Source organism: Amycolatopsis sp. NPDC045836 (assembly GCF_056431745.1).
Map to the genome: position 1 here is coordinate 116452 of NZ_JBWKKF010000014.1, position 55661 is coordinate 172112.

Annotated in this window: 55 protein-coding genes (1 of these 55 running past the window's edge); 26 read left to right on the forward strand and 29 right to left on the reverse strand. The window is 72.2% G+C overall.

Features of this window, described 5'->3' with window-relative positions; all coding sequences use genetic code 11:
• Positions 1-122: 122 nt before the first annotated feature.
• Together AC07EG_RS26160 and AC07EG_RS26165 are read right to left on the reverse strand one after the other, a co-directional pair.
• On the reverse strand, positions 123-806 hold the full coding sequence (locus AC07EG_RS26160; protein WP_478255817.1) for an anti-sigma factor family protein: 684 nt from the start codon (positions 804-806) through the stop codon (positions 123-125).
• Complete coding sequence (locus AC07EG_RS26165) at positions 803-1354, reverse strand: sigma-70 family RNA polymerase sigma factor (RefSeq protein WP_478255818.1); 552 nt, start codon at positions 1352-1354, stop codon at positions 803-805. The genes AC07EG_RS26160 and AC07EG_RS26165 overlap by 4 nt, the downstream gene beginning before the upstream one ends.
• 204 nt (positions 1355-1558) lie before the next feature.
• Here AC07EG_RS26165 and AC07EG_RS26170 point away from each other — a divergent pair, with 204 nt between their 5' ends.
• Entirely contained in the window at positions 1559-3640 is a 2082-nt protein-coding gene (locus AC07EG_RS26170) for a bifunctional diguanylate cyclase/phosphohydrolase (protein WP_478255819.1), read from the forward strand.
• On the opposite strand, the gene AC07EG_RS26175 is transcribed toward AC07EG_RS26170, so the two are convergent.
• Positions 3628-4281 (reverse strand): thiaminase II/PqqC family protein, encoded by a 654-nt coding sequence (locus AC07EG_RS26175; RefSeq protein WP_478255820.1) that lies wholly within the window; start codon positions 4279-4281, stop codon positions 3628-3630. The two genes, AC07EG_RS26170 and AC07EG_RS26175, sit on opposite strands and share 13 nt — an antisense overlap.
• Before the next feature lie 195 nt (positions 4282-4476).
• Between AC07EG_RS26175 and AC07EG_RS26180 the strand changes: the two genes are divergently transcribed.
• Positions 4477-4878: an SsgA family sporulation/cell division regulator gene (locus AC07EG_RS26180; RefSeq protein ID WP_478255821.1), complete on the forward strand. Its 402-nt coding sequence runs from the start codon at positions 4477-4479 to the stop codon at positions 4876-4878.
• A gap of 7 nt (positions 4879-4885) precedes the next feature.
• On the opposite strand, the gene AC07EG_RS26185 is transcribed toward AC07EG_RS26180, so the two are convergent.
• Positions 4886-5098 (reverse strand): hypothetical protein, encoded by a 213-nt coding sequence (locus tag AC07EG_RS26185; RefSeq protein ID WP_478255822.1) that lies wholly within the window; start codon positions 5096-5098, stop codon positions 4886-4888.
• A gap of 86 nt (positions 5099-5184) precedes the next feature.
• On the opposite strand from AC07EG_RS26185, the gene AC07EG_RS26190 reads away from it, so the two are divergent.
• Positions 5185-5361: a hypothetical protein gene (locus tag AC07EG_RS26190; RefSeq protein WP_478255823.1), complete on the forward strand. Its 177-nt coding sequence runs from the start codon at positions 5185-5187 to the stop codon at positions 5359-5361.
• 546 nt (positions 5362-5907) lie between these two features.
• Here the strand turns inward: AC07EG_RS26190 and AC07EG_RS26195 are convergent.
• Positions 5908-6672, reverse strand: coding sequence for a bestrophin-like domain (locus AC07EG_RS26195; protein WP_478255824.1), 765 nt, complete (start codon positions 6670-6672; stop codon positions 5908-5910).
• Positions 6673-7458: 786 nt separating this feature from the next.
• Between AC07EG_RS26195 and AC07EG_RS26200 the strand changes: the two genes are divergently transcribed.
• The 4 genes from AC07EG_RS26200 to AC07EG_RS26215 are packed head-to-tail and all read left to right on the forward strand — an operon-like array spanning position 7459 to position 12158.
• On the forward strand, positions 7459-8874 hold the full coding sequence (locus AC07EG_RS26200; protein WP_478255825.1) for a family 2B encapsulin nanocompartment shell protein: 1416 nt from the start codon (positions 7459-7461) through the stop codon (positions 8872-8874).
• 54 nt (positions 8875-8928) lie between these two features.
• Positions 8929-10353 carry a family 2B encapsulin nanocompartment shell protein gene (locus AC07EG_RS26205; protein ID WP_478255826.1) on the forward strand — a complete coding sequence of 475 codons (1425 nt, stop codon included), beginning with the start codon at positions 8929-8931 and terminating at the stop codon, positions 10351-10353.
• Positions 10354-10366: 13 nt separating this feature from the next.
• Positions 10367-11389 carry a family 2 encapsulin nanocompartment cargo protein polyprenyl transferase gene (locus tag AC07EG_RS26210; protein ID WP_478255827.1) on the forward strand — a complete coding sequence of 341 codons (1023 nt, stop codon included), beginning with the start codon at positions 10367-10369 and terminating at the stop codon, positions 11387-11389.
• 52 nt (positions 11390-11441) lie between these two features.
• Complete coding sequence (locus AC07EG_RS26215) at positions 11442-12158, forward strand: aminotransferase class IV (protein ID WP_478255828.1); 717 nt, start codon at positions 11442-11444, stop codon at positions 12156-12158.
• Positions 12159-12521: 363 nt separating this feature from the next.
• Here the strand turns inward: AC07EG_RS26215 and AC07EG_RS26220 are convergent, their stop codons facing one another.
• On the reverse strand, positions 12522-13637 hold the full coding sequence (locus AC07EG_RS26220; protein WP_478255829.1) for a DnaJ domain-containing protein: 1116 nt from the start codon (positions 13635-13637) through the stop codon (positions 12522-12524).
• Between the two features lie 145 nt (positions 13638-13782).
• Here AC07EG_RS26220 and AC07EG_RS26225 point away from each other — a divergent pair, with 145 nt between their 5' ends.
• Positions 13783-15027 (forward strand): SGNH/GDSL hydrolase family protein, encoded by a 1245-nt coding sequence (locus tag AC07EG_RS26225; RefSeq protein ID WP_478255830.1) that lies wholly within the window; start codon positions 13783-13785, stop codon positions 15025-15027.
• A 473-nt stretch (positions 15028-15500) separates the two neighbouring features.
• On the opposite strand, the gene AC07EG_RS26230 is transcribed toward AC07EG_RS26225, so the two are convergent.
• Complete coding sequence (locus AC07EG_RS26230) at positions 15501-16763, reverse strand: ricin-type beta-trefoil lectin domain protein (RefSeq protein ID WP_478255831.1); 1263 nt, start codon at positions 16761-16763, stop codon at positions 15501-15503.
• A 191-nt stretch (positions 16764-16954) separates the two neighbouring features.
• Here AC07EG_RS26230 and AC07EG_RS26235 point away from each other — a divergent pair, with 191 nt between their 5' ends.
• Positions 16955-17434 (forward strand): universal stress protein, encoded by a 480-nt coding sequence (locus AC07EG_RS26235; RefSeq protein ID WP_478255832.1) that lies wholly within the window; start codon positions 16955-16957, stop codon positions 17432-17434.
• A 6-nt stretch (positions 17435-17440) separates the two neighbouring features.
• Here the strand turns inward: AC07EG_RS26235 and AC07EG_RS26240 are convergent, their stop codons facing one another.
• Together AC07EG_RS26240 and ku are read right to left on the reverse strand one after the other, a co-directional pair.
• Positions 17441-17632: a hypothetical protein gene (locus AC07EG_RS26240; RefSeq protein ID WP_478255833.1), complete on the reverse strand. Its 192-nt coding sequence runs from the start codon at positions 17630-17632 to the stop codon at positions 17441-17443.
• A gap of 60 nt (positions 17633-17692) precedes the next feature.
• Complete coding sequence (gene ku, locus AC07EG_RS26245; RefSeq protein ID WP_478255834.1) at positions 17693-18538, reverse strand: non-homologous end joining protein Ku; 846 nt, start codon at positions 18536-18538, stop codon at positions 17693-17695.
• A gap of 240 nt (positions 18539-18778) precedes the next feature.
• Between ku and AC07EG_RS26250 the strand changes: the two genes are divergently transcribed.
• The 5 genes from AC07EG_RS26250 to AC07EG_RS26270 all read left to right on the forward strand — a co-directional run bounded on the left by AC07EG_RS26250 (position 18779) and on the right by AC07EG_RS26270 (position 27907).
• Complete coding sequence (locus tag AC07EG_RS26250; protein ID WP_478255835.1) at positions 18779-19678, forward strand: ABC transporter ATP-binding protein; 900 nt, start codon at positions 18779-18781, stop codon at positions 19676-19678.
• 2 nt (positions 19679-19680) lie between these two features.
• Positions 19681-20394: a hypothetical protein gene (locus tag AC07EG_RS26255; protein WP_478255836.1), complete on the forward strand. Its 714-nt coding sequence runs from the start codon at positions 19681-19683 to the stop codon at positions 20392-20394.
• 13 nt (positions 20395-20407) lie between these two features.
• Positions 20408-21586 carry a sensor histidine kinase gene (locus tag AC07EG_RS26260; RefSeq protein WP_478255837.1) on the forward strand — a complete coding sequence of 393 codons (1179 nt, stop codon included), beginning with the start codon at positions 20408-20410 and terminating at the stop codon, positions 21584-21586.
• A complete protein-coding gene (locus AC07EG_RS26265) occupies positions 21583-22281 on the forward strand; it encodes a response regulator (protein WP_478255838.1) in 699 nt (232 codons plus the stop codon). Before AC07EG_RS26260 ends, AC07EG_RS26265 begins: the two co-directional genes overlap by 4 nt.
• Positions 22282-22423: 142 nt before the next feature.
• On the forward strand, positions 22424-27907 hold the full coding sequence (locus AC07EG_RS26270; RefSeq protein WP_478255839.1) for an ATP-binding protein: 5484 nt from the start codon (positions 22424-22426) through the stop codon (positions 27905-27907).
• Here the strand turns inward: AC07EG_RS26270 and AC07EG_RS26275 are convergent.
• From AC07EG_RS26275 to dinB, 4 genes are all read right to left on the reverse strand, one after another.
• Entirely contained in the window at positions 27882-28919 is a 1038-nt protein-coding gene (locus AC07EG_RS26275; RefSeq protein WP_478255954.1) for a glycosyltransferase 87 family protein, read from the reverse strand. The two genes, AC07EG_RS26270 and AC07EG_RS26275, sit on opposite strands and share 26 nt — an antisense overlap.
• 102 nt (positions 28920-29021) lie before the next feature.
• Complete coding sequence (locus AC07EG_RS26280; RefSeq protein WP_478255840.1) at positions 29022-29669, reverse strand: response regulator; 648 nt, start codon at positions 29667-29669, stop codon at positions 29022-29024.
• Positions 29666-30853 carry a sensor histidine kinase gene (locus tag AC07EG_RS26285; RefSeq protein WP_478255841.1) on the reverse strand — a complete coding sequence of 396 codons (1188 nt, stop codon included), beginning with the start codon at positions 30851-30853 and terminating at the stop codon, positions 29666-29668. The genes AC07EG_RS26280 and AC07EG_RS26285 overlap by 4 nt, the downstream gene beginning before the upstream one ends.
• A 362-nt stretch (positions 30854-31215) precedes the next feature.
• On the reverse strand, positions 31216-32412 hold the full coding sequence (gene dinB, locus AC07EG_RS26290) for a DNA polymerase IV (protein WP_478255842.1): 1197 nt from the start codon (positions 32410-32412) through the stop codon (positions 31216-31218).
• Between the two features lie 258 nt (positions 32413-32670).
• On the opposite strand from dinB, the gene AC07EG_RS26295 reads away from it, so the two are divergent.
• Positions 32671-33327, forward strand: a complete 657-nt coding sequence (locus tag AC07EG_RS26295) for a VldE C-terminal domain-containing protein (protein WP_478255843.1) — start codon at positions 32671-32673, stop codon at positions 33325-33327.
• Here AC07EG_RS26295 and AC07EG_RS26300 read toward each other — a convergent pair.
• From AC07EG_RS26300 to AC07EG_RS26310, 3 genes are all read right to left on the reverse strand, one after another.
• Positions 33293-33796, reverse strand: a complete 504-nt coding sequence (locus AC07EG_RS26300) for a DnaJ family domain-containing protein (RefSeq protein WP_478255844.1) — start codon at positions 33794-33796, stop codon at positions 33293-33295. The genes AC07EG_RS26295 and AC07EG_RS26300 overlap by 35 nt on opposite strands.
• 10 nt (positions 33797-33806) lie before the next feature.
• Positions 33807-34685 carry an NAD(P)-dependent oxidoreductase gene (locus AC07EG_RS26305; RefSeq protein WP_478255845.1) on the reverse strand — a complete coding sequence of 293 codons (879 nt, stop codon included), beginning with the start codon at positions 34683-34685 and terminating at the stop codon, positions 33807-33809.
• A 103-nt stretch (positions 34686-34788) separates the two neighbouring features.
• A complete protein-coding gene (locus AC07EG_RS26310; protein WP_478255846.1) occupies positions 34789-35406 on the reverse strand; it encodes a haloacid dehalogenase type II in 618 nt (205 codons plus the stop codon).
• 71 nt (positions 35407-35477) lie between these two features.
• Between AC07EG_RS26310 and AC07EG_RS26315 the strand changes: the two genes are divergently transcribed.
• Positions 35478-35786: an ArsR/SmtB family transcription factor gene (locus tag AC07EG_RS26315; protein ID WP_478255847.1), complete on the forward strand. Its 309-nt coding sequence runs from the start codon at positions 35478-35480 to the stop codon at positions 35784-35786.
• Here AC07EG_RS26315 and AC07EG_RS26320 read toward each other — a convergent pair.
• Entirely contained in the window at positions 35783-36277 is a 495-nt protein-coding gene (locus tag AC07EG_RS26320; RefSeq protein ID WP_478255848.1) for a DedA family protein, read from the reverse strand. The two genes, AC07EG_RS26315 and AC07EG_RS26320, sit on opposite strands and share 4 nt — an antisense overlap.
• Before the next feature lie 67 nt (positions 36278-36344).
• On the reverse strand, positions 36345-36863 hold the full coding sequence (locus tag AC07EG_RS26325; protein ID WP_478255849.1) for a class I SAM-dependent methyltransferase: 519 nt from the start codon (positions 36861-36863) through the stop codon (positions 36345-36347).
• 131 nt (positions 36864-36994) lie between these two features.
• Here AC07EG_RS26325 and AC07EG_RS26330 point away from each other — a divergent pair, with 131 nt between their 5' ends.
• The 3 genes from AC07EG_RS26330 (at position 36995) to AC07EG_RS26340 (ending at position 39607) form a co-directional block, all read left to right on the forward strand.
• Complete coding sequence (locus AC07EG_RS26330) at positions 36995-38161, forward strand: sensor histidine kinase (protein WP_478255850.1); 1167 nt, start codon at positions 36995-36997, stop codon at positions 38159-38161.
• On the forward strand, positions 38158-38814 hold the full coding sequence (locus AC07EG_RS26335) for a response regulator (RefSeq protein ID WP_478255851.1): 657 nt from the start codon (positions 38158-38160) through the stop codon (positions 38812-38814). The genes AC07EG_RS26330 and AC07EG_RS26335 overlap by 4 nt, the downstream gene beginning before the upstream one ends.
• A gap of 160 nt (positions 38815-38974) precedes the next feature.
• Positions 38975-39607: a DUF742 domain-containing protein gene (locus tag AC07EG_RS26340; RefSeq protein WP_478255852.1), complete on the forward strand. Its 633-nt coding sequence runs from the start codon at positions 38975-38977 to the stop codon at positions 39605-39607.
• Here AC07EG_RS26340 and AC07EG_RS26345 read toward each other — a convergent pair whose 3' ends face one another.
• A complete protein-coding gene (locus tag AC07EG_RS26345) occupies positions 39608-40498 on the reverse strand; it encodes a hypothetical protein (RefSeq protein WP_478255853.1) in 891 nt (296 codons plus the stop codon). It lies immediately after the preceding gene.
• 101 nt (positions 40499-40599) lie between these two features.
• Entirely contained in the window at positions 40600-41694 is a 1095-nt protein-coding gene (locus AC07EG_RS26350) for a S1 family peptidase (protein ID WP_478255854.1), read from the reverse strand.
• Positions 41695-41936: 242 nt separating this feature from the next.
• On the opposite strand from AC07EG_RS26350, the gene sigJ reads away from it, so the two are divergent.
• Positions 41937-42806 carry an RNA polymerase sigma factor SigJ gene (sigJ, locus tag AC07EG_RS26355; RefSeq protein ID WP_478255855.1) on the forward strand — a complete coding sequence of 290 codons (870 nt, stop codon included), beginning with the start codon at positions 41937-41939 and terminating at the stop codon, positions 42804-42806.
• A gap of 157 nt (positions 42807-42963) precedes the next feature.
• Here sigJ and AC07EG_RS26360 read toward each other — a convergent pair whose 3' ends face one another.
• On the reverse strand, positions 42964-43560 hold the full coding sequence (locus AC07EG_RS26360; RefSeq protein ID WP_478255856.1) for a TIGR03086 family metal-binding protein: 597 nt from the start codon (positions 43558-43560) through the stop codon (positions 42964-42966).
• Between the two features lie 364 nt (positions 43561-43924).
• Between AC07EG_RS26360 and AC07EG_RS26365 the strand changes: the two genes are divergently transcribed.
• The 4 genes from AC07EG_RS26365 (at position 43925) to AC07EG_RS26380 (ending at position 49610) form a co-directional block, all read left to right on the forward strand.
• Complete coding sequence (locus AC07EG_RS26365; RefSeq protein ID WP_478255857.1) at positions 43925-45283, forward strand: MFS transporter; 1359 nt, start codon at positions 43925-43927, stop codon at positions 45281-45283.
• Positions 45284-45409: 126 nt separating this feature from the next.
• A complete protein-coding gene (locus tag AC07EG_RS26370) occupies positions 45410-46393 on the forward strand; it encodes a LysR family transcriptional regulator (protein ID WP_478255858.1) in 984 nt (327 codons plus the stop codon).
• Positions 46394-46469: 76 nt separating this feature from the next.
• Positions 46470-47909, forward strand: a complete 1440-nt coding sequence (locus tag AC07EG_RS26375) for a S1 family peptidase (RefSeq protein ID WP_478255859.1) — start codon at positions 46470-46472, stop codon at positions 47907-47909.
• 147 nt (positions 47910-48056) lie between these two features.
• On the forward strand, positions 48057-49610 hold the full coding sequence (locus tag AC07EG_RS26380) for an amidase (RefSeq protein WP_478255860.1): 1554 nt from the start codon (positions 48057-48059) through the stop codon (positions 49608-49610).
• A gap of 4 nt (positions 49611-49614) precedes the next feature.
• Here the strand turns inward: AC07EG_RS26380 and AC07EG_RS26385 are convergent, their stop codons facing one another.
• From AC07EG_RS26385 to AC07EG_RS26400, 4 genes are all read right to left on the reverse strand, one after another.
• Complete coding sequence (locus AC07EG_RS26385) at positions 49615-50727, reverse strand: NAD(P)/FAD-dependent oxidoreductase (protein ID WP_478255861.1); 1113 nt, start codon at positions 50725-50727, stop codon at positions 49615-49617.
• An 83-nt stretch (positions 50728-50810) separates the two neighbouring features.
• Positions 50811-51008, reverse strand: a complete 198-nt coding sequence (locus AC07EG_RS26390) for a PspC domain-containing protein (protein ID WP_478255862.1) — start codon at positions 51006-51008, stop codon at positions 50811-50813.
• Positions 51009-51109: 101 nt separating this feature from the next.
• The gene (locus tag AC07EG_RS26395) at positions 51110-51577 is read right to left on the reverse strand and encodes a nuclear transport factor 2 family protein (RefSeq protein WP_478255863.1); all 468 of its coding nucleotides are present in this window, start codon (positions 51575-51577) and stop codon (positions 51110-51112) included.
• 56 nt (positions 51578-51633) lie between these two features.
• Positions 51634-52176: a TetR/AcrR family transcriptional regulator gene (locus AC07EG_RS26400; protein WP_478255864.1), complete on the reverse strand. Its 543-nt coding sequence runs from the start codon at positions 52174-52176 to the stop codon at positions 51634-51636.
• A 105-nt stretch (positions 52177-52281) separates the two neighbouring features.
• Here AC07EG_RS26400 and AC07EG_RS26405 point away from each other — a divergent pair, with 105 nt between their 5' ends.
• Positions 52282-52578, forward strand: coding sequence for a hypothetical protein (locus AC07EG_RS26405; RefSeq protein WP_478255865.1), 297 nt, complete (start codon positions 52282-52284; stop codon positions 52576-52578).
• Positions 52579-52612: 34 nt separating this feature from the next.
• The gene (locus tag AC07EG_RS26410) at positions 52613-53428 is read left to right on the forward strand and encodes a pentapeptide repeat-containing protein (RefSeq protein WP_478255866.1); all 816 of its coding nucleotides are present in this window, start codon (positions 52613-52615) and stop codon (positions 53426-53428) included.
• Positions 53429-53481: 53 nt separating this feature from the next.
• Here AC07EG_RS26410 and AC07EG_RS26415 read toward each other — a convergent pair whose 3' ends face one another.
• The 4 genes in view from AC07EG_RS26415 to AC07EG_RS26430 are tightly spaced (at most 57 nt apart) and all read right to left on the reverse strand, a layout consistent with a single transcriptional unit that may run on beyond the window.
• Positions 53482-53742, reverse strand: a complete 261-nt coding sequence (locus AC07EG_RS26415; RefSeq protein ID WP_478255867.1) for a hypothetical protein — start codon at positions 53740-53742, stop codon at positions 53482-53484.
• A 19-nt stretch (positions 53743-53761) separates the two neighbouring features.
• On the reverse strand, positions 53762-54100 hold the full coding sequence (locus AC07EG_RS26420) for a hypothetical protein (RefSeq protein ID WP_478255868.1): 339 nt from the start codon (positions 54098-54100) through the stop codon (positions 53762-53764).
• Positions 54097-55344, reverse strand: a complete 1248-nt coding sequence (locus AC07EG_RS26425; RefSeq protein ID WP_478255869.1) for a phosphotransferase — start codon at positions 55342-55344, stop codon at positions 54097-54099. Before AC07EG_RS26425 ends, AC07EG_RS26420 begins: the two co-directional genes overlap by 4 nt.
• Before the next feature lie 57 nt (positions 55345-55401).
• A protein-coding gene (locus tag AC07EG_RS26430) for a phosphotransferase family protein (RefSeq protein WP_478255870.1) crosses the window boundary here: on the reverse strand, positions 55402-55661 show its end. It continues 565 nt past the right edge of the window; only the last 260 of its 825 coding nucleotides appear in the window; its start codon lies beyond the right edge, outside the window; its stop codon occupies positions 55402-55404.

Consider the following 55661-nt stretch of genomic DNA (forward strand, 5'->3'; position numbering starts at 1 on the left):
AGAGAGGAAGAAAAACCTTAACGAGGAAGAGGGGGGATAGCAAACAGAAAAGATGGCGGGTGTGATGTGGGGGGGTTGTTTTTTGTTCTTCTCCCCCCCCCCCCCCCCCCCCCCCCCACCACCTACACCGGTACCGAGACGAACGTCCTGCCGTCGAAGTTCTCGACTGCCACGGCGGCCACCTGGTCCGGGGGCACCAGTGCCGCGCCGTCCAGTTCGGTGCCGTCCCGTTCGCCTGCCGGGGAGACCAGCCAGCTGCCCGCTTCGGCCCGGGTGCCGTCCTTGCCCACCACCACGATCCGGCACTTCTGCCCGGCCGGGATGCCCTTGATGTCGGTGCTGATCCGGACCCAGCCCGCGGCCGGTTTCACCGTGGCGGTCATGCTCGCGCCCGTTCCCGCGTCGGTGGCCGTGCTGGTCCGGCTGCCCGGCGGCAGCGCCACCACCTCCGGTGCGTCCGGCGCCGTCTGCCGACCGACGAGCACCCCGCCGCCGAGGAAGGCCGCGGCCACCACGGCCGCCGCCACGCCGGCGGCGAACCGCCGCTTGCGCTCCTGCCCGCCCCGTTCGGCGCGCACCTGCCGCAGCGTGCGCTGCAGCAGCAGGTCCCCGCCCTCGGGCGGGCCGTCCAGCACCGCCTCCGGCGGCACCTCGCCGAGCGCGTCGTGCAGCTGCCGCAGCTCGGCCAGCTCACCGGCACACCGCGTGCAGGTCGCGACGTGTTCCTCCACCGCGCGCCCCTCCCGCTCGTCGAGCGCACCCAGCGCGTAGGCGCCGAGCAGGTGCGCGTCGTGTCCCGTGTTCATCCGGCCACCCCCTTCAGCGCCAGCTGCCGTCCCAGCGACGTGTTCCGCAGTGTTCTGAGCGCGTAGTGCGATCTCGACTTCACCGTGCCCGGTGCCACCCCCAGCGCCGCCGCCGCCTCGCTCACGCTGCGGCCCTCGAAGTAGATCTTCACCAGCACGTCCCGGTGGTCGGCGGAGAGCTGGTCCAGCGCCTCCAGCACGACCACCGAGTCCACCACCGAGTCCGCGTGGTCCCGCTGCACCGGCGGTTTCTCCGGTACCTCGGCCACCTCCGCCGGCCGGGCCGACTTCGCCCGGAACCGGTCGGTGATGATGTTGCGCGCCACGGTGAGCAGCCAGCCGCGCACCGAACCCTTGCCGTTGACCAGCACGTCCGGATTGCGCCACGCCCGTACGAGTGTCTCCTGGACCACGTCCTCCGCGGCCGCCCGGTCCCCGGTCAGCCGGGTCGCGTAGGCCAGCAGTGCGCGGCCGTGCTCCTCGTAGACCGTCCGGATCAGCGCCTCGTCGGCCGCGGGTTCCCGGTTCCGGGACCACAACGCCGCCATCCAGCTCTCCTCCCCGCCCGTGGGCGCGTCAGTGACCGCGTAACCGTGCCACGCACCGGCGGTACGGACACGGGGCTTCCGCCGAACCGGTTCGAATCTTTTCGCCACGGCTCCGCCGCCCACCCGAAGGGCTTGCCCTGTTCGGCTGACGCGGTAGCGTACGGTGACGATTCGGCGACCCATCGCACGAAGACGGAAGAGGGCGTGGAGAAGCGGAAGTCGGCACTTCGCAGCAAGCTGTTCTGGGCGGGTTACCTGGTGGCGGGCGCGCTGACCGTGGTGGCCTACTACACCACCGTGCTCACCGGCGGGCCGCCGGTCCTCCGCGTCACGCTCTACTGCCTGGTCAGCGCGTCCGCCGCGGCGGCGGTGCTGCTCGGCTGCGTGCGCCACCGGCCGCGGTCCTGGCTGCCGTGGGTGCTGCTGGGGCTGAGCCAGGTGATCTACGCCGCCGCGGACGCCAACTTCTACGTCACCCACTTCATCCTGGAGATCACCTCGTTCCCCGCGGTGGCCGACGTGCTCTACCTGTCGCACTACCCGCTCGTGGTGGCCGGGCTGGTGCTGCTGATCCGCCGCCGCAACACCGGCCGGGACGTGCCCAGCCTGCTCGACGCCGCGCTGCTGGCGGTGGTCGCGGGCATGCTGTCCTGGCTGTACCTGATCGGGCCGCAGGCCGAGGCCCACTCGCCGCTGCTGGTGAAGGTGGCCACGGTGGCCTACCCGATGATGGACCTGGCGATGTTCGCCGTGGCGGTGCGGCTGATCCTCGGCCGCGGCCGCCGCAACACCGCGTTCGTGCTGCTGTCGACCAATCTGCTGGCCTTCTTCGCCGCCGACAGCGTGTACGTCTTCCAGCAGCTCAACCAGACCTACGCGGCGGGCAACTTCCTCGACGCCTTCTGGCTTTCCGGCAACCTCGCGCTCGGTGCCGCGGCGCTGCACCCGACCATGGCCCACCTCACCGATCCGGGTGCGGCACCCGACCGCGGTCCGGGGCCCCTGCGCATCACCGCGCTGTGCGCCGCCGCGCTGGTCGCGCCGGCGACGCTGCTGGTGCAGTACGCGAACGGGGCCTACTCCTCGATCCCGGTGGTCGGCTGCGCCTGCGCGATCCTGTTCGTGCTGACCATCGCCCGGCTCGCCGGACTGGTCTCCGAGCAGCGCAGGCTGGCGATCACCGACGCGCTCACCGGACTGCGCACCCGCCGCTTCTTCGAGGCCGAACTGCCCGCCGAGATCGCCCGCGCCCGGCGCGCCGGTTCCCCGCTGGCCGTGCTGATCGCCGACGTGGACCACTTCAAGTCGATCAACGACCGCTACGGCCACCCCGCCGGCGACCGCGTGCTGGTGGAGATCAGCCGCCGCCTGCGCCGGGCCACCAGGGACACCGACATCCTGGCGCGCTACGGCGGCGAGGAGTTCGCGCTGCTCATCCGGGGCACCGGCGGCGAGGAACCCGCGGTGATCGGGGAACGGGTGCGGCGCGCGGTGGCCGACAGCCCGATCGAGATCGACGGCGGGCACCGCCCGATCGAGGTGACGATCTCCGTGGGCACGGCGAGCTTTCCCCTGCACGGCAGGACACCCGCGGATCTGGTCGGGGCCGCCGACCGCGCGCTCTACGCGGCGAAGCACCGCGGGCGCGACCGGGTGGTCGACTGGCCCGCCGAGACCGAGCCCGACGAGGACGCCGGGATCACCTACCTGCAGCGCATCGCCGACGAGGTGGACAGCTGGCTTTCGGAGCACGAGCACGGCCGCGCGGTCGGCCGCTGGGCGGGACTGGTGGCCGCGGAACTGGGCCGCTCCCCGGCCAGCGTCCGGCGCGCCGAACTCGGCGGGCGGCTGCACGACGTCGGCAAGATCCTGGTGCCGCGGGAGATCTGGGAGAAGCGCGAGCCGCTGACCGACGCCGAATGGGAGCAGATCCGGCAGCACCCGGTCTACGGTTACCGGCTGGTGCTCGCCGTGCCGGGGCTGGGCGAGGTGGCCGACGTCATCCGCCAGCACCACGAACGCTACGACGGCCAGGGGTACCCCGACCGGCTCGCCGGGTCCGCGATCCGGTTCGAGGCGCGGATCCTGGCCGTCTGCGACACCTGGGCCGCCATCCTCGCCGACCGGCCCTACCAGCCGGCCCGCACCGAAGCCGAAGCCGTGCGCGAACTGCTCGACGCCCGCGGCACCCAGCTCGACCCGCAGGTGGTGACCGCGTTCCTCGACCTGCACGCGCGGGGAGCGCTCGGGGCGCTCCCCCGCGCGGGCGCCGCTCAGCCGGGCTGATCGGCCAGCGTGTTCCAGAACATCAGCTCGTAGCTCTGGAACAGCCGGGCGTACCGCCGGGCTTCGCGGTCGTCCCGGCCCGCGTCGATGCCGGTCTGGACCGCGGCCGCGGCCTGTTCCGCCTGTCCGGGTGCGGGCGTGGCGAAGAAGTCGAAGAAGGCGCAGGCTTCGTCGTCGAACCCGTACTGCTCCCGCATCGCGCCGGTGATCGAAGCGCAGTAGCTGCCCCAGGCAGCGAAGTTCGAGTAGAGCGCCACAACGACGTCGGACGGTTCCCCGTTCAGCGCAAGCCAGGCGAAGTAGGCGGGGTATGCCTGGCATCCCGCTTGTGGCTCGTAGGCGTCGAGCGCGGCCTCGTCCAATCCGGCAGCGGCGGCGAGGGCGGGCAACTTGCCCAGCGCAAGCCGCTCACCGGCGGCCAGATCGGCGAAGAACTCCCGGACCGCCGGATCTTCGCTGCGCGAAGCCAGGGTGAGGCAGCTGCGCCAGTCGCTCCGCACGATGCGCAGTTCCTCGGCGGCGATCGTGGCGAAGACCTCCCGAGGCGCTTTTCCTTCGGTGATCAACGGCACCAGCCGGTTCTCCCGATCGCGCGGTGCCAGGTCCGCCTGGACCGAGGCCAGCAGTTCCGATGCGGTCATCCGGTCTCCTCCTGTCGCTGGTAGTCGCCAGTTTCTGACTGACTGTGATCAGCACCGTACACCGGTTCGGGTGGTGGCCGGGCCCGTCCACCAGGTCGTCGTACACCGGATCGCGTGAACGGCCGCCGAAACCGCGTAAGCGGTCGCGGGACCGCGCATCCCCATAGGGACCGAAGTGAAAGAAGGTGGCCCGAGATGAACGACGCCGTACACCAGCACCAGTTCGTGTCCCTCAGCGACGCCGACGCCCCCGTGCTGTCCCGTTTCTCCTACTACGCGGCCGAGCCGTTCGCGGTCTCCCTCTCCTTCCAGTCCGGCGACGGCACCTGGGTGGACTGGACCTTCGCCCGCGACATCCTGATCGCCGGCCTGGTCGGCCCGGTCGGCGAAGGCGACGTCCGCATCCGCCCGGACCTGGCCCGCGACGAGGAGTTCCTCGCCGTCGAGTTCGAATCCCCCGGCGGTTACGCGCTGGTCGAGTTGCTGCGCACCGACGTGGAGAGCTTCGTCGAAGCGGCTTCGGGCATCGTGCCGATCGGCGCCGAGGCGGCGTTCTTCGACGTGGACGCGCTCATCGACGAGCTGACCAACGTCTGACGCCGCCTCAGCGGGTCCGGGCGATCGCGCGCACGGCAGCGCCCGCGCCGAGGGTGAGCACCACGACGGCGAGCCCCCAGCGGCGCTTCTCCTCGGTGTCCATCCCGCGGTCCGGTTCCGGTGACGCGACCGGCTTGATCGGCGCCGCCCGCTTCCGCGAGGAGGGGGGCGGCGCCGATTCCGGTTCCGGCGACGGCGGTTCCGGGGGCGGCGGAACCACGGCCTGCCGGGTGGCCGGGGCCGGTTGCGTGGTGGTCTCGGGAGCCGGTGGCCGGGTGGTGGTCGGAGCCGGCGAGGTGGTCGTCGGTGCCGGCGGCTCCGGCGGTGGAGGCGGAGGCGGCTCAGGCGCCGGTGGTGGCGGAGGCGGAGGAGGCGGGGGTGGTGGAGGTGGGGGTGGTGGGGGTGGTGGCGGAGGCGGTGGTGGCGGTTTCGGCGGCGGGCACGGCGGTTTCGGTGGCTTCGGTGGGCAGAGCGGCCAGATGATGCACAGCTGCAGATGCACGTCGCCCACCAGGAAGGCGGGACCGAACAGCGGGAAGACCGGGCCGGCGCCGGGCGCGGTGAGCGCGCTGGGCAGTGGAACGACTCCGGGCGCGAGCGCACTCGGCGGTGCGACCCCCGCAGCGAGCGCATTCGGCAGGGCACCCGGTTCCGGGGCGTCCCCGGTGAGCGCACCAGGCGAAGCAGCGGGCCCCGGAGCATCCGCGGTACGGGCACTCGGCGGGGCAACAGGCGCCACAGCGCTCGCCGCGAGCGAAGCAACGGGCTCTGGCGAGTCCTCGGTGAGGGGACTCGGCGGAGCGACGGGCCCCGCAGCTCCCTCGGCAAGCGGACTCGGCGGAGCGACGGGCCCCGGAGCGTCCGTGGTGACGGGGCTCGGCGGAGCAACGGGCCCCGGCGCACCCGAGGCGAGCGCACTCGGCGAGTCGGCAGCTTCCGGGACGTCCCCGGCGAGCACGGGACCGGCGAAGCTCAGGGTGAACCCCGCGGCCAGCGCCGCCCCGCAGGCGCCGTAGCGCGCGGGGCGCATCAGGCGAGCCGATCGACGGCCCACCGGAAGGCATCCGGCTCCACCTGCGCGCCGCCCCCGAACGGGTTCTGCAGCTGGTAGATGGCGAACAGCAGCAGGGTGATCGTGCCCGCCAGGGTGGACACGATGATCACGTGGGTGAACAGCTTGGTGCCACCGAACAGGTTCGGCAGCAGCACGGTGATCACGCTGCCGATGATCAGCACGAACCAGACCACCACCCCGACGCCGGCGCCGCCGGAACCGTTGAGCCGTGCCTGCCGGGCCTGGTAGACCTCCCAGAGCTTGTCCACCGCCTCGGTCTTGCGGCCGACCGCGAAGTCGTCCTCCGGGACCTCCGCGTTGGTGATCGCCGTGCGGAGGTCCTCGAGCTGGCGTTCGGCGGTCTTGGGCACCGGTTCACCCGCCTGCAGCTTCGGCCACTCCTCGTTGGTCACCGTCGAGGCGTACTCGGCGGCGAAGCGGCGCACGTCGGCGGCGACCGGTTCGGGCAGCGAGTCCGCCGCCCAGGCCACCGCCACCAGGCCGTCGGCCTCCTCGTAGGACTTCTCGCTGGCCTCGTTCACCCCGTCGTACAACGAGATCAGCACGAAGGCCACCAGCACCACGTGCAGACCGGCGACGATGGTGAACACCTGCCCGGCCGCGTCGTTGTTGCCGGGCCTGCCTTCGGACAGCCCGAACCGCCGCACCAGGTACGCGGTCACCCCCGCGACGACCGCGGCGCCCACGACCCACAACACGCCGCTCAGATAGATGTTCATCGAACTCCAGACTCACCGGACACGATTGTCGGCACGACCGGGAATACCGGCCGCAAAATTGTTGGCCGAACGCCGGAGCATCCGGAAAGAACCCCACCCCATCCGGCTGCCCGGTCGGCTGACGCACCAAGTTATCCAGCGGCATCCGGCACCACAAGACGGCATGAGCCGGTTCATCCGGTTGATTAACCGGAGTCGATCAGACCACCGTTTCGGAGCATTTCCGCCGGTGGCGGAGAACCGGCACGAGCAGTTCGCCCCACCCGGTGACCTCGGCCGATCGAAGGTTAGGCCGTCCGGGGCCGCCGTGCTCACCGACCGTCACCGAAACCGGTCTTCCGGCGGGCTGACCCTCCACAGCGGACAGTGGCGCACCGCCCGCCACCCGGCCGCGAGCCGGAGTCCGTTCGGCGCAGGAAGGACTCGCCAGACGGGCCCGCGCGCCCCCGAACAGCGGAGCGCCAGCCGCCACAGTGGTCCATTCGTGGCCGAGCCGGGCTGCGGCCGCTACCGTGCGTATCCAGAAATACTGGTCAGTGGGATTCCGGGGGATTTCCACCCTGCACTAATGCTTTTGCCGGAAAGCACTTTCGGGTGACTCCCGTGCCAGTTGTACCAGTGCTAACGTCGCTGGCGTCGACCACCGGGGATCGACAACGGTAAATCATCGGGAATACCATCGCCGGCCGGTCCGCGGCAATTCGTGGATTGCGCGGGTTCTTCGCCGTGCCGAAAAAAGTTCCGGTGTTGCCGGACTGTTCCGAACCAGAGATGGGTGGATTCGCAGTGACTGTGACCGAATCGGTCGAGCCGGGTGTCGGGGAGGAGCGGCCCCGGTCCAGCCTTGGCACCGCGGCCGCGCGGAACCTGGCCACCACCACCAAGTCCGTCCCCCAGATGCAGGGCATCTCCTCGCGCTGGCTGCTGCGGGTGCTGCCGTGGGTGCAGGCGCAGGGCGGGGCCTACCGGGTCAACCGGCGGCTGAGCTACACCCTCGGCGACGGCCGCGTCAGCTTCACCAACGCCGGCTCGGAGATCCGGGTCATCCCCCAGGAACTCCGCGAACTGCCCACGCTGAAGGGCTTCGAGGACGACGAACTGCTCGTCGCGCTGGCGAACCGGTTCCAGCAGCAGGAGTTCCAGCCCGGCGACGTGATCGTCGAAGCGGGCACGCCGATCGACCAGGTGCTGCTGATCGCCCACGGCAAGGTGAACAAGATCGGCCGCGGCCGCTACGGCGACCAGACGGTGCTGGGTGTGCTGGCCGACGGCGAGTACCTCGGCGACCAGGTGCTGGCCGGGGAACAGGGCCAGTGGGACTACACCGTCAAGGCGGTCACCCCGTGCATCGTGCTCACCCTGCGGGAGCAGTCCCTCGGCGACCTCAACGGCGGCTCGGAACTGCTGCGCGAGCACGTCCGGCGTTCGCTCAGCTGCCGGTCCCAGCCGCAGAACGACTACGGTGAAGCCGCGATCGACCTGTCCGCCGGGCACGAGGGCGAACCCGAACTGCCGTCCACCTACGTCGACTACGAACTCAGCCCGCGCGAGTACGAGCTGAGCGTGGCGCAGACCGTGCTGCGGGTGCACAGCCGCGTCGCCGACCTCTACAACCAGCCGATGAACCAGACCGAGCAGCAGTTGCGGCTGACCATCGAGGCGCTCCGCGAGCGCCAGGAACACGAGATGATCAACAACCGGAGCTTCGGCCTGCTGCACAACGCCGACCTCAAGCAGCGCATCCACACCCGCACCGGCCCGCCCACCCCGGACGACCTCGACGAGCTGATCGCGGTGGTCTGGAAGGACCCGGCGGTCTTCCTGGCGCACCCGCGCACGATCGCCTCGATCGGCCGCGAGTTCAACCGGCGCGGGCTCTACCCGGCCGCCGCCGAGATCGAGGGCCACCGGGTGCCCGCGTGGCGCGGCATCCCCATCCTGCCCTGCAACAAGATCCCGGTGACCAGCACCAACACCAGCTCGATCCTGCTGATGCGGACCGGGGAAGCCAGCCAGGGCGTGATCGGGCTGCACCAGACCGGTATCCCGGACGAGTACCAGCCCGGGCTGTCCGTGCGCTTCATGGGGATCAACGAGCAGGCGATCATCTCCTACCTGGTCAGCGCCTACTACTCCGCGGCGATCCTGGTGCCCGACGCGCTCGGGGTGCTGGAGAACGTGGAGATCGGCCGCGACGGCTGAGCCCGGACCCCCCAAGAACAGCCCGACCGACCGAGCACGAACCCGGGGAGCGAAATGACAGTCACCGAACCCGATCTAGGGGTGGACAGCGGCCAGCCGAGGCAGCAGAGCCTCGGCACCGCGGCCGCGCGGAACCTGGCCACCACCACCAAGTCCGTCCCCCAGATGCAGGGCATCTCCCCGCGCTGGCTGCTGCGGATGCTGCCGTGGACCGAGGTGCCCGGCGGTTCCTACCGGGTGAACCGCCGGCTCAGCTACGCCGTCGGCGACGGCCGGGTCACCTTCACCAACACCGGGGCCGACGTCCGGGTGATCCCGCAGGAGCTGCGGGAACTGCCCGCGTTGCGGGATTTCGAGGACGCCGGGAACGGCGCAGACGGCGCGGTGCTGAACGCCATCGCCGACCGGTTCCGCCAGCAGGAGTTCGCCCCCGGTGAGGTGATCGTGGAGTTCGGCCACCAGGCCGACCAGGTGCTGCTGATCGCCCACGGCAAGGTCAGCAAGATCGGCACCGGGCAGTACGGCGACCAGACCGTGCTCGGCGTGCTGGCCGATGGTGACCACCTCGGCAACCAGGTGCTGCTGGAGAGCGACGGCATCTGGGAGTTCACCATCAAGGCCGTCACGCCGTGCACGGTGCTCACCCTGTCCCGCGCGGAGATCGACGCGCTGCTGGAGCGGTCCGGCGACCTGCGCGCGCACCTGGACCGGATCCGCGCCAATCCGAAGAAGGCGCAGAACAAGCACGGGGAGGCGGCGATCGACCTGGCCTCCGGGCACGAGGGCGAAGCCGTGCTGCCGTCCACCTACGTCGACTACGAGCAGTCCCCGCGCGAGTACCAGCTCAGCGTGGCGCAGACGGTGCTGCGGGTGCACAGCCGCGTCGCCGACCTCTACAACCACCCGATGAACCAGACCGAGCAGCAGTTGCGGCTGACCGTGGAGGCCCTGCGCGAGCGGCAGGAGCACGAGATGCTCAACAACCGCGAGTTCGGCCTGCTGCACAACGCCGACCTCAAGCAGCGCATCTACACCCGCACCGGGCCGCCCACCCCGGACGACCTCGACGAACTGCTGAGCAGGCGGCGCAAGACCGCGTTCTTCCTGGCGCACCCGCGCACGATCGCCGCGTTCGGCCGCGAGTGCAACAAGCGCGGCATCTACCCCGACGGCAAGCAGCTCGAGGGCAAACCGGTGCACGCGTGGCGCGGGGTGCCGCTGCTGCCGTCGAACAAGATCCCGATCAGCGACACCGGCACCTCCTCGATCCTGGCCATGCGCACCGGTGAGGAGAACCACGGGGTGGTCGCGCTGCACCAGACCGGCCTGCCCGACGAGTACGAGCCCGGGCTGAACGTGCGGTTCACCGGCATCAACGACCAGGCGGTCATCTCCTACCTGGTCAGCGCCTACTTCTCCGTGGCCATCCTGGTGCCCGACGCGCTGGGTGTGCTGGAGAACGCCGAGATCACCCGCTGAGGAGGGGTGCGGTATGTCCACTGTGGAAACCATCGGTGACGTGCGCACGGGCAGCGAGGTGCTGGCCTGGAGCCGGGCCTCGGTCGAACCGGCGCTGCGGGCGGCGGTGGACACCCTGCCGGGTTCGCTGCGGCGGATCGCCGGTTACCACTTCGGCTGGCTCGACGAACGCGGCGGACCGGCCACCGGTGACGGCGGCAAGGCGCTGCGGCCGGCGCTGGCGCTGCTCTCCGCCGAGGCGGTCGGCGGCGGCCCGGCCGCGATCCCGGCGGCGGTGGCGATCGAGCTGGTGCACAACTTCTCGTTGCTGCACGACGACGTGATGGACGGGGACCTGACCAGGCGGCACCGGCCGACCGTGTGGCACGTGTTCGGCGTCGGCGCGGCCATCCTGACCGGGGACGCGCTGCTCACGCTGGCGATGGAGGTGCTGGCCGACAGCGGGCAGCCGTCGCTGCGGGTGCTCAGCTCGGCGGTGCAGGACCTGGTGGAGGGGCAGATCGCCGATCTGTCCTTCGAAACCCGCTCGGACGTCACGGTGGGCGAATGCGTCCGGATGGCCGAACGCAAGACCGGGGCGCTGGTGGGTGCCGCGTGCGCGCTCGGGGCGCTGGCCGGTGGCGCGGCCCCCGAGCGGGCGGGTGACCTGCGGTTGTTCGGCGACCAGCTCGGGCTGGCCTTCCAGTTCATCGACGACCTGCTCGGCATCTGGGGTGATCCGGCGGTGACCGGGAAGCCGGTGCACAACGACCTGCGCAGCCGCAAGAAGTCGCTGCCGGTGGTGGCGGCGCTGACCTCGGGCACCCCGGCCGGGCGGGAGCTGGCCGAGCTGTACGAGTCCGCGTCGCTGACCGAAGCGGAGCTGGCCAGGGCCGCCGAACTGGTGGAGCTGGCCGGTGGCCGGGCGTGGTGCCGGACCCAGGCCGACGACCTGCTCGGCGAGGCCAGGCTGAGACTGCGCGCCGCCCGCCCGGAACTCCGCGCGGCGACCGGTCTCGAGACGCTCGCGAAGCTGGCCACCCACCGAGATCACTAGGTAGCTTGGTTGGGTGAACGAGCGCCGCCGGTGGACGTGGGCGGGTGGGCTGGTGCCCACGGAAGTTCCGGCCACGGACGCTCTGGTGGTGGACTCCTTCCTGCTCGACCGGGGCGCGGTGCGCGGCCTGCGCCGCCACCGCGCCCGGTTCACCCGCGGGGCCACCACCGTCGCCAGGATTCCGGAGTCCTCCGTGGACAGGTTCTGGGCGGCGATGGTGGCCGAGCTGCCGTTGCGCGAACGCTGGTTCCCCCGGGTGGAGGCGCACGCCGACGGATCGCTGGTGTTCTGGCTGCGCCCCGCTCCCCCGCCCCGGCCGGAGACCCGGCTCTGGATCCCGCCCGAGCCGGTCGTCCGCACGCACCCGCGGATCAAGGGCCCCGACCTGCCGCTGCTCAGCGAACTCCGCGCCCGCGCGCAGGAGACCGGCGCCGACGACGCGCTGCTGCTCGACGAGTCCGGCTGCGTGCTGGAGACCGCGCACGCCGCGCTGCTCTGGTGGCGGGACGAGCACCTGTGCGCCCCGGCGCGCACCCTGCCGGTGCTGCCCTCGGTGACCGTCGCCGAACTCGGCATCCCGCTGAGCGAGGAGTACGCCGAACCGGCCGACCTCGAAGGCACCGAGGTGTGGGCGGTCAACGCCCTGCACGGGATCAGCCCGGTCACCGGCTGGACCGGCGCACCGGGGCCCGCGCTCGCCCCGGTGGACACCGCCCGGCTGGGCCGCTTCCGCACCGCACTTGCCACCGCGCCGACCTATGTGACGTGAACGGGGTTCGACGTGTTGAGGGGGCCGGGCGGACGTGGACGGGATGGCGAGCCTGCGGCACCGGCGAGCGACCACCAGACCTTTCCCGGCCCCGCCTTCGACAGCGCGCCACCGGCGGCGGGCGAGCTCATGGCGGTGTGGGTGTCGTGGCGGATCGCCTTCTCCGGCAACGGCCTGTGCGCGGCGGTCTCGGTGGAGTACCGGTCTGCCGGGCCACCGAGCAGTCCGTGGTGCGGGGCAAGGGAAAGCTGGGGGTGAGTCGCGGATGTGCGCGCTGCTCGAAGACGCCGGCAAGCACCAGGTCGATCCGTCCGAAGTGGACGGTATCACCGAGCTGGCGGTGGCCGGGCTCGGGCACTGGGCCTACAGCTGGGAGACCACCTGGGCCCGCAGCGCCCGGAAGGCGGCCGGGTCCAGCGCAGCCGGTTTCTCCGCCAGCCAGTCACCGATCTCCACCACGAACTGCTCCGGCGTCATCGGCGGGGCGAGCCAGTCGTCGTCCTCGGTGGTGATCTCGCCCGGCCGGTTCGGGTAGAGCACGATCGCGCCGCGCACCTCGAGCTCGGGCAGCAGGTCCTGGAACGCCTCGATCGCCTCGGGCAGCTTGGTGCCGCCACCGCGGAAGCGGTTGCCGTTGCGGGTCAGCTCACCGAGCTCGTCGAGCGCGTAGTGACCCGGCGGCCACACCTTCGACTCGACCAGCACCAGCCGCCTGCCGGAAAGGACGGCGTGGTCGGTGTCGGCGAACACCGAACCGGGCCAGGCGAGGCTGTGGAACACGCGCAGGCCGGGCAGTTTGGTCAGGTAGCGCTCCAGCAGCTCGGCGGTGAGCCGCTCGCCGATCTGGTCGGGATCGGCCCCGGTCCGGCCGAACACCGCCGCGTCGCCGAACTCCGCGGTCAGCTCCTTCTCCGCCTTGACGTCGGCGGCGTACCCGCGGGCCAGCCAGGCGCAGGCCGCGCTGACCATCGCGGCCAGCAGCACCCAGGTGACCACCACCGGCGCGGTGACGTCGAGCGGCAGCAGGATCGGCAGGCACAGGGCCAGGCCACCGGCCGCCACCAGCAGCCACGGCGCGTGCCCGCGGCCGTCACGCGGGAGCCGCTGCCCCGGCGCCTCGACCAGCGGCCACCACGGGATCTCGGTGACCTCCAGGTGCGGGCAGACCGGTTCGTACTCGTCCTCGAACTCCCAGCGGCGGTAGCGGGCGGGCCGGGCGGGCTCGGGTTCCTCCTCCGGCTCCCACTCCTCGCCGAGGTCGTAGTCCGCGCGGCGGTCCGGGTCGGCGAGGGTCTCGTAGGCCTCGCGCAGCTGCCGGAACGAGTCCGAGGTGCCGCCCGCGTCCGGGTGCATGGCCTTGGCCAGCGCGCGGTAGGCCGATTTGATCTCCGCTGCCGACGCGCTCTCGGGCACCCCGAGCAGCTCGTAGTAGTCGACCCCTTGCACGGTCTGGCGCACCTCCTGCGATCGCGCTGACACGATATGTCCTCCGCCGCCGGTTCCGGTCGCCGGACACGCCTTCCGGTTGGCCGCGATGGCGGTTGACGATCATCGGCGGGCGCCGGAAAATCAGGGGTCCGGCGGTTTTCGCCGGTAGTGCAGCACCGGCCTTGAGGGGATCGGCATGCCAGCGACTCGTTCCCACCTCCGTTTCCTGCGCCGTGGCACCGTGCTCGCCGCCACCGGCCTGCTCCTGCTCACCGCCGCGCCCGGCGCGTCCACCGCGCCGGAGGGCCGGGCGGGTCCCGCCTGGGTCGGTTCGTGGACCACCGGGGTCACCGTCGCCTCGGCGGGCACCGGCGAAACCGGGTTCACCGACACCACGCTGCGCCAGGTCGTGCACCTCTCGGTGGGCGGCGACGAACTCCGGCTGCGGTTGTCCAACGTGTTCGGCACCGCGCCGCTGGCCATCGGCGCGGCCACCGTGGCCGTGCAGCACGCCGGAGGCGGGCCGCGGGTGGACGAGGACACGCTGCGGCAGGTCCGGTTCGGCGGCGAGCGGATGACCACCATCCCGATCGGCGCGGAATGGGTGTCCGACCCGATCGAGCTGTCCGTGCCCGACGGCGCGGACCTGACCGTTTCGCTGCACCTGCCGGGGCCGACCGGGCCGCTGACCCAGCACCGCTCGGCGTTCGCCACGAACTGGACCACGCCGGGCAACGAGACCGCGGCCGAAGGCACCGGGTTCACCCCGCTGGGCACGTCGTGGTTCCTGCTCGACGGGGTCGACGTGCGGGCGGCGAGCGCGGGTTCGGCGGTGTTCTTCGGCGATTCCATCACCGACGGCGCGATCACCACGGTGGACCGCAACCACCGCTACCCCGACCGGGTCGCCGCCCGGGTGCTGACCAGGCCGGAGCGGGCCGAGTTCGGCGTGCTCAACACCGGCATCGGCGGCGCGCGGCTGCTCACCGACCAGGGCGCGGCCGGGCAGAGCGCGATGGCGCGGTTCGACCGGGACGTCAGCGGGCAGGCCGGGGTGCGGGCGGTGGTGTTGCTGCTGGGCATCAACGACATCGGCGGCACGCGGGGCGCGGTGGCGGTCGAGGACCTGATTTCGGTGCACCGCCAGTTCATCGCGCGGGCGAAGTCGCTGGGACTGCGGGTGTACGGCGCGACGCTGCTGCCGTTCGAGGGGGCCGGCTACTTCACGCCCGAGGGCGAAGCGGACCGGCAGGCGCTGAACAAGTTCATCCGCACCTCGGGCGAGTACGACGGTGTGATCGACTTCGACCGGGCGACCGGTGACCCGGCGCAACCCACCCGGCTGCGCCCGGCCTACGACTCCGGCGACCACCTGCACCCGAACGACGCCGGCATGGACGCGATGGCCGCGGTGGTGCCGATCGACCGCCTGGTGCGCTGACGCCCGGGCGCTACCGCCCTCATTGAGCAAGCACAGTCCGGCGCCGTCGCCTGGGTGGCTGGGCCGGTCCGGGCACGCAGCCCGGCGGTGTCGCCGATCGCGGCGGATGCGTCGCCGAAGCCTCAGGCGAGTGGGCGCGGTGGGCCGCGAGGATTGAGGCCGCGGTGTTCTCGATCGCCTCCGGGCGGCTGAGCCGACCCGGTGCCGAAGCAGGACCAGGAATCGCCCGGACCTCGCCATCAGCGAGCCACAGCCCGACTCGCCCGGTGTGGTGGCGGTGGTGCCGCCGATCGCGGCGGGCAACTCGCCGGAGCAGGCAGGGGCCGCTGGGCGCGATGAGGGCTCGGGGCCTTGTGGTGGCCGAGCCAGGCGCGGTGGGGAGCCCAGAACCTCGGCGGCAAGCCGAGCCGGGCGCGGAGCAGGGCCGGGGGTCGCCCGGCCCTGCTCCTCTGCTTCCCGCGGTGACGCCGTTGTCAGGCGGGAATGTTCCATTTCTGGTTGGCCGCCCCGGTGCAGGTCCAGATCTGCGTCCGGGTGCCGTTGGCCGAACCACCGCCGATCACGTCCAGGCACTTGTTCGCGGCGATGTTGACGATGTCCTTCGCCGCCGGGGTGGCCCAGCGCTGGGCACCGGTGCCGTTGCAGTCCCACAGCTGCACCACCGCACCGTCCGCGGTGGAGCCGCCCGAGACGTCGAGGCACTTGCCGAGGGCGCGGATGCTGCCGTCGCCGGCGACGGTCCAGTTCTGCGCGGCGTTGCCGTTGCAGTCGGTGATCTGCACCGGCGTGCCGTTGGCGGTGTTCGCCCCGGCCACGTCGAGGCACTTGCCGCCGATACCGGTGATCTGCCCACCGGAGCCACCGCCGCCGTCGTTGGTCACCCGCACGTAGTCGACCAGCAGCTGGTTCGGGAACGGCGTGCTCGAATCGGGGTCACCCGGCCAGTAACCGCCGACCGCCAGGTTCAGGATCATGAAGAACGGGTGGTCGAACACCCACCGGTTGCCGTTGAGGTCGGCGGGCGTGCGGGTCTGGTACACGTTGCCGTCCACGGACCAGGTGATCCGGTTCGGTGACCAGTCGACGGCGAAGGTGTGGAAGGCGTCGGTGAACCGGCCGCCGATCGAATAGCCCGCCCCGATGCCGCCCGCACCGGAGTACCCCGGCCCGTGCAGGGTGCCGTGCACGGTGGACGGCTCGAAGCCGACGTTCTCCATGATGTCGATCTCGCCGGCCTCCGGCCAGCCGACGCTGCCCATGTTGTTGCCCAGCATCCAGAACGCGGGCCACATGCCCTGGCCGTGCGACATCTTGATGCGGGCCTCGAAATGGCCGTACGCCTGGGTGAACCGGCCCGCGGTGTTCAGCCGGGCCGAGGTGTACTCGCACCGGCCGTACCAGCACTGGTAGTTCGCCGGGTTCTCGCGCCGCGCGGTGATCACCAGGTTGCCCTGGCCGTCGTGCACCGCGTTGCTGGTGCTGTTCGTGTAGTACTGCCGTTCGTGGTTGTTGACGTTGTCGCCGGTCTCCAGCTGCCACTTGCTGCCGTCGACCGGGGTGCCGGCCGGGAGGTTGAACTCGTCGGCGAAGGTCACCGCCGTGGTGGCGGGCGGAGCGGCGGCCGGGCTGCCGCCCGCCGGGGCGGCCACCGCCAGGCTGCCGCCCGCCACGACGGCGAGCACAGCGGCGGCCCAGCGGCCGGCTCTGCGTTTGCGGGGGAGGTTTCGAACGGACATCGCGCTCACCTTTCGCTGCGGTGGCACTACCGGGGGGAACTACTGGGGAGGGAGAGTTCGCAGGCCAACGCACGGTGAGGCGACGTTGCCCGCGCGAATCACTTTTGCCGTGATTGGCGAAAGTATGAATGTTGCCAACGAAACTGGCAAGGAGTTGCACCCGGATGCCCCGGGCGTACCGTGGGACCACCATGAGCGAAGACGCGCAGATCCTCATCGGCTTCGACGGCACGCCGACCGCCGAGCACGCGATCCGCCAGGCAGCCGGGCTGCTCGGCGCCCGCCGGGCGCTGGTGGTCACCGTCTGGGAGGCAGGGCAGGCGTTCAGCCCGCTGAACCTGCCGCTCAGCGGGCTCGAGGGCGCCCCGGTCACGGTCGACATCCGCACCGGGCTGGCGGTGGACCAGGCGGCCTACGAATCCGCGCACCAGCTGGCCACCTGGGGTGCCCGGCTGGCCGCCGAGCACGGCTTCGACGCCACCGGGCACGCGGTCGCCGACGACGTGACGGTGGCCGACACGCTGGTGCGGCTGGCCGAGGAGACCGGCGCGGCCGCGGTGGTGGTCGGCGCGCACCGGCACGGCAAGCTCAGCAAGCTGCTGCTGGGCAGCACCTCGTCCAGCGTGGTGCGGCACGCGGGCTGCCCCGTGGTGGTCGTCCGCGGCGAATGACGCCGCTCAGGCGCTGACCAGGTGCGTTTCGGTGCAGGCGCAGCCGCCGGCGACGGTGCGGCAGTCGATGACCAGCAGGTGGCGGGCCCGGCCCAGATCGGCGCACCCCGGCTCGGTGCACTCCGGTTGTGCCTCGAAGTGCAGCACCAGGGTGCCGTGGCAGTGGTCGAGACCAGCGGCACAGGTAGCGCATTCCATCGCTCCTTGGTACCACCATGGCTCACGCCCCCGCACCACCGCCTCCCCCTCGGCGTGTCGTCAGGCGCTCTTCTGCTTCGCCGCGGCCTTCTTCTTGGGCTTCTCGGCGGTGACCGCCTCGGTCCGGCGGCTCTTCTTCGCTTCGCTGACGCTGGCCTGCAGCGCGGCCATCAGGTCGACCACGTCACCGTCCTCGGCGGGGGCGGCCACCGCGGTGGTCTGCTTGCCCGCGGCCTTCGCCTCGATCAGCGCCTCCAGCGCCTCGCGGTAGTGGTCGCGGTACTTGTCCTGCTCGAACACCGGCTCGGACAGCGAGTCGATCAGCGAGCCCGCCATCGCCATCTCCTGGTCGCGGATCTGCGGCGGGTCCTCGTTCAGGAAGCCGAAGTCGGCGGTGCGCACCTCGTCGGGCCACAGCATGGTGGTCATCACCAGCACGTCGCCGACCACGCGCAGCAGCGCGAGCGACTCCCGCTGGCGCACCGCGACCTTGGCGATCGCCACGTGGCCCGACTTGTGCAGCGCGTCGCGCAGCAGCACGTACGGCTTGGCCATCGCCTTCTGCGGTTCGAGGTAGTAGGTGCGGTCGAAGTAGATCGGGTCGATCGACTCCAGCGGCACGAACTCCAGCACGTCGATCGACTTCGAAGTGGACAGTGGGAGTTCGGCCAGATCGCTGTCGGTGATCACCACCATCTCACCGTCGTCGAGTTCGTAGCCCTTGGCGATCTCGCTGTAGGGCACCTCTTTGCCGTCGATGGTGCAGAACCGCTTGTACTGGATGCGGCCGCCGTCCTCTTCGTGCACCTGCCGCAGCGACACGTTCTTGTTCTCCGTGGCGGCGTAGAGGTGGATCGGAATCGTGACCAGGCCGAAGGACACCGAGCCCTTCCACATCGCGCGCATCGCTTCCAACCCCTCCGCGTCCGGCACATTCGATGCCCAACGTTACGCCGCCAGGGGGGTCCGGCGGAACCGCTGATCACCATGCGTATCGCAGGTCCTTGACGTGCATCCGTCACGCGCGCCGTCCTCCCCCGGTCTTACCCGGATGTCGTCTCCGGGGACGACCCGGTGCGGCCGGTGAGCCGACGCGCCGGAACCGTCGGGACGGCACGGTGTTCGCCGAGGCGGAAAGGAGCTTCGATGATCGAGACCACCGGGCTGACCAAGCGGTACGGCCCGAAGAAGGCGGTCGACGACCTGACCTTCACCGTGCACCCGGGCCGGGTGACCGGATTCCTCGGCCCGAACGGGGCGGGCAAGTCGACCACGATGCGGGTCGTCCTCGGCCTCGACCGGCCGGACAGCGGGCGGGCGCTGGTCAACGGGCGGCCGTACGCCGAACTCGAGCACCCGCTGCGGACGGTCGGCGCCCTGCTCGACGCCCGCTGGGTGCACCCGCAGCGCTCGGCGCGGGCGCACCTGGAGTGGCTGGCCGCGGCGAACGGCATTCCCCGCGGCCGGGCGGCGGAGGTGCTCGACCAGGTCGGGCTGACCGAGGTGGCGGGCAAGCGCGCGGGCGGGTTCTCGCTCGGCATGTCGCAGCGGCTCGGCATCGCCTCGGCCATCCTCGGTGATCCCGAGGTGCTGCTGTTCGACGAGCCGGTGAACGGGCTCGACCCGGAGGGCGTGCTGTGGGTGCGGAAGTTCCTGCACCGGCTGGCCGGCGAGGGGCGCACCGTGCTGGTGTCCAGCCACCTGCTCGCCGAGATGGCGCTCACCGCGCAGGACCTGGTGGTGATCGGCCGCGGCAGGCTGATCGCGCAGTGCGCCACCGAGGAGTTCATCGCCCGTGCCGCCGACAACGCGGTCCGGGTCCGCACCCCGCGCGGTGATCTGCTCGGTGCGCTGCTCAGCCGGGAAAGCGCGTTGTACTCCCGCGACGGCGACGCCCTGGTGGTGTCCGGGATGGACAGCGCGAAACTCGGCGAACTGGCTTTCCACAACGGGATTCCCCTGCACGAGCTGAGCCCGCAGCGCGGCTCGCTGGAAGCGGCGTTCCTCCGGCTGACCGGTGACGCGGTCGAATACCAGGCGGTGTGACGGTGAACCTGCTGGTTTCCGAACGGATCAAACTGTTCTCCACCCGCTCGCCGTGGTGGTGCCTGACCGCGGCCTTCGGCATCGTGGTCGGCACCGCCGCGCTGCTGGCCTTGGCGGGGGAGAACCAGCTCAGCGTGGCCGAAACGCAGAGCGGCACCAGGATCGCCCTGGCCGTGGTGGTGGTGCTCGCGGCGCTCGCGGTGACCACCGAGTACCGCTTCGGCACCATCCGGGCGACGTTTCAGGCAGAGCCCGCCCGCAGCCCGGCGCTCGTCGCGAAGGCGGTGGTGGTGTCGGCCGCCGCCGGGCTGGCCGGGCTGCTGGCCGGGCCGATCGCCTGGCTGACCGCCGAACTGCTGGCGCCGGAGCGGACCGCGGCGCTGGCCGGTGCGGCCGATTGGCGGATCGTGCTCGGCTCCGGCCCGCTCCACGCGATCTCCGCGGTGGTCGCGGTGGCCGTGGGGGTGCTGCTGCGCCACACCGCGGGTGCGCTGGCGCTGCTGCTGGTCTGGGTGCTGCAGGGCGAGATGCTGCTCGGCCTGATCCCCGGGTTCGGCGAGGCCGTGCGCGACTGGCTGCCGTTCCGCGCCGGGGCCTTCCTGGTCAGCGGCCGGGCCGGGCCGCTGGGGCACTGGGGTTCGGCCGCCTACTTCGCCGCGTTCGCCGTGGTGTTGTTCGCCGTCGCCACCTCGGTCGCCAAAAAGCGCGACGCGTAGTTGGCTGACCGGGGTGCGCACAGTGCTGTCCTGGGTCCGGGCCCGCCCGGTGGTGACCGACTGGTTCCTCACCGGGCTGCTCGGCCTGCTCTCCCTGCCCGTGCTGCTTTCGTCCCACTCGGACTGGCAGCTGCGGCTGCTCACCGCGCTGCTGATCGCGCCGGTGCCGTTCCGCCGCCGGTTCCCGGTGCCCGCCACCGGGTTCGCGCTGGCCGCGTTCGCCACGCAGATCGCCTTCACCACCGGCCCCCGCGAGTCGCTGCTCCCGGCGGACCTGGCGCTGGCGGTGCTGGTCTACGCGCTGGTGGTCTACGGGCCGCGGCGGGCGCTGTGGCCGGTGGTGGCGGTCAGCGTGGTGCTGTGCGGGCTGTGGGCGGTCCGGCTCGCCGGGTTCACCAGGGGCGCGCTCGTGCTGCTGGCCGGGCTGGTGGTGTTCCTGGTCGCGACGCTGGCCGTGGCCGACGGGGTGAGCGTGCGGTTGCAGCAGCTCGGTGAGGCCCGCGAGCGGGCGCGGGAAGCGCAGGAGAAGCGGGACGCGCTGGCCAGGGCGGCGGTCGCCGAGGAACGAGCGCGGATCGCCCGCGAGATGCACGACGTGGTGGCGCACGCGGTGAGCACCATGGTGATGCAGTCCGAAGGCGCCCGGCTGCTGGGCCGGCGGGACCCCGCCGCGGTGGACGCGGCGCTGAAGGCGATCAGCGGCACCGGCCGCGAAGCCATCGGCGAACTGCGGCGGGTGCTCGGCGTGCTGCGGGAAACCGGGACGGGCACCGAACCGCAGCCGGGTACCGGCGCGCTGGCCGGGCTCGCCGACCAGGCCAGGCTGGCCGGGGTGGCCACCCGGCTGGCGGTTTCCGGCAGCACGGACGGGGTGTCGCCGGGTGCGGCGATGACCGTGCACCGGATCGTGCAGGAGGCGCTGACCAACGTGCTGCGGTACGCCCCGGCCGGGGCCCGCTGCGCGGTCACCGTCGACCACGGGGAACCCGGGCGGGACGGCCGTGAGATCCGGTTGTCGGTGGTCAACGACGGGGGTTGCGGAGTGCCCAGGGAGGGTGCGGTGGGCGGCAGCGGTTACGGTGTGCTCGGCATGCGTGAACGGGTGGCGATGTTCGGGGGCGAGCTCACCGCGGAACCCACCGCCGACGGCGGGTTCCGGGTCACCGCACGGCTTCCGCTGGAGCAGGCGTGACCCACCGCGTGCTCGTCTGCGACGACCAGGCCCTCATGCGCGGCGGCCTGCGCATGGTGGTGTCGAGCGCCCCGGACCTGACCGTGGCCGGTGAAGCGGAGAACGGCGCCCAGGCCGTGGCGATGGCCGCGGAACTGCGGCCGGACCTGGTGCTGATGGACGTGCGGATGCCGGTGCTCGACGGTGTTCGCGCCACCGAACAGATCTGCGCCGCCGACGACGCGGTCAAGGTCCTCGTGCTGACCACCTTCGACCTCGACGAATACGTGCTCGCCGCGACCAGGGCCGGCGCGGGCGGCTTCCTGCTCAAGGACGCCAGCGGTGAGGAGATGCTGGTGGCGATGCGGGCGGTGCTGCGTGGTGACCGGGTGCTCGCGCCGTCGGTCATCGACCGGATGGTGGCCCGTGAACTGCGCGGGGAGCCGCGCCGGGAACCCGACCCGCGCCTGTCCCGGCTGACCGGCCGCGAGCGCGAGGTGCTGGTGCTGGTGGCCCGCGGGCTGAACAACGCCGAGATCGCCGAGCGGCTCTACATCAGCGTGACCACGGTGAAGACCCACCTGACCCGGATCCTGCCGAAGCTGGAGCTGCGGGACCGGCTGCAGGCGGTGGTCTTCGCCCACGACAACGGCCTCGCCGGTCCGGCTGCGACCAACCTCACACCGGGCAGTGGTGGGTCGGCAACAAAGAAATGAGCTGGCCAGCGACTGCCGTCGAGTGGCTTTTGGCGGGTTCCTACAAACTCGGGCCCCCGCCATGCGCCGAGGACGACATATGACTACCCGGCGGTATGCGAGAGGCTACGGGTACTCAGCGGGACTTGGGAGGCTCAGCTCGGTGTTCAGTCGTGTCGCCATCGTCAACCGTGGGGAGTCCGCGATGCGGCTCATCCACGCCGTCCGCGAACTCGCCGTGGAAACCGGGAGGCGGATCGAAACGGTCGCCCTGTACACGGACGCGGATCGCACGGCCACCTTCGTGCGGGAGGCGGACATCGGCTACTGCCTCGGCCCGGCTTCGGCCCGCCCGTACCTGGACCTGGAGGTGCTGGGGCGGGCGCTGACCGAGACCGGCGCGGACGCCGCCTGGGTCGGCTGGGGCTTCGTCGCCGAGGACCCGGCGTTCGCGGAACTGTGCGAGAAGCTCGGCATCACCTTCGTCGGCCCGAGCCCGGAGGCGATGCGCCGCCTCGGGGACAAGATCGGCGCGAAGCTGATCGCCGAAGAGGTCGGCGTGCCGGTCGCCCCGTGGAGCCGGGGCGCGGTGGAGAGCCTGGACGCGGCGATCGAGGCGGCGGGCCGGATCGGCTACCCGCTGATGCTCAAGGCCACCGCCGGTGGTGGCGGGCGCGGCATCCGGGTGATCAACTCCGCCGCGGAGCTGGCCGAGGCCTACGAGCGCACCAGCATGGAGGCCGAGCGCGCCTTCGGCAGCGGCGTGGTGTTCCTGGAGCGCCTGGTCACCGGCGCCCGCCACGTCGAGGTGCAGGTGATCGCGGACGGCCAGGGCACCGCGTGGGCGCTGGGCGTGCGCGACTGCTCGGTCCAGCGGCGCAACCAGAAGGTGATCGAGGAGTCCGCCTCACCGGTGCTGGCCCCCGAGCAGGCCGCCGAGCTGAAGGCCGCCGCCGAACGGCTCGCGCTCGCCGTGGACTACCGCGGCGCGGGCACCGTCGAATTCCTGTACCACCCCGGCGAGAAGCTGTTCGCCTTCCTCGAGGTGAACACCCGCCTGCAGGTGGAGCACCCGATCACCGAGGCCACCACCGGGGTGGACCTGGTCAAGGCGCAGCTGCACGTGGCCGCCGGCGGCAAGCTCGAAGGGGAGCCGCCCGCCGAGCTGGGGCACGCCATCGAAGCCCGGCTCAACGCCGAGGACCCCGACCGCGACTTCGCGCCGTCGCCCGGCCGGATCGTCCGGCTCGGCCTGCCCGCCGGTCCCGGCATCCGGGTGGACACCGGGGTCAGCGAAGGCGACACCATCCCGGCCGACTTCGACTCGATGATCGCGAAGATCATCGCCTACGGCCGCGACCGCGACGAGGCGCTCGGCAGGCTCCGGCGGGCGATGGCGCAGACCACGGTGATCATCGAGGGCGGCGCCACCAACAAGAGCTTCGTGCTCGACCTGCTCGACCAGCCCGAGGTGCTCGACGCCTCGGCCGACACCGGCTGGATCGACCGGGTGCGCGGTGAAGGCGGGCTGGTCAGCCACCGGCACTCCGCGATCGCGCTGGCCGCCGCCGCCATCGAGGCGTACGAGGACGAGGAAGGGGTCGCGCGGCAGCGGCTGCTGTCCACCGCGCACGGCGGCAGGCCGCAGGTGCAGTTCGACAGCGGCAGGCCGCTGGAGCTGAAGCTGCGCGGGGCGGGCTACAAGGTGCAGGTTTCCCGGGTGGGGCCGCAGCGCTTCCGCGTCGGTGTGTCCGGTGACGGCGAACGGTTCCACGCCGCCGACGTCCGGATCGACCGGTTCGACCGCTACACCGGGCAGATCACCGTCAGCGGGCAGCGGTTCCGCCTGGTCGCGGCCAGCCACGGGCCGATCCACCTGGTCGAGGTCGACGGGGTCGCGCACCGGATCAGCCGTGACGAGGGCGGCGTCGTGCGCTCCCCCGCGCCCGCGCTCGTGGTGGCCACCCCGCTGGAGGTCGGCGCCGAGGTCGAGGCCGGTGCCCCGGTCCTGGTGCTGGAGAGCATGAAGATGGAGACCGTGCTGCGGGCGCCGTTCCGCGCGCGGCTCAAGGAATGCGCGGTCTCGGTCGGCAGCCAGGTGGGCACCGGCGCGCCGCTGCTGCGCCTGGAACCGCTCGGCGACGGTGACGCGCCGGCCGCCGACGCCTCCGGTGGCGTGGCGATCGACCTGCCCGAGGAGCCGGCCGGGGTGCCCGCGGCGGACCGCGTCGCGCGTGGCCTCGATGACCTGCGGCACCTCCTGCTCGGGTTCGACACCGACCCGGTCGACGGCGAGCGCGTGCTGGACGGCTACTTCGCCGCCCGCGCCGAACTGGCCGCGGAGAGCGGGCGGCCGCTGGCGGGCGAGCTGGAACTGCTCACCGTCTTCGCCGACCTGTCGGAGCTGAGCCGGAACCGCCCGGCCGGGGACGAGTTCACCGGGGCCACCGCGGACTCCCGCGTGCACAGCCCGCGCGAGTACTTCCACACCTACCTGCAGAGCCTGGACGTGGAGCGGGCCGGGGTGTCGGCCACCTTCCAGGAGCGGCTGGCCAAGGTGCTCGGCCACTACGGCGTCGGCGAACTGGAGCGCACGCCGGAGCTGGAAGCCGCGGTCTTCCGCATCTTCCTGGCCCAGCAGCACGCGGCCACCGCGGCCGAGGTGGTCGCCAGGCTGCTGCGGCAGTGGCTGGCCGAGGGCCCGCCCGGCGGTGCGCTGCGGGACACCACCGGCCCGGCGCTGGAACACCTCATCGCGGCCACCCAGCTGCGCTTCCCGGCGTTGTCGGACCTGGCGCGCGGCGTGGTGTTCACCTGGTTCGCCCAGCCGCTGCTGCGCCGCAACCGGGCCGCGGTCTACACCTCGGTCCGCAAGCACCTGCGGCACCTCGACCGGCACCCGGACAGCCCGGACCGCGCCGAGCGCATCGCCGAGATGGTGGCCAGCACCGAGCCGCTGGTGCGCTTGCTCGGGCAGCGCATCGGCCGCACCGGGGTGGACCACGTGCCCCTGCTCGAAGTGCTGTGCCGCCGCTACTACGGCAACCGCGGCATGGCGAACGTGCGGGCCGAGCAGGTCGGTGGCTGCACCTTCGTGGTGGCCGAGAGCCAGCGGGCCGAGGGCACCGGGCACGTGGTGACCACCGCGGTCGACTTCGCCTCGCTCGGGGAAGCCGTGCGCGCCATCGGCGAACTCGCCGAGCACGGCGAACTGGTCGCCGACGTCTACCTGAGCTGGGACGGCCAGCCCGACGAAGCCGACGAGGCGGCCGCCGAACTGCGCAAGGTGATCGCCGCCGCGGACCTGCCCGCCAGGGTGCTCCGGGTGACCGCCACGGTGGCCGGGCGCAGCGGTGCGGTGATGCACCACCACTTCACCTTCCGCCCGTCCTCGGCCGGGTTCGCCGAGGAACGGCTCATCCGCGGGCTGCACCCGCTGATCGCGCAGCGGATGCAGATCGAGCGGCTGAGCAACTTCGACCTGACCCGGCTGCCGTCGCCGGACGAGGAGGCCTACCTCTTCCGGTGCGTGGCGCCGGCCAACCCGGCCGACGAGCGGCTGGTGGCGCTGGCCCAGGTCCGCGACCTGACCCCGTTGCGCGACAGCGAGGGCAGGCTGTACGCGCTGCCCGCGCTGGAGCAGGTGCTGGCCACCTGCCTCGACGCGATCCGCCGGGTGCAGCAGCAGCGTCCGGCGCGCAAGCGGCTGGGCACCAACCGGATCGTGGTCTACGTCTGGCCGCCGAGCGAGCTGACCACGGCCGAGGTGAACACCATCGCCCAGCGCGTGCTGCCCACCACCGCGGGTGCCGGGCTGGAGGAGGTGCTCTTCCTCGGCAGGCGGCGCGAGCCGGAGACCGGCGAGCTGATCCAGACCGCGTTCCGGATCCGCTACGACGCCGGGCACGGCGCGCGGCTGTCGGTCGGCGTGCCGGAGACCGAGCCGATCGAGCCGATGGACAGCTACCGGCAGAAGGTGCTGCGCGCCAGCAGCCGCGGCACCGTCTACCCGTACGAGCTGACCGGCATGCTGACCGGGGAGCACGGCAGCTTCGTCGAGCACGACCTCGAAGGCGGCAAGCTGGTGCCGGTGGACCGCCCGCGCGGCGGGAACTCCGCGGCGATCGTGGCCGGGGTGGTCACCACGCCGACCCGGCGCCACCCCGACGGCATGACCAGGGTGGTGCTGCTCGGCGACCCGACGAAGTCGCTGGGCGCGCTGTCCGAACCGGAGTGCGCGCGGGTGATCGCCGCGCTCGACCTGGCCGAGGAAATGCGGGTGCCGCTGGAGTGGTACGCGCTGTCCTCCGGGGCCCGGATCTCGATGTCCTCGGGCACCGAGAACATGGACTGGGTGGCGGCGGCGCTCAAGCGGATCGTGCGGTTCACCCAGGACGGCGGTGAGATCAACATCGTGGTGGTCGGCATCAACGTCGGCGCCCAGCCGTACTGGAACGCCGAAGCCACCATGCTGATGCACACCAGGGGCATCCTGGTGATGACCCCGGATTCGGCGATGGTGCTGACCGGCAAGCAGGCGCTGGACTTCTCCGGCGGGGTCTCGGCCGAGGACAACTTCGGCATCGGCGGTTACGACCGGGTGATGGGCCCGAACGGGCAGGCGCAGTACTGGGCGCCGAACCTGGCCGCCGCACGCGACCTGCTGATGTCCTACTACGACCACACCTACGTGGTGCCGGGTGAGTCCGGGCCGCGGGCGATCGGCACCACCGACCCGCACGACCGCGACATCACCGGGTACCCGCACCACGCCGAGGGCAGCGACTTCACCACCGTCGGCGAGATCTTCTCCAGCGCCAGCAACCCGGACCGGAAGAAGTCCTTCGACATCCGCACGGTGATGCGCGCGGTGTCCGACCAGGACCACCCGGTGCTGGAGCGCTGGGCGGGCATGGCCGACGCGGAAACCGCCGCGGTGCAGGACGTGCACCTCGGCGGGCGGCCGGTGTGCCTGCTCGGCATCGAGTCGCGGTCGGTGCCGCGGCGCGGGTTCCCGCCCACCGACGGGCCGGACACCTACACCGCGGGCACGCTGTTCCCCCGGTCGTCGAAGAAGGCGGCGCGGGCGATCAACGCGGCCAGCGGGAACCGGCCGCTGGTGGTGCTGGCGAACCTGTCCGGGTTCGACGGCTCGCCGGAGTCGATGCGGAAGCTGCAACTGGAGTACGGCGCGGAGATCGGCCGGGCGATCGTCAACTTCGACGGCCCGATCGTGTTCGTGGTGATCTCGCGGTACCACGGCGGGGCCTTCGTGGTGTTCTCCAAGGCGCTCAACCCGAACATGACCGTGCTGGCCGTGGAGGGCTCGTACGCCTCGGTGATCGGCGGGGCCCCGGCGGCGGCGGTGGTCTTCGCCGGTGACGTGAACTCCCGCACGGCCAACGACCCGCGGGTGGCCGAGCTGGAGACGCGGGTGGCCGAGGCCACCGGAGCCGAGCGGGCCGCGCTGACCACGAAGCTGGCCGAGGTCCGCTCGTCGGTGCGGACGGAGAAGCTCAGCGAGGTGGCCACCGAGTTCGACCGGGTGCACAGCGTGCAGCGCGCGGTCGAGGTGGGTTCGGTGGACGCGATCATCAGCGCCGCGGAACTGCGGCCGAAGATCATCGAAGCGATCGAGCGCGCCTGAGCTGCCTGCTGGGAGCCCGGACCCGGGCTCCCAGCAGGACCACGGCGGTGACGAGGTAGACGTCGCCGGTGAGCGCCACCGGCAGGGCGAACACCGGGGCGAGCAGCCGCAGCCGGGGGCGGAAGGCCAGCAGCGGCACCAGCCAGACCCAGTGGTGGGTCCAGGAGATCGGGCTGATCAGCAGGGCGCAGCCGGCGGTGGTGAGCAGGGCGCCGCGGTCGTCCCCGGCCAGGTGCCGACGTCGCACCACCAGTGCCGCGGTCGCCACGGCCAGCACGCTGAACCCGGCGATCAGCGGCAGCCGCCAGTCCTCCGGCGCGGTCCTGGTCACGAAGCCCTGCCACGACTGGTTGCCGATCCACCCCTTCGTCTGCGCGAAGTGGTCGCTGAAGATCGCCGAGGTCCAGTAGCGCAGGGAATCCTTCGGCAGCACCAGGAAACCGAGGGTGGTGGCCCCGGCGAAGGCGCCGAGCGCCCGCATCGCGTCGGCACGGCGGCCGGTGAGCAGCAGGTGCCCGATGAAGACCAGCGGCACCAGCTTGACCGCGGCGGCCAGCCCGATCAGCACCCCGCGGTGCCGGGATCGCTTCAGCACCAGCACATCCGCCACGACCAGCGCCATCAGCACCAGGTTGACCTGCCCCAGCCCGACGCTCTGCCAGACCGGGTACAGCGCGAACCCGCCGAGCACCAGCCACCAGCGGCGGTCGGCGGTGAAGGCGCGGACGGTGACCAGCAACGCGGGGGCCGCCGCCGTGGCGAGCAGCGACCAGCACAGCTGCGGCGGCAGCCCGGCGAACGGCACGAACAGCAGCGCGGCGAACGGCGGATAGGTGAACGGCAGTTCCGGCGCCCAGTCCGGCAGGGCCCGCAGGTGGTCGTAGAGCGCGTCGCCGTGCAGCACCGCCCAGCCGCCCGCGCGGTAGACGGCGGTGTCGACGCCCAGCGGCAGGCCGAGCAACCACCAGAGCAGCCCGGTCGCTCCCAGCACCAGCGAAACCGCGGTGATCATCCTGTGCACGGGGACCGACGATGCCGCGCCGGCGGGCGCCGATCGTCCGGCCGGGGAGCGGTTTCCCGGCTGCTCCCCCGGTAGGTGCGGCGCGGGTGCGTGCTACCCGGGTACCACCAGACCGGCCTCGTAGGCGGCGATCACCGCCTGCGCGCGGTCCCGCACGCCCAGCTTGGTGAACACCCGGCTGACGTGGGTCTTCGCCGTCTGCTCGGCGATCACCAGCGCTGCGGCTATCTCCTGATTGGACAGTCCTTTGGCGACCAGCCGGAGCACTTCGGTTTCGCGCTCGGTCAGGTCGCCGACCCGTGCGCCGACCGCCGGGCCGCGGGCGGTGAACTCCCGCACCAGCCGCCGCGTCACCGACGGCGCGAACAACGCGTTGCCCGCCGCGACCACCCGGACCGCGGTGACCAGGTCGTCCAGCGGGGCGTCCTTGAGCAGGAAGCCGCTGGCCCCGGCCCGCAGCGCGCCGTAGACGTACTCGTCGATGTCGAAGGTGGTCAGCATGAGCACCTTCGAAGGGCAGCCGGGTTCGGCGAGGATGCGGCGGGTGGCCGCCAGCCCGTCGACGCCGGGCATGCGCACGTCCATCAAGACCACGTCGGGCCGCAGTTCGGCGCAGCGGGCCACGGCCGCGTCGCCGTCGGCCGCCTCGCCGAGCACACGCACGTCGTCCTGCGCGTCGAGCGCGGCGCGGAAGCTCTGCCGGACCATCGTCTGGTCGTCGGCCACGACCACGGTGATCACTGGTCCCCCCTCACTGGAAGCCGGGCGGCCACCCGGAACCCGCCGTCGCCGGTCGCACCCGCTTCCAGCGTGCCGCCCAGCATCGCGACCCTCTCACGCATGCCGAGCAGGCCGTGCCCGGGGCCGCCGCGTTCGGGTGCCCCGGCACCGGCCGAGTTCTCCACGGTGACCCCGACCGCGCCGCCGGACACCGCCAGTTCCACCGCGACCCGGCTGCCGGTGGCGTGCCGGGCGGCGTTGCTCAGCGCCTCCTGCACGATGCGGTAGACCGAGAGCGCCACCCCGGCGGGCAGGTCGTCGAAGTCGCCGCGGACGTCCAGTTCGCAGTCCATGCCGAGGGCGCGGACGCGCTCGGCGAGTTCCCCGATCTGGTCGGCGGCGGGCTGCGGTTCGGTCGGCTCGGCCTCGTCCTCGGCACGCAGCACGCCGAGCAAGCGGCGCATCTCGACCATGCCTTCGCGGGCGGTCTGGCTGAGTTCGGCGAATTCGGTGCGGAGGTCGCCGGGCAGGCCGGGGAAGCGGAAGCGCGCGGAATCGGTGCGCAGGGCGAGCACCGACATGTGGTGGGCGACCACGTCGTGCAGTTCACGGGCGATGCGGGCGCGCTCGGCGAACACCGCGGACCTGGTGGCGGCCTCCGCCCGCTGCTGCTCGGCGATCCGGCGCTGGCGGACGGTGTTGCCGAAGACCAGCAGCACGGTCATCAGCACCAGCAGCATCAGCCAGTTCCGGACGTCACCGACGTGCAGCGGCAGGACAGCCGCCGTCACCACGGCGACGCGGGCCACCACCGCCTGGCTGTGGCTCTCGGCGACGACGTAGAGGATCAAGGCGGTGACCAGCGCGAGGCCGGGTGACCAGGCCCAGCCCCACTGGCGGACGGAGCCGGGGTGCACCAGCGGGGTGAGTGCGATGAGCAGCACGAGCACCCGCCAGCTCCACAACGGCGACCACACCGCGAGGATGGCCGGCGCGGCCACCACCACCGCGATCAGCACGGCCACCCAGGTGCCGCGCACGGATGCGGGCGCGGTGAGCATGGCGACGAAGCCGCCCCAGAAGCCGATGGCGCAGTGGATGACCAGCCGGAGCCGGTGGAGGGCTACGGAACGAGCCGGTTCGGTTTGGGGCTTGGTTCCGGTGAACAGGGTGTAGCGGGTGATCCGCCACCACTCGCTCGCCATGGGAGGGCAGCTTACGGGCCGAATCGTGGAACATCCGATTGTTCAACATCCTCTCAGAGGATGCGGCTCCACTCATCACCTGGAGGATTGTTCAACAATCGAATAGGTGGCAGATCGCCCTGGAGCTCAGCCCGCATCGGGATGCGTGCCCCCGAGGAAGATCCTTTTGTTCAACAATCCTCCAAGTGAAGGTTGCAACCAGTCCTCCGCCGCAGCCCTCCAGGAGCCTCCGAGAGGATTGTTGAACAATCGAACTGAGCCAGGTCGGCGACCTTGCACCGATCCCTTGTTCAACAATCCCCGAGAGGGACCCGGCATCCTGCCACCGATCCCCTGGGTGGATTGTTGAACAACAAGATCGATCAGTCCGGTAGCAGCGGCACCTGAACCCCCTGGTCCTTCCCCAGCAACACCGCCCTGGTCACCGCCCCCGCCCCGTACCGCTCCCGCAGGTCGTCCAGAGTGGCGTCCAGGGAACCCTCGGGAGCAGGCCCGAACGGCAGGGTCAGCTGCACGGCGTCTTCATCGTCCAGGTTCGCCAAGGACAGGCCCAGCAGCGTGATCCCCTGCCCCTCGATCATCGGCATCGCCCCCGCCAGCAGTTCCCGCGCCGTGGCCAGCACCACCTCCGTCCGCGCGGTCGGCTCCCGCAGCGTGTGCGACCGCGTAGCCCGCGAGCTGTCCGCGAACCGCAGCCGCAGGACCACCGTGCGGCAGACCCGGTGCGCCGCCCGCAGCCGCCGCCCGAGCCGGTCGACGATGCCGAGCAGGATGGCGTCGAGGTCCTCGGCGGTGCGCGGGCGCCTGCCGAGCGCCCGCTGCGAACCGATCGACCCCCGGCGCCCGCCCACCCGCACCGGCCGCGGGTCCCGGTTGTGCGCCAGCGCGTGCAGGTGGTGCCCCGCCGCCCGCCCCAGCATGGACACCAGCCGCCCCTCGGCCAGACCGGCGACCTGCGCGACGGTGGTGATGCCCCGCGCGTGCAGCCGCTCGGCGGTGACCCGGCCCACGCCCCAGAGCCGCTCCACCGGCAGCGGGTGCAGGAAGTCCAGCTCCCCGTCCGGCGGGACCACCAGCAGGCCGTCCGGCTTGGCCACCGCGCTGGCCACCTTCGCCAGGAACTTGGTCCTGGCCACGCCGACGGTGATCGGCAGGCCCACCTCGCGCCGCACGTCCTCCCGCAGCCGGGCCGCGATGCCGGCCGGTGCACCACGCAGCCGCTGGAGCCCGGCGACGTCCAGGAACGCCTCGTCGATCGAGATGCCCTCGACCAGCGGGGTGGTGTTCCGGAACACCGAGAACACCGCCTTGCTGGCCGCCGAGTACGCCTTCATCCGCGGTGGCACCACGATCGCGTCCGGGCAGAGCGCACGGGCCTGCCAGCCACCCATCGCGGTGCGCACACCGCACGCCTTCGCCTCGTAGCTCGCCGCCAGCACCACTCCCCCGCCGACGATCACCGGCCGCCCGCGCAGGCTCGCGTCGTCGCGCTGCTCGACGGAGGCGTAGAACGCGTCCAGGTCCGCGTGCAGGATCGTGGCCTCGGTTCGCACGAACACATGTTCGCACCAAAGGCTCGCGAAATCGACGAACTTCGCACACGTGTTCGACACCGGAAGACGATTGCGGAGAGTCGCCGACAGGTCACGCAGAACCGTTCAACCTGCGCGGACGTATACAGCACAAAAGGGTTGCCCAGCCGGTTTGTGGCGCTTGACACTCGCGCGTGACTCTGCCGTATCCGTTTCGTAATGTGGCCGACGGCTCTCACGGAGAGCTACCACCGGTACCCCCGAACCAGTGAGTGAGCAGCAGAAATGTCAGGACGACACCGCAAGAAGGCCGCGTCGTGGAAGATGCCGGCCGGCCTGGGCGCAGGCGTCGCCGCCGCGCTCGTGGTGCCGGTGTGGCTCGCCGGCGGCCCGTGGGAGTCCCCCGAGCACGGGGTGGCCCTCGCGGTCCAGGCGCCACCCCCGGCCCTGCCCGCCCCGGCTCTGAGCACCACCCCGCCCCCGCCCCCGGTCACCACGACGACACCACCCCCGACGTCGTCGCCCGCCACCACGACCACGACCCCGCCGGCCACCACCACCTCGGAGAAGACCCCCGAACCCGAGAAGTGCGGCACCACCCTCGACGGCACCAAGCCCCACGTGGCCCAGGTCGGCAACCACATCAAGGGCAAGTTCGACGTGGACGACATCGGCGGCGCCGCCGGGCGCGCCGGGGCCAGTGACCACCCGTCCGGCCTCGCCCTCGACTTCATGGTGGGCACCGCCGAAGGCAACAAGATCGCCGACTACCTGCTGGCGCACCAGGAGGAGTTCGGCGTCAAGTACGTGATCTGGCGGCAGCGCTACAACGACGGCAGCGGCTGGTCGGCGATGGAGGACCGCGGTGGCGAGACCGCGAACCACTTCGACCACGTGCACGTCTCGTTCAAGGCCGGCGCCGACGTCGACGTGACCTGCTGAACCAGGAACGCCGCTCCGGCGGTTCGGCGGCGGCGGCGGGCGGTTCCGGCTCGGCGACCCGGTCCGCCGCCCGGTCCGCCCACCACCGCTCGACCACCTCGTCGGCGTCGGCCAGGCCCACCGGAACCCGGGGTCCGGTGGGGAACCGCATCCACTCGGCGATCCGCCGGTTGAGCTCCCGCACCTGCTCGCGCACCGCCTCCTCCGTGCGCAGTTCGCGCACCGCCTCCGGCAGCCGCTCCAGTTCCTTGCGCAGCAGCAGCGACTCCGGCAGCAGCGCCCCGGCGGAGACGCCCTCCCGGCGCAGGTAGTCCTTCAGCCACCACTGCTCGTCGCGCGGGCCGCGCAGCCCCGGCAGCGGCTTCCCCGCGCCGGGGAGGTCGTCGAATTCACCGCGTTCCTGCGCGGCCCGGATCTGGCGGTCCACCCAGCTTTCGAAGTCGACCCCTGGCGGTTTGCGTTCGGTCATGCCTCCAGTATCACCGCACGTGGCGGCGGAGGTGCTCGAACAGGCTGGTCCAGCTCTTGTCCCCGTCACCGGCCGCGATCGCCCGGTCGTACTGGTCCTTGACCGCCCTCGGCAGCCCGGTGTCCACCCCGGCCTCGTAGCTGGCCTGCACGATGTGGTCGGCGGTGGCCCCCATCATCCGTGCGTTGCCCTGGTCGCCGGGGTGGTCCCCGCTGTCGAGCTGCTTCGGCGCCTCCCCCATCATCGGCGCGATGCTGGTCAGCATGTTCTCGGCGTAGGGCCAGAACCGCTCCGCCGACACCCCGTGGGCCTCCAGCAGCGCGCTCGCGTGCAGGTAGGCCGACAACGCGGTCAGGAAGATGTCCAGCTGCGCCTGGTAGAACAGCTGCGCCAGGGCGTGGTCGGCACCGAGGTAGTCGGCGCGGCCGATCAGCTCCAGCGGCGCGCGGAACCGCTCGAACACCGCCTCCGGCCCGCTGTAGAACACGTACGAGGGCTCCAGGCCGATCATCTCGGCGGGCACCATCACGCCACCGGCGATCAGCTCGGCACCGCGGTCGGCCAGCCACCGGGCGGCCTCACGGGTGCGGCTGGGCGTGTCGGAGCTGAGGTTGACCACCACGCGACCGGCCAGCGCGTCGCCCACCGGGCCGAGGATGTCGTACATGGCCTGGTAGTCGGTGAGGCTGAGGATGACCAGTTCGTTCTCGGCCACCGCGATCGCGGCGCTGTCGGCCCGCGTCGCCCCGGCCGCCACCACACCGTCGGCCCGGCTCGCCGTGCGGTTCCACACGGTCACCGGGTGCCCGCCCTTCAGCAGCACCCGCACCATCGCCTGGCCCATCGGGCCGAGGCCGATGAAGGTGACCGGGGTGGGGTTGTTCGTCATGGGTTCCCGTCCTAATCCGTTGATCGGCTCTGTCGGGCTCCACGCTGCCCGGCGCCGGTCCGGGAACACTTCCGGTTCGCGCACGGCCGCCCGAAAGCCCAGTTCAGGAGGCCAGGATCCGCTCGGCCAGCGTGGTCAGGTCACCGGCGGTGAAGGTGGCTTCGGGGCCGCCGGGGAGCTGCCGCTGGCCGGGCCGGGCGAGGAAGGCGGTGCGCAGGCCGGCCGTGTGCGCGCCCGCGATGTCCCAGCCGTGCGCGGCGACCATCACCGCGTCGGCCGGTTCGACCCCCCGGTCGGCCAGCACCATCCGGTAGGGCGCGGCCGACGGCTTGAGCGAGCCCGCCTCCTCGACCGAGTACACGCGGTCGAAGTACGGCTCCAGCCCGGCGTTGCGCAGTTGCGCGGTCACCGTGGCCAGCGGGGAGTTGGCCAGCGCGACCAGGTCCACCCCGGCGTCCCGGAGCCGGGCGAGTCCGGCGGGCGCGTCCGGGTGGGCGGGCAGCGTGCGGAACAGCTCGCCGAACTCCTCACGCCGGTGGTGCTCACCGAGCGCGTCCGCGCCGATCTGCCCGAAGCCGCGGTACCCGCCGGTGGCGGTGATCGTCAGCGCGGTGTGGATGACCAGGTCGAACCACTGCCGCCGGGGCTCGGGGCCGCCGAAGAAGCCGTCCAGCGCGGACAGGTCGAGCATGGTCTCGTTCACGTCGAACACGGCAAGCACGAGCGGTCTCCTGAGGTTCGAATGGATTCGTACCTTCGTCAAGGTACGAGAGATGTCGTACCCTGTCCAGCATGGCGACCGAATTCCCCTGCCCGCCGCTGTCCGAGGTCGACCTCGGTGCGGTGTTCTCCGCACTGGCCGACCGGCACCGGCGCGCCGTCGTGCGCGAACTGGCCGGGGCGGGCGACGAGCAGCGCGCGTGCCGGTCGTTCGACCTGCCGGTGGCGAAGTCGACCCGCACCTACCACTGGCGCGTGCTCCGCGAAGCGGGCTTGATCCGGCAGTGGGACGCGGGCAACGGCACCTTCGTCCGGCTGCGCCGCGAAGAGTTCGAGGCCCGCTTCCCCGGTTTGCTGAAGGTGCTCGCCGACCTCGGCTAGACGCTGAGGTGCCCGGCGAGCAGGGCCGCGCCCGCCCAGAGCACCGCCGCACCCGCGCTCCCGGCGGAGAACCGCCGGTGGGACATGGCCATCGCCCCGGCGACCCGCGGCACCACCGTCCGCACCCCGGCCAGGCAGCGCCCGGCGGCCACGCCGGAAACCCCGTGCCTGGCGACGAACGACTCCGCCCGGTCCCAGCGCGCCCGGCCCACCCACCGGCCGAACCGCGACGTCCGCAGCCGCGGCCCCCCGCGCCGCCCCTCCAGGTAGGCCAGCTGGTCGCCGAGCACCGCGGCGAGCACGGCCACCGCCAGCGCGACCGGCAGGTCCAGAGTGCCCCGTCCGGTGAGCACGCCCATCAGCAGCAGCGTGGACAGCGTGGGCAGCACGACACCGGGCAGCAGCGCCGTTTCGGCGGCGACCACCAGCCCGCACCCCAGGTAGACCAGGGGCGGGCTCAGCTCAGGGAGCCAGTGCAGCAGGGTGTCCACCGCGGACCTCCCGAGTCGGTGCGACCGGCACCGCCGCCCGGTGCACGAAGGCGGGTGGCAGGTCCGGTCAGACCAGCGGCCCCCTGGTGAGCACGGCGAACCGCGCTCGCAGCAACGCGGTGAAGCGGCGGGCCGGCGGGGTCCACGCGGTGTACCCGTAGGCGAAGGCGGTGAACCGGCCCTCCGGCGCCAGCACGGCGGTGACCTGGTCGAGGATGCGTTCCTGCTGCTCGGCGGCCGTGCCCGTCCACGGCAGGCCGGAGACCACCACGTCCACCTCGCCGGGCACGCAGGTCGTCAGCGCCTCCGCCGATCCGGTCACCACGGTGACCGGGCCACCGCGGAACCGGTCCCGGAGCGGGCCGGCGAGCCGGGCGTTCAGCTCGACCGCGACCAGCCGCGCGCCCGGCCGCAGCCGGTGCAGGATGGCCTCGGTGAACACGCCCGTGCCCGGTCCCAGCTCGGCCACGGTGCGGGCGTGCTCCAGGCCGAGGCCGGTGGTCATCGCCTCGGCGAGCCGCCGCGAACTCGGCGCGATCGCCCCGGTCAGCACCGGGTGGCGGAGGAATTCCCTGGTGATCGACATGCCGGTGACGCCAGGAAGCTCCGGCGTGGCCGCACATCCGCCGGCTCGGCCGGTGCCCTCCGCCCCCGGCAGGACCCGGCGGGTACCGCGGGAGGACGCGCGGCCGGGCCCGCCGGAGCTAGGTTCGGGCGGTGCGAAGGCTGAACTCCTGGCTCCGGGCCCGTCCGTGGGTGCTGGACCTGCCCGTATACGCCTGCTTCGCCGGCTTTCCGCCGAGCCGCGCGGAGGGCTGGCCGATGGTCCTGATGTGGTTGCCGATCCTGGCGCTGGTCGCCGCGCTGGTCGTCCGGCGGTGGCACCCGGAAGCGGCGGCGATCGCGGTGCTCGCGGTGGCGCTGGTCCAGTACACCAACGAAGGCTTCGCCCACGACCGCATCCGCACCGAAGCCGCCATGGTGATCGTGTTGTACACGCTGGTGGCCGGTGGCAAGCGGTGGTTCGGCGCCGGGGTGTTCGTGGCCGATGTGGCGCTGGGCACCGCGTGGAGCGCCACCTGGGGCGCCGACGCACCGGGCGGGCCGACGATGCCCATCCTCGCCGCCTTCGCGGCCCACGTGGCGGCGTGGGCGATCGGGGAGTTCGTGCGGGCGCGGCGCAAGCTCGACGACGAGGTGGCCCTGCGGGCCGCCCAAGCCGAGAACGAGCGGCACGCGCTGGCGCGGGCCGCCGCCGCCGAGGAACGCGCGACCATCGCCCGCGAACTGCACGACGTGCTCGCGCACAGCGTCAGCGTCATCGTGCTCAACGCCGAAGGCGCGAAACTGGTGCGGCACCAGGACCCCGCCGCGGTCGACCGGACGCTCGACGCGATCAGCCGGACCGGCCGCGACGCGCTCGCCGAACTCCGGCGGCTGCTGGAAGTCCTGCACGCGGGCGAAACCGCGCGCGTGCCCCAGCCGACCGCGGCCGAGTTGCGGGACCTGGTGGCGAAGGCGAACGGCGACGGGCGGAAGATCGACGTCGAGGTCACCGGCGACGACGGCGACCTGCCCGCGAGCGCCGCGCTCCAGGCGTACCGGATCGTGCAGGAGGCGTTGACGAACATGCTCAAGCACGCGCCGTCCGGCGCCGACGGCCGGGTTTCGGTCCACTTCGGACAGCCGGCCGCGCGCCGGGAGATCCGGATCGAGGTGGTGAACTCCGGCGGCAGCGGGACACCGGCGCCCGCGCTGCCGTCGTCTGGCCGCGGCCTGACCGGCATGGCCCAGCGGGTGGAGTTGTACCGCGGTTCGCTGGAGACCGGGGTCACCGAGGACGGCGGTTACCGCGTCGCCGCGACGCTGGTGGTCGGCGCGTGACCGTGCGCGTGCTGCTCTGCGACGACCAGGAACTGGTGCGCGTGGGCCTCCGGATGATCGTGGACAGCCAGCCCGACCTCACCGTCGCCGGGGAGGCCGCCGACGGGGCCGCGGCGGTGGCGGCCGCGGTGCGGCTGCGGCCGGACCTGGTGCTGATGGACGTGCGGATGCCCGGGATGGACGGCATCACCGCGACCGCGGAGATCTGCGCGGCGCTGCCGGGAACGCGCGTGCTCATCATCACCACCTTCGACCTGGACGAGTACGCCTTTTCCGGACTGCGGGCCGGCGCGAGCGGCTTCCTGGCCAAGGACGCGCCCGCCGACGAAATGCTGGTGGCCGTGCGCGGGGTCCTGCGCGGCGACGCGGTGGTTTCGCCGTCGGTGACCCGGCGCCTGCTGGACCGGTATCTGGGCGGTGAACCCGATGCCGAGCACGCCGCCCGGCTCGACCGGCTCACCGAACGGGAAAAGGACGTGCTGGAGTTGATCGCGCGTGGCCGGACCAACGGGGAAATCGCCGGACAGCTCTACATCGGCGAAACCACGGTGAAAACCCACGTGGGCCGCATCCTGGCCAAGCTCGGGCTGCGGGATCGGGTGCACGCGGTGGTGTTCGCCTACGAAAGCGGGCTCGTGCGGCCGGGCGGCTGACCGGGGCAACAATTGTTTCCGCCGTGTTACCGGAATTGATCGCGGAGTTTACGCGGCACCGCACGGGAAACGGTGGATTCCCCCGAAGGGCGGGTGACACGGCGCAATTCGGCGGTAGCATGGGTCGCCTTCGAAAGCTTTTGCGGGGCGGTCGAGAACAATGGGCGAGCCAGAGGTGATCCCGGGCGAACCGGTGGTCGGCCTGTCCGGGGCGCGGTTTCCGACGGCCCGGCAGCGGGCGAAGCTGGACGGCGACGACGAAGCCGGGCAGCCCGCCCGCGACGGGAAGAAGCGGCGGCGCCACGACCGGAACCGGGTCGGCCGTTCCGGCGCGCGGTTCCCGTCGGCGAGCGTGCTGGAGCGCTACGCCGATCCCGAGCCGCCACCGGAACCGGAGCCCGAGCCCCCGCCGCCCGCCCCGGAACCCCCGCCGGTGCCGGAGGAACTGCCGGTGGACGACGGGATCCGCGTGCGGCCGTACGTGCTCACCGGCGGGCGCACCCGCAGCCGCCGCAAGCTGGCCGTCGAAACGCTGGTCGCGGTGCCACCGGGCGGGCGCCGGGGTGGGTTCACCAGTCCGGAATCCGACCGGGTGCTCTCGATCTGCCGTCAACCGCGTTCGGTCGCGGAGATCGCCGCGCAGCTTTCGGTGCCGCTCGGCGTGGCGCAGGTGCTGATCGGTGACCTGGCCGACGCCGGGCGGGTCACCGTGCACGCCACCGCCACCACCGGCGACGGCCGCCCCGGCCTCGACCTGATGTACCGGGTGCTGGACGGGCTGCGGAGGCTGTGATCACAGCGTGGCCAGCCGGTCGATGCCGAGACCGCTGATCAGCAGCCGTTCCTTGCCGTTGCCGAGCAGTTCCCGGGTCCACGGCACGAAACCACCGTCGCCGAGGTCGAACCAGTCGTCCTCGGCGCGGCAGGACAGCTGGTAGCACAGGCCGGTGTAGTAACCGCGTCCCGATTCGCGGTCGGGGTCGTCGGCCACCCGGCCGGGCAGCGCCTCCCGGATGGCGTCGGCGACCACGGCGAACCGCGGGTCCAGCACGGTCACCCGGACCTGGAGCGGGGCGTCCAGCCAGGCACCGGCCGCGGCGGCCACCGCCCGGACGTGCTCGGCGGCGTGCTGCCGCTCGAAGGCCAGATCGCCGGTGTCCCGGCCCGCGGTGACCAGGCCGAGCAGGGTGAAGTGGGCGAACAACGCGGGCCCTTCGACGCGCTGTGCCCGCACCACGCGCTGCGAGGTGGCCAGGCGCACCACCCGCCCGGAGTCCCGGCGCCGGATCGCCGCCTCCAGGGCGAGGCCGTTGGTCGGATCGGCCGCGACCTCGCTGCCGCGCACCGTGGCCACCACCTTGTGCTGGTGCACCGTGCCCAGGACCGAATGCAGCCCGAGCGGGGCCAGCGGCGAGAGCACCACCTTCTCGAACGACGGCGGCAGCGCGGCGAGCGCGGCGGTTTCCGCGGCCCGCAGGCGGTCGAACGGGATGCCCGATGGCACCACGAACCGGTCGGTCCGCCCGCGGCGCAGCACGTCGGCCCCGGACAACCGGGCGGCGCGCCGGCGCACGAGTTCCAGCAGCAGCGTGGTCAGGTCCGCCCCCGGCAGCTTCGCCAGCAGGTCCAGGGTGCGGTCACCGCCCGCTTTCGCCAGCACCCGGCGCAGAGGTCCGTCGGTCATGCCGCATTCTGCGTCCGGCGCGCCGCCGGGCGCCATTCGTTTTCCCGCGAAAAGCGGCTCCCGGGGCGGGGTGCCCCGGGAGCCGCTCCCGATGCGGCCGGTCAGCCGGTGTAGAGGGTCAGGCCGTAGGCGCTGAGCGCTTCGTTGACCGGCTGGAAGAAGGTCGTGCCACCGGACGAGCAGTTGCCCGAACCGCCCGAGGTCATGCCCTGTGCCTGCACGCGGGTGCCGGTACCGGGGTCGCTGACCACGGAGCCGCCGGAGTCACCGGGTTCGGCGCAGGCGCTGGTGCGGGTCAGGCCGTAGACGATGTCACCGCCGCCGTAGTTGACGGTCTGGTTGAACGCGCCGACGGTGCCGCAGCGCCAGCCGGTGGTCGAACCGGACCGGCAGATCCGGCTGCCGACCGGGCTGACCGAGGAACCGGCCACGGTCACGTCCGAACCGCTGGAGTAGCGGTCCACCAGCGCGGTGGAGACCGCCGACGAGCTGGTCACCCGGATGATGCCGTAGTCGTTGCCGGGGAAGGAACTGCCCGCCACCGGGCCGATCGCACCGCCGGTGCCGGTGACGTTGCCGCCGATCTCGGTGCAGTGCCCGGCGGTGATGATGTACCGGGTGCCGGCGGAGTTGCGGGCGTTGAAGCCGATCGAGCAGCGGCCGCCGCCGAAGTAGATGGCCTGGCCGCCGATCAGGTTCCACTTGGGATGGTTGGCCTGGGTGGTCGGCTCCACCCGGACCGCGTCCGAGCCGGCCGAATTCGCCCAGGCGACACCGGCCGGATCGTTGTGCAGCACGGTGACCACGACCTCGTTGGTGGTCACGTCCACGTACCAGCCGGTGACCGAGTCCGGCACGGAGTTCGCTCTTGAGTCCAAAGTAGATTGAACGGCGGAGAGCCCGGCGGCGCTGTGCTCGACCACCTTCGGCACCGCACCGCTCGCCTTCACGTCCCGGGCGAGCGAGGCGTCGGTGGTGCCCGCCACCAGCTTCCCGGTGGTGGCGTCGAGCCACGATCCCGCGTAGGCGGCGCCGAGCCGCTGGCTCAGCGACTCCTGCGCGGCGGCCAGCGCGGCGGGATCGGCAGTTGAATCCAAAGTGGACGCTTCGGTGGCGGAAGCGGGGCTGGCGAAGGCGACCGCGGCTGCGGCGGAACCGACCAGGGCCAGGAATGTGCGCAGGGAACGTCGACTCACGAACGGCCTCCAAGGCAGGGAAGGAAAGGGCCGGGAAAAGCGACGGTGTACACCTGAGGGAGGACGCTACGGCAAGGTAAACGGCACCGGTAGCGGCTATTTGAGCGCTCCAGCTCCTCCTGTGGGCTCGGTCACACCATCACTCTGCGTCGCTGAACCATCCTTCGGGTGCAGACGATCGGTGAATGACCCACCCCGACTGTCGTAACGGCGCCGGTCCACCTCATGGTTAGCTGGACGGCGTGACCGCTGGCCAGCTGGAGCAGTTCGAAGCCGCCCGGCCCCGCCTGTTCGCCCTCGCCTACCGCATGCTCGGCGAGGCGGCCGAAGCCGAGGACGTGGTGCAGGAGGCGTACCTGCGCTGGGCGAAGAGCGAGCCGGTGGCCACCCCGGCGGCGTGGCTGACCAGGGTGGCCACCAACCTCTGCCTCAGCAGGCTCACCTCGGCCCGCGCCCGCCGCGAGCGCTACGCCGGGCCGTGGCTGCCCGAGCCGGTGGTCACCGGATCGGGGCCGCTGGAAACCGCCGAGCAACGCGACTCGCTGCGGTTCGGCGTGCTGGTGCTGCTGGAGCGGCTCACCCCGGCGGAACGCGCGGCCTTCGTGCTGCGGACCGGTTTCGACTACAGCCACCGCGAGATCGCCGGGATCCTCGGTGTTTCCGAGGCGAACGCCCGGCAGCTCTACCGGCGTGCGCGGGAACACGTCGGCGAGCCGCGCAAGCGGTTCGAGGCGCCGGTGGGCAAGGCGGTCGTCGAGCGCTTGCTGGTGGCCATGCGCGCCGGGGACGTGGCCGCGCTGGAGCGGTTGCTGACCGAGGACGTGGTGGCCGTCTCCGACGGCGGCGGCCGGGTCAGCGCCGGGCGCCGCCCGATCACCGGCCGCGCGAAGGTGCTGCGGTTCCTGGCGGGGCTGGCCAGGCACCCCCGGATGGCGGCCGCCGAGTTCACCGTCGAGCCGGTCAACGGCGAGCCCGCCCTGCTGGTGTTCGAGGCGGGCGCGCTGACCGGGATCACGGTGCCGCAGTTCCGCGAGGGGCGGGTCAGCGAGATCCACAACGTGCTCAACCCGGACAAGCTGAGCTTCGCCGCCGCGCAGCTCGCCACCCGCTGAAGCCAGCTGGCCGGGACGCCCACCCGAGACCGCTCGCACGACTCGCTGGACAGCACCGCCCAGCGAACCGAGCCACGTGGCTCAAGCCGTCCCAGCGTCACGCGCGGGTCACCCGGGCACCGGAGAGAGCGTGAACCGCGCCATTCGTGGCGCCTGGTCACGAACCAGCTGCGCTCCAGGAAGGGTCACGCCCGCTCAGGCCGAGCAGCCGATCCAGCGGGCTGGCGTCGGCGGGGACGGGGAACTCGGGCCCGAACAGGCCCGGGTCACGCGGCTGCCCCGGCGGCGCCATCATCCGCACGAACGCGGTGGCCACCTCGATCGAAGTCTCGTCGCAGTCGAACGGCTGACCGCTGGCCCGCGCCAGGTCCCAGCCGTGCAGCACCAGTTCGTCCAGCGCGACCTGGGCGGCGACGGAGCCCGGCAGCTCCACCCCGCCCGCCGCGGTCACGCCCTCCCACGCCTCGGGCGCCCGCCACGCCCGCGCCAGTTCGTCCAGCCGCGCGGGGATGCGGGTCCGCCAATCGGCCCCCAGCCTGCCCGCCTCCGGCTGCGGGGCGGCCGAGGTCAGCGGGCCGAGGTCCTTCCGCGCGGCGGCGGTGAACCCCCGGGAAAGGCCGTCGATGTGGTCGAGCAGTATTTCGATCGAATAACTCCCGCACGGGGTCGGGGCGCCGAGCTGGTCGTCGCCGACCCCCTCCACCAGCGCCGCCACCCGCCGGGCCGCGGGCCCGAGGTCGAACACCTGCGTCATGTTCCCTCCAGTGACGATTGTCCCCGAACGCTAGCGCACCGGGAAATTGTGCTTGCGGCGCAGTGCCTTCCCGCACAATCCACAATAGACAGTCCGGGCCGGACCGGTGGAATTCCGCACCGTGCAAAGCGGATTATCGGCGCGTTCGCTTGACAAGACTCCCCTCCTTGACCAAGGTCCTTCCCCGAAGCCGCCGCTTTGAGCTCACGGGGAGGAAGTTCGACCAGCGAAATCGCTGGTGAGGTGCTTGAATCGAGCAGCCGTACCACACGCGAGGGCGCGGTGGCGGCCGTGAACAGCGTTCGACCGGTATCGGGGGCCGAACGACCAGCTGACACCGCATTCGGATTTCGGAGGATCATTCATGGTCAGCCCGCAAGACGGTACCGCCGGCCCGGCGGCGGAACCGGACAAGAAAACGCTCCGGAAGGCCATCGCCGCCTCCGCGATCGGTAACGCCACGGAGTGGTTCGACTACGGTGTCTACGCCTACACCGCCACCTACATCTCCAAGCAGTTCTTCCCCAGCGAGGACCCGGCCGCCTCGACCCTGGGCGCCCTGCTCGTCTTCGCCGTCTCCTTCCTGATCCGCCCGCTCGGCGGCATGGTCTGGGGCCCGCTGGGCGACCGCATCGGCCGCCAGCGCGTGCTCGCCACCACCATCCTGCTGATGGCGGCCGCCACCTTCTGCGTCGGCCTGCTGCCCGGTTACGCCACGCTCGGCATCTTCGCGCCGATCCTGCTGATCGTGCTCCGCATGATCCAGGGTTTCTCCACCGGCGGCGAGTACGGCGGCGCGGCCACCTTCATGGCCGAGTACGCACCGGACCGCAAGCGCGGCAAGTACGGCAGCTTCCTCGAGTTCGGCACGCTGGCCGGGTTCACCCTCGGCGCCCTGCTGGTGCTGATCTTCCAGAAGTCGCTCAGCGAAGCGGCGATGAACGACTGGGGCTGGCGGCTGCCGTTCCTGATCGCCGCCCCGCTCGGGCTGATCGGGCTCTACCTGCGGAGCAAGCTGGAGGACACCCCGGTCTTCCGCGAGCTGGAGAACAAGGGCGAGACCGCGCACAAGACCAAGACGCAGCTGCGCGACCTCGGCGTGTTCTGGAAGCCGCTGGTGCTGCTGATCGGGCTGGTGGTCACGCTGAACGTGGTGAACTACACCCTGCTCGCCTACATGCCCACCTACCTGGAGGGCCAGATCAAGCTGTCGGCGGACGACTCGCTGACGCTGATCATCATCGGCCAGCTGGCGATGATGGTGCTGCTGCCGTTCTCCGGTGCGCTGTCCGACCGGCTGGGCCGCAAGACGATGTGGTGGATCTCGATCATCGGCCTGTTCGTGCTCGCCATCCCGTTGTTCAAGCTGATGGGCACCGGGTTCACCGCGGCGATCCTGGCCTTCGCCATCCTGGGCCTGCTCTACGTGCCGCAGCTGAGCACGATCTCGGCGATGTTCCCGGCGATGTTCCCGACCCACGTGCGCTACGCCGGGTTCGCCATCGCCTACAACGTCTCCACCGCGTTGTTCGGCGGCACCGCGCCGGTGATCAACGAGGCGCTGATCGACGCCACCGGGGACAACATCTTCCCGGCGTACTACATGATGGCGGCCTGCGTCATCGGCGGTATCGCGCTCGTCTTCGTCCCGGAAACCAGGGGCGCCTCGCTGCGCGGCCGGGGCATCCCCGGCGTGGACACCACCGCGGAACCGGTCAAGTAGGCAGACCCTCGCCCGCCGCGCCTCCGGCGCGGCGGTATTGGGCCGTTCGGCCTACGTAGGGCACGCCGTCAGAGTGCAGTAGTCCGAACACTGTCGCCGTCCGCCCGGGGCGCCTAACGTTGGCGTATGGAGCTGGAACTACGCCATTTCCGGATCATCTGCACGGTAGCCGAAGCGGGCAGCATCACCAAGGCGGCGTCGGTGCTGGGGCTGGCGCAGCCGGCGCTGACCGCGCAGCTCCACCGCATCGAACGCACCCTCGGCGGCTCCCTGTTCGACCGCGACCGCCGCGGGGTGCGGCCCACCCCGCTCGGCGAGCTGGTGCTCTCCCGCGCGCGGCTGCTGCTGCCCGCGGTGTCCACGCTGAAGGAAGAGGCCGCGCGGCTGGCCAACGCCGTCGAGCCCGGGGACACCCCGGCCCGGCTGCGGCTCGGCTCGGCCAACGGGCACGTGCTCGGCGGCCTGGTGCACCAGCTCAACTCCGCGCTGCCCGGGCTCCGCATCACCACCCACGTGTCGTGGTCGGCCGACGAACTCGCCGCGATGGTGGCCGAGGGCAGGCTCGACTTCACCCTGGCGGGCGTCTGCGGTGACGCCCCGCCCCCGCCCCAGCCCGGGCTGGTGTGGCGGACGCTGGCCACCGACCCGGTTTTCGTGCTGCTGTCCGAGGACCACCCGCTGGCCGGGGCCCCGGCGGTCGACCTGGCCGCGCTCGCCGACGTCGCCTGGGGCGCCACCCCCGGCGACGGCTGCTTCGGCGAGTGCTTCGCCGCCGCCTGCGCGCGTGCCGGGTTCGCGCCGCGCTCCCTCTACGAGACCGACGTGACCAGCTGCGTCGACCTGGTCGAGTCCGGGGACGCGGTGGTGCTGTGCCAGCCGATGTTCCGGCCCATGCCCGGGGTGGCCGCGGTGCCGATCGCCGGCAACCCCCTGCGCTGGCGGAACCTGCTCGGCTGGCACCCCGACGGCCCGGCGGCGCCGTTCGCGGCGCGGCTGCTGGAACTGGCCAGGACGGCCTACCGCGACGTGACCGCGCGCAGCCCGCGGTATTCGGCCTTCCTGCGCGAACACCCGGAGTTCGGGGTCCCGGGACCGACGCCGGTGGTATGACGCAAACGGTATCTCCCGTCGTGTGGAAGGCGAGGTTAACGTCGCTTAACCCCTCCCCCACCGCTAGGAGAACACCATGGCCAGACGCCTGGTCGCCCTGCTCGGGGCCGCCGCCGCGGCCTCCAGCGTGCTCACCGCGATGACGGTCACCGCCGCCGTCGCGGGTACCTCGGCCGAAGTGCTCAGCGCGATGCAGCGAGACCTCGGCATCAGCGCCACCGAAGCAGCCGACCGGCTGTCCGACGAGGAACGCGCCGCCAAGACCGATCGCCTGCTGCGCAAGAAGCTCGGCCACGGTTACGGCGGCTCCTGGTTCGACCCCGGCAAGGAGAAGCTGGTCGTCGCGGTGACCGGGGACGCCGCCGCGACCACGGCCAGGGCCGACGGCGCCGAGGCCGTGGTGGTCCACCGCACCGAAGCCCAGCTGGACGCGCTGAAGTCCAAACTGGACAACCGCAGCACGGCGAGCCCGCGCACGGTGGCCGGCTGGTACGTGGACCTGCCCAGCAGCAAGATCGTGCTGCTCTCCCGCGGTGAAGCCCTCGGTGCCGCGCACTCGTTCGTCGCGGCCAGCGGCGTGCCCGCGGACGCGGTGAACGTGGTGGCCTCCGCCGAATCGCCCCGCCCGCTGATCGACGTGGTCGGCGGCAACGCGTACTACATCGGCAGCGGCACCCGCTGCTCGGTCGGTTTCTCGGTCACCGACGGTTTTGTCACCGCCGGGCACTGCGGCAACACCGGGGCGTCCACCAGCCAGCCCTCCGGCCAGTTCGTCGGCTCCAGCTTCCCCGGCAACGACTACGCCTACGTCCGCGTGGCGGCGGGCAACACCCCGATCGGCGCGGTGAACAACTACTCCGGCGGCCGGGTGGCGGTGGCGGGTTCGCAGGACGCGCCGGTGGGCTCGTCGATCTGCCGGTCCGGGTCGACCACCGGCTGGCGCTGCGGCACCATCCAGGCCCGCAACTCCTCGGTCAGCTACCCGCAGGGCACGGTCAGCGGCCTGATCCGCACCAGCGCCTGCGCCGAGCCCGGTGACTCCGGCGGTTCGGCCATCTCCGGCAACCAGGCCCAGGGCGTGACCTCCGGCGGGTCCGGCAACTGCAGTTCCGGTGGCACCACCTACTTCCAGCCGGTCAACGAGATCCTGCAGACCTACGGGCTGACCCTGGTCACCCAGGGTGGCGGGAACCCGCCGGGCGGCAGCTGCGAGAACACGCAGAACACCTACAACGGCAACCTGTCCAGTGGCGCGCGGGGAGTCCAGCCGAGCAGCGGCTCGTACACCGCGAACGCCTCGGGCACCCACCGCGGTTGCCTGGCCGGCCCGGCGGGTTCCGACTACGACCTGTACCTGCAGAAGCTGAACGGCAGCACCTGGACCAACGTGGCCAGCGGAACCACGCCGGAGGCCAGCGAGACGGTCACCTACAACGGCACCGCGGGCACCTACCGCTGGCAGGTGCACGCCTACAGCGGGTCGGGCAGCTACACGCTCGGCACCACGACCCCCTGACCCGCGAGGGGGCACCCCCGAGCAGCCCCCTCGCGTCCCGCCATGGGCGGGGCATTCCGACCGGTGGACGACCAAGGAATGCCCCGCCCATGGCCTTTCCCGTTGTTCCGTCTTGACGCCCGGGTGGCCGGGCGGGTTGGGTGCGGTGTGCGTTTCCTACGGTTTGCTTCGCTGTCCCTCGTCTTCGCCATCGGCGTCGCGGTCCCGGCGCCCGCGTCCGCGGCACCCGGGCTCGACCTGGACCGCAGCACGATCCCCGAGCTGCAGCGCCTGATGGACCGCGGTTCGCTCAGTTCGGTCGGGCTCACCGGCCGGTACCTCGGGCGGATCGCCACCGTCGACCGCAAGGTGCGCTCGGTGCTCCGGGTCGACCCGAGCGCGCTGGCCCAGGCCGCCGCCAGCGATCTGCGGCGCCGCACCGGGCACGCCCGCGGCCCGCTCGAAGGCATTCCGGTGCTGCTCAAGGACAACATCGACACCCGTGGCCTGGACACCACGGCGGGCTCACGGGCCCTGCGCGGCAAGCCCCCGGCCGCCGACGCCACGCTGGTGCGCAAGCTGCGGGCAGCCGGTGCGGTGGTGCTCGGCAAGGCGAACCTGTCCGAATGGGCCAACTACCGCTCGACGAAGTCCACCTCGGGCTGGTCCGGGGTCGGCGGGCAGACGCACAACCCCTACGTGCTGGACCGCAACCCGTGTGGTTCCTCGTCGGGCTCGGGTGCGGCCGTGGCGGCTTCGCTGGCTCAGGTGGCGATCGGCACCGAGACCGACGGCTCGATCGTCTGCCCGGCGGGGGCGAACGGGGTGGTCGGCGCGAAACCGTCGCTGGGCCTGGTCAGCCGCACCGGCGTGGTGCCGATTTCGGCCGAGCAGGACACCGCGGGCCCGATGGCGCGCAACGTGGTGGACACCGCCATCACCCTGTCCGCCCTGCAGGGCCGTGACCCCGCCGACCCGCCGACCGGTGACTTCCCGGCCGATCAGCCCGCCGACTACGCCCGCGAACTGCGCCCGGACGCGCTGAACGGCGCGCGGATCGGCCTGTGGCGGCAGCGGGGTGCCGACGCGGACGTGGACCGGGTGGTCGAGGAGGCCGCCGGGGTGCTGCGGTCGCGGGGCGCCGAGGTGGTCGACGTCGAACTGCCGTACCAGGACCAGATCGGCGCCGCCGAGGGGGCGGCGCTGCTCAGCGAGTTCGCGCGCGACCTGCCCGCCTACCTGGAGACCCGGCCGGGGGTGCCGCAGAGCATCGCCGAACTGGTCGAGTTCAACCGGCGGGACCCGGTGGAGCTGAGCGAGTTCGGGCAGGAACTGTTCGAACAGGCCCTCACCGCGCCGGGCACCGACGACCCGGGCTACCGCGAGCAGCGGCGGACGGCCACGTCGCTGGCGCGGAAGTCCATCGACGAGACGCTGGCCGCCCACGACCTCGACGCCATCCTCTCGCCCACCAACAGCCCGGCGTGGAGGACCGACTACGACGAGGGCGACGCTTTTGTGCTGGGTTCATCCACCCCGGCCGCGGTGGCCGGTTACCCGAACGTGAGCGTGCCCGCCGGTTACGCCGGTGACCTGCCGATCGGGGTCTCGCTGTTCGCCGGGCGGTGGGCCGATGCCTCGGTGCTGTCGCTGGCAGCGGCGTTCGAACAGGCCGCCCCGGTGCGACGGGCGCCGCGGTACCTGCCCAGCGGTCGGGGGTAGCGGCCTACGCCACCGCGGCCAGCCCCGGATGACGCTGCGCCAGCACGGTCCCCCGCACGACGGCCTCCTTGTACAACGCCGCCAACCGGCCCGTGAGCACGGCTTCCACCGGGGTGTCGTCAGCGCGGACGAACTGGATCAACCCGTCACGGCGGCCGAGGCTGATGCACTGGTTCAGGTAGCGGAAGTTCAGCGGTTCCGGCGTGCGTCCCGCCAGCCGGTCGGCGATCGCCCTGGTGGCCTGGTTGGCGGCCGGGATGCCGGTGGCGCACGCCATCCGCAGTTCCCGCCCGTCCGGGCGGCGGGCCGCGGCCGCGTCGCCGATGCCGTAGACCTCCGGGTGCGAGACCGACCGGAGGGTCTCGTCCACCACCAGGCGGCCGTTGTCCTCCACGGCGAACCCGGCTTCGCGGGCCAGCGGGGAGACCTGGAAGCCCGTGGTCCACACGACCGTGCCGGCGGCCAGGTGCTCGTCGCCGTCCAGTACCAGGCCGTCCGCGCGGACCTCGGAAACCCTGACGTGGTCGCGGATCCCGATGCCGAGCCGGTCGAAGGCAGCCCGCACGTACCGCCGCCCGCGGCCGGACAGCGCGGCCCCGAACGCCCCGCTGGTGACCAGCCGCACCTTGAGCGCGGGACGGGTTTCGGCCAGCTCGGTGGCCGTCTCCACCCCGGTCAGCCCGCCGCCGACCACGGCGACCACCGCGCCGGCGGCCAGCCGGTCCCGCAACCGCGACGCGTCCTCGCTGCCCGCGACGGTGAACGCGTGCTCGGCCGCACCGGGCACCGAGCCGAGGTCGGCCCGGCTGCCCAGTGCGTAGACGAGCACGTCGTAGGTGAGGACCCCGTCCCGCCCGGCCAGCGCGACCTCGCGCCGGCTGGCGTCGATGCCGGTCACCCGGTCCACCACCAGCTGGATGCGGGTGCCCCGGAGCAGCTCCGCGATGGGCAGTTCACGCAGCGGCTGCCCAGCGGCGAGCTGGTGCAGCCGGACCCGCTCGACGAACCGGTCGCCCGCGTTGACCAGCGTCACCTCGGCGCCGGTGCGCTTCGCGGCGAGCTTCGCCGCGATGAGCCCCGAATACCCGGCGCCGAGCACCACGATCCGCGTTGCCATGTCGTTCCCCTTTCGTCGTCCTCTGGACTGATCGGGGAACCGATCCGTGACAACCCTCCGGCGTGGTCGTGGTCACACCCCGTTCAGTAGCTGCTCTTGGGCATGAAGATCCAGAGGGCGAGGTAGATCAGGAACTGCGGGCCGGGCAGGACGCAGGAGACCACGAACAGCAGCCGCACGGTGCGTGGCTTCCAGCCCATCTTCCTGGCGATCCCCGCGCAGACGCCGGCGATCACCTTGTTGTCCCTCGACCTGGTCAGTGTCCTCGTCGGTGTTGTCATACCTCCACCATGCGGCCTCGGCGCCGGGTTCGCATCGGTGAGACCCCGGAGACGAACCCGGATTCGCCCACCCCGGCTACCGGGCTGCCCCCGGCGGGCGCTCAGAGCCCCAGTTCGGACAGGCCGGGGTGGTCGTCGGGACGGCGGCCCAGCGGCCAGTGGTACTTCCGGTCCGCCGCCGAGATGGGCAGCGTGTTGATCGACGCGTGCCGCACCGCCATCAGGCCGTGCTCGTCGAACTCCCAGTTCTCGTTGCCGTAGTTGCGCGTCCAGTTGCCGGCGTCGTCGTGGCACTCGTAGGCGAAGCGCACGGCGATCCGGTTGCCGCCGAACGCCCAGAGCTCCTTGATCAGCCGGTAGTCCAGCTCCGCCGCCCACTTCCGGCGGAGCAGCGCGACCACCTCGGCGCGCCCGCCGGCGAACTCGGCGCGGTTCCGCCAGCGGGTGTCCGGGGTGTAGGCGAGCGAGACCTTCTCCGGGTCGCGGGTGTTCCAAGCGTCTTCGGCCAGCCGGATCTTCTGGATCGCCGTCTCGCGGGTGAACGGCGGCAGGGGCGGGCGCTCGGTCATGGTTTCCCTCCAGCTCCGGAGAACGAACGTTCTCCAGCGTAGGAGAACGATGGTTCTCAGCGCAAGAGGGCAGCCGCCGCCCGGCGGGCCTCGGCGGCGGGCGCCGCCCCGGGGTCCATTCCGGCCACCACCATCGCGCCCTCGGCCAGCAGCACCAGTTGCGCGGCCACCGGCGCGGGCCCACCGGCCTCGGCCACCAGTTCCGCCACGTATTCCCGGAACCGGCGTTTGTGCGACCGCGAGATCTCGGCGACCCGCGCCGAAGTCGTGCCGAGTTCACCGTAGGAATTGATGAACGCGCACCCGCGGAAACCGGGTTCGGCGAACCAGAGCGCCAGCCAGTCGAAAACCGCCAGCGGGCGTTCCGGCACCGGCACCGCCGACACGTGCGCCGAAAGCCGCGCGTGCCAGCGCTCGTCCCGCCGGGTCAGGTACGCCTCGACGAGGTCGTCCTTCGACGCGAACAACCGGTAGAGCCGTTTGAGCGAAACCCCGGACCGCGACCGCACGGCGTCCATGCCGACCGCCTGGATCCCGCGGCGGTAGAACAGCTCTTCGGCGGCATCGAGGACCAGCCCGGCCGCGACCTCGTCGTCCATCCGACGGAGGCTACCGCAGCGCTTTCACAACCCGTAGGTCTCGCGGCGGTCCAAGGTGCGCCCGCCGGCGCGCACGCCAGGGTCCGGGCGGGGCTGGCCAGCATCGTGCGGCTGATCGCCGAGGACCCCCGCCGGGGCAGGCTGCTGTTCTCCCCCAAGCTCGGCCTGGGGGTGCTCGCCGAACGGCGGGCGGCCTCGGCCCGCATGTTCGCCGGGCTGCTCGGCGCGCTGGTGCGGGAGTTCTACGGCGCCGCCAAGGACGCCACGCTGGCGCTGGACACGGAGTTCCTGGTCGGCGGCCTGGCGCAGACGCTGACCGCGTGGCTGGACGGTGACCTGGACTTCACCGAGGAGCAGGTGGTGGACCGCTGCACCGCGATCTTCGTCGCGCTCAGCGAGTAGGATCGGCCGGTGTCCGCTTCCGCTGGAGTCCGCTTTGCCCGAGCTTGACCGCCGCGCGCTGCGTGCCGACTGCACGCAGTGCTTCGCCCTGTGCTGCGTGGCACCGGCTTTCGCGAAGTCGGCCGATTTCGCCATCGACAAGCCCGCCGGCCTGGCCTGCCCCAACCTGCTCGAGGACTTCCGCTGCGGCGTCCACACCGAGCTGCGCCCGCAGGGCTTTCCCGGCTGCACGGTTTACGACTGCTTCGGCGCGGGCCAGAAGGTAGCGCAAATCACGTTCGGCGGCCGTGACTGGCGCCGGGCGCCGGAGACCGCGAAGGAGATGTTCGAGGTCTTCCCGGTCATGCGGCACCTGCACGAGCTGCTGTACTACCTGACCGAGGCGCTGGACCTGGCCCCGGCGCGGACGATCCACAGTGGATTGTCCGAGTTGCGGGCGCGGATCGACCTGAGCACCAGGGAGGATCCGGCCGCGCTGCGCTCGGTGGACGTCGCCGGTTTGCGCGAGGAGGCGAACGCGCTGCTGCTGCGGGCCAGCGAACTCGCGCGGGCTTCGGTGAAGGGCAAGAAGAAGAACCACCGCGGGGCGGACCTCATCGGCGCCAAGCTGAAGAACGCCGTGCTCGCCGGGGCGAACCTGCGGGGCGCCTACCTGATCGCCGCCGATCTGCGGGGTGCCGACCTGCACCTGGCCGACGTGATCGGCGCCGACTTCCGGGACGCGGACGTGCGGGGGGCGGACCTGTCCGGGTGCGTCTTCCTGACCCAGTCGCAATTGGACGCCGCCCGCGGCGACGGCAGCACGAAGCTGCCGCCGCCACTGGCACGCCCGGCGCACTGGGCTGCCTGACCTTCCGCCGCCCGCCGCCACTGACCCGGCCGGCCCAGCCGAGACCGATCGATTCAGGCTGTCGCCGTGGTGGGCGTCACGTCGAGGCCGACCAGATTCGGGTCGTCAGCGATGTCGGCCAGCCCGCCGCGCCGAATCGACCCGTTCGGGCTGTCGACGACGTTGGCCAACTCGCCGCGCCGAAGCCAATCCGTGCGGTTGGCGACGATGCTGGCCAAACCGCCGCGCCGAATCGACCAATTCGGACTGTCGGCGACGTTGGCCAACTCGCCGCGCCGAAGCCAATCCGTGCGGTTGGCGACGATGCTGGCCAAACCGCCGCCACAAGGCCGATCAGCTCGGGCTGTCAGCCGTGTCAGCCGTGTCGGCTGTGTTGTCGTCGGTGTCGTTCGGGCTGTTGGCAGTGTCGTCGCCCTGGTCGGGGCCACCGGGCTGCGCCGCGCCGGCTGGGGAGTCGGTGGCGGAGTTGGCGGAGCCGACCGGTGAAGCAGCGGGCGAGTCGGCCGATTCCGGTGACTGGTCCACCGCCGCCCCCGGATCGTCCACCTGCTGCACCACCGGCGCGGGCTGCGGGTCGTGGAGCGGGCTGCCACCGTCCGCGGTGGCCACCGCCGTGCCGAAACCGGCCAGGGCGAGGGTCGCTCCGGCGATGGTCCACGGTCGCTTGTTCATGGTAACTCCCTTTCTGTGCTTGCGAGATCCAGCTTTCCGGCGGCAGGTGAAACCAGTACCCCGCCGCCGGTGAAGGACTTCTCATCCAGCAGCCGTTCGGCCAGTGCGAGCCGCCGTGCGGTCTGGTGCCGCCAGCCGGGTTCCTGCACCCGGTGCGGTCCGGTGGCCAGCGACAGCACCACGGCCGCGGCACGAGCGGCCAGCGCCTCGGGGTCCAGCTCGGTGGCGAACCGCTCCGCCAGGTCTTCGCCGACGCGCCGGATCGACTCCGCGCGTTCCGGCCGCAGCTGGGCCAGCACGGCCAGGTGCCCGAGCAGGCAACCGGCGTCGTCCAGTCGTTCCCCGCGCCCGGCCCCGTCGATGTCGAGCAGGCCGGTCACCCGGCCGTCCCGCACCATCAGCTGGTTCTCGTGGAGATCACCGTGCACCGGCACGTCCGGACCCCGCGGTCCGTCGTGGTCCACCGCACGGGCGATCCCCGCGGCCCTGGCGGCGAATTCGGGGGCCGCGGCGGCGATCACCCCGGCGTAGTGCCCGGCCTTCTGCCCCCACGTGCGCCGCCGGGGACCGTCCAGCAACGCCCGCGGCAGACCGTCCAAGGCGGACACCAGGCTCCCGGGGTCCAGTTCGGCGGACGGCTCGGTGAGCAGCACCTGGCGCAACGTCCGCCCGGGCAGCCCGGCCAGCAGCACCAGGCCCTCCTCGGTCCAGCCGAGCGACCGCGGCACCGCCGCCGAAGCCGCCAGCCGGTGCCGCTCGTGCAGTGCGCGGACCCGCGACGGCCGCACCACCTTCACGAACACCCGCCGCCGGTCGGGGGTGGTGACCTCGATCACCGCCCGGCGCCGCGGCCGGTACGACCGCACGCGCAACCGGACCCCGCCGTCGCAGCGGAGGCCCGCGTCCTCGACCAGGCGCCGCACGCGCACGGCGTCGAAGGCGGTGCGCAACGCGGGCAGTTCCGGGTCGAACGGGAACCGCCAGACGCCGATGTCGGTCACCCCGTCGCTCACCCGCACCACACCGCCGGGCAGCGGCCCGGAGCACGCCCCGAAGGTCTCGCTCACCTCACCGCCGTCGCCCCAGCGCACACGCGCGGTGTAACCGGCCGTGGTCCGGCCACCGGGCTGGTGGTCGACCTGCGTGGTGGTCCAGCCGAGCAGGGTGCCACCAGCCCGGCCGACCACCGCGGTCAGCAGTTCACCCGCCGGTTCCCCGGTCAGCAGCTCCAGTTCGTCGCTCACCCTCCCCACCGTCGCGACCACGCATGACGGCCCGGTGAGCGCCGGATGAGAGAACCTTCATGCCCGGCCGGTTTCGAGGGCGTCCAGCAGCGCGTACCCCTGCCGCGCGAACTTCGGCAGGTCGCGGGCCAGCGCGTAGACCAGCACCCCGGTGGCGGTGTGCAGGCGGACCAGCGACATCGCTTCCGGCCACGGGAAGACCGGCTCGGCGTGCCGGTGGTAACCGCGCAGGAAGGTGTCACGCACGGCCGGGTCGGACAGCGGGAAGGCCGCCAGCTCGCCGAAGTCGAGCAGCGGGTGGCCGTAGCCGGCGTCCT

Excerpts from the sequence above, each read along its gene's own strand:
- ku (WP_478255834.1), bottom strand. The coding sequence starts at position 18,538 with ATGCGCGCGATGTGGAAGGGCTCGGTGTCCTTCGGCCTGGTCACGATT.
- AC07EG_RS26210 (WP_478255827.1), top strand. The coding sequence starts at position 10,367 with ATGTCCACTGTGGAAACCATCGGTGACGTGCGCACGGGCAGCGAGGTG.
- AC07EG_RS26180 (WP_478255821.1), top strand. The coding sequence starts at position 4,477 with ATGAACGACGCCGTACACCAGCACCAGTTCGTGTCCCTCAGCGACGCC.
- AC07EG_RS26420 (WP_478255868.1), bottom strand. The coding sequence starts at position 54,100 with ATGAACAAGCGACCGTGGACCATCGCCGGAGCGACCCTCGCCCTGGCC.
- AC07EG_RS26390 (WP_478255862.1), bottom strand. The coding sequence starts at position 51,008 with ATGACAACACCGACGAGGACACTGACCAGGTCGAGGGACAACAAGGTG.
- AC07EG_RS26235 (WP_478255832.1), top strand. The coding sequence starts at position 16,955 with ATGAGCGAAGACGCGCAGATCCTCATCGGCTTCGACGGCACGCCGACC.
- AC07EG_RS26230 (WP_478255831.1), bottom strand. The coding sequence starts at position 16,763 with ATGTCCGTTCGAAACCTCCCCCGCAAACGCAGAGCCGGCCGCTGGGCC.
- AC07EG_RS26240 (WP_478255833.1), bottom strand. The coding sequence starts at position 17,632 with ATGGAATGCGCTACCTGTGCCGCTGGTCTCGACCACTGCCACGGCACC.
- AC07EG_RS26295 (WP_478255843.1), top strand. The coding sequence starts at position 32,671 with ATGTCAGGACGACACCGCAAGAAGGCCGCGTCGTGGAAGATGCCGGCC.
- AC07EG_RS26300 (WP_478255844.1), bottom strand. The coding sequence starts at position 33,796 with ATGACCGAACGCAAACCGCCAGGGGTCGACTTCGAAAGCTGGGTGGAC.
- AC07EG_RS26205 (WP_478255826.1), top strand. The coding sequence starts at position 8,929 with ATGACAGTCACCGAACCCGATCTAGGGGTGGACAGCGGCCAGCCGAGG.
- AC07EG_RS26175 (WP_478255820.1), bottom strand. The coding sequence starts at position 4,281 with ATGACCGCATCGGAACTGCTGGCCTCGGTCCAGGCGGACCTGGCACCG.
- AC07EG_RS26345 (WP_478255853.1), bottom strand. The coding sequence starts at position 40,498 with ATGACCGACGGACCTCTGCGCCGGGTGCTGGCGAAAGCGGGCGGTGAC.
- AC07EG_RS26160 (WP_478255817.1), bottom strand. The coding sequence starts at position 806 with ATGAACACGGGACACGACGCGCACCTGCTCGGCGCCTACGCGCTGGGT.
- AC07EG_RS26385 (WP_478255861.1), bottom strand. The coding sequence starts at position 50,727 with ATGGCAACGCGGATCGTGGTGCTCGGCGCCGGGTATTCGGGGCTCATC.
- AC07EG_RS26225 (WP_478255830.1), top strand. The coding sequence starts at position 13,783 with ATGCCAGCGACTCGTTCCCACCTCCGTTTCCTGCGCCGTGGCACCGTG.
- AC07EG_RS26365 (WP_478255857.1), top strand. The coding sequence starts at position 43,925 with ATGGTCAGCCCGCAAGACGGTACCGCCGGCCCGGCGGCGGAACCGGAC.
- AC07EG_RS26400 (WP_478255864.1), bottom strand. The coding sequence starts at position 52,176 with ATGGACGACGAGGTCGCGGCCGGGCTGGTCCTCGATGCCGCCGAAGAG.
- AC07EG_RS26340 (WP_478255852.1), top strand. The coding sequence starts at position 38,975 with ATGGGCGAGCCAGAGGTGATCCCGGGCGAACCGGTGGTCGGCCTGTCC.
- AC07EG_RS26305 (WP_478255845.1), bottom strand. The coding sequence starts at position 34,685 with ATGACGAACAACCCCACCCCGGTCACCTTCATCGGCCTCGGCCCGATG.
- AC07EG_RS26195 (WP_478255824.1), bottom strand. The coding sequence starts at position 6,672 with ATGAACATCTATCTGAGCGGCGTGTTGTGGGTCGTGGGCGCCGCGGTC.
- AC07EG_RS26370 (WP_478255858.1), top strand. The coding sequence starts at position 45,410 with ATGGAGCTGGAACTACGCCATTTCCGGATCATCTGCACGGTAGCCGAA.
- AC07EG_RS26315 (WP_478255847.1), top strand. The coding sequence starts at position 35,478 with ATGGCGACCGAATTCCCCTGCCCGCCGCTGTCCGAGGTCGACCTCGGT.
- AC07EG_RS26325 (WP_478255849.1), bottom strand. The coding sequence starts at position 36,863 with ATGTCGATCACCAGGGAATTCCTCCGCCACCCGGTGCTGACCGGGGCG.
- AC07EG_RS26285 (WP_478255841.1), bottom strand. The coding sequence starts at position 30,853 with ATGGCGAGCGAGTGGTGGCGGATCACCCGCTACACCCTGTTCACCGGA.
- AC07EG_RS26375 (WP_478255859.1), top strand. The coding sequence starts at position 46,470 with ATGGCCAGACGCCTGGTCGCCCTGCTCGGGGCCGCCGCCGCGGCCTCC.
- AC07EG_RS26360 (WP_478255856.1), bottom strand. The coding sequence starts at position 43,560 with ATGACGCAGGTGTTCGACCTCGGGCCCGCGGCCCGGCGGGTGGCGGCG.
- AC07EG_RS26250 (WP_478255835.1), top strand. The coding sequence starts at position 18,779 with ATGATCGAGACCACCGGGCTGACCAAGCGGTACGGCCCGAAGAAGGCG.
- AC07EG_RS26275 (WP_478255954.1), bottom strand. The coding sequence starts at position 28,919 with ATGATCACCGCGGTTTCGCTGGTGCTGGGAGCGACCGGGCTGCTCTGG.
- AC07EG_RS26165 (WP_478255818.1), bottom strand. The coding sequence starts at position 1,354 with ATGGCGGCGTTGTGGTCCCGGAACCGGGAACCCGCGGCCGACGAGGCG.
- AC07EG_RS26395 (WP_478255863.1), bottom strand. The coding sequence starts at position 51,577 with ATGACCGAGCGCCCGCCCCTGCCGCCGTTCACCCGCGAGACGGCGATC.